Source organism: Alteromonas abrolhosensis (genome assembly GCF_001953635.1).
Lineage (GTDB): Bacteria > Pseudomonadota > Gammaproteobacteria > Enterobacterales > Alteromonadaceae > Alteromonas > Alteromonas abrolhosensis.
On record NZ_MEJH01000002.1, the window covers coordinates 230,687 to 288,357 of the forward strand.

A 57,671-nucleotide genomic window follows, 5' to 3' on the forward strand; every position below is an offset into this window, starting at 1 on the left:
ATTTACGCACCAACACTGGAAGGCAGAAGTGTATCTCAAGCCACTTACACCTTTACGCCAGACGACGAAACGAACTTGTCAGGTACTTTTGTAAGAGTGCACGGTGAGGAAAGCACAACAGGTAGCTATGAATTCTCTTTTGGACGAAAAGTTATTGCCCTTAGCTACGATGAGCAAACTGAGTATCTTATTTCCCGTGCTTTCAACACGGTTAACGAGGTATACAGCCTGTGCGTTGTATCTCCAGATAACGCTCAGTCTATGCCGTTAGTGCTGCATGTTGAAAGCTGTCTTGCCAACGAAGACCCGCAAAACTACCTGTTTGCTTTTACCCAAGAACAAGCAGATGTTGAACTGGCAAAGCTAGAAGAAGCCGCGAATTCTATCCAGGCGGCGCTTGAAGAAAACTTCGATACCGACACCGATACGTTTTTCTCATCGTCGTACAAGCGTTTAAGTGAAGAGCCAGACGCCGGTGCGCTTTATTATGTAACGGGTGGCAGCCCGCTAGTCGACGCCACCACAGGTCAACTTACCCTTGAAGGCGATCGATTCAGTATAGGTAATGCTGCAGCCAACCCAGGTGCTAATACGTCGGCATCAGATACGGTAGGCATGGGTATTTATAACCTTAGTGAAGGTTTTACCATTAGCTTCGACGTTATTTCTCATAATGGCGGCGGTACGTTCAGCCTTTATGTAGATAACAACACCACAGGGCAAGATAACTCAGTACACGGTGCTGCTTCTAAGTTCGTGAGCATAGGGTTAGCAGACGGCACGATGGTACCCGGCACGCGATTTACCTATACCTATGAGCCAGGTGACGATATTGGTGGCGGCGATCCTAGTGCACCTGACGCTAAAATTCTCGATAGCTCGGTAACCAATAGTTTCTTTCAATTGCGCACAGACTCTAGTGCCACTATCACCATCGATAACTTAAAAATTGAGACGGTAGCTGACGCAGTTGACCCAGTGCCTCCGGTTGAGCCTGAGCCTACCGAACCTGAAGAGCCAGAAGTTATTCCAAGTGTACCGCTGCCGCTTTCCTATACCTTTGCAGGTGAAAGCGAGGATATTTTCTCGACAAACTTTGCCGCGATTGAAAATGCAGCGGGTGAGCAAGTCGCCATGTTTACCATTACCGGTGGTTCGGTAACGCAAATTGACACTGGTATTCAGCTTGACGGCGGACGTTTTACCCTTGGTAATACTGAGCCAGATACCCAAAGTTCGTCTGACGATACCTCATCAACCGGTGCACTGGATTTGAGCCGTCCTTACAAGGTTATCTTTGATGTTATTTCTGCTGAAGATTCCGAAGGCGACAACAAATTCCAGATTTACGTGGATAACAATACTTCTGGCAGCGCCAACTCACACCTAGGTTCAGATTCCCGTTTCTTTAATGAGCCTGTGCTCGATTTAGTACCGGGAACCACCATGACAATAGAAGGACAGATAGCAACGCCTAACTCGTACCTTCAATTTAGAACGGAAAGTGGCTCTATTGTGGTCATCGACAATATTCGCATTGAATATATTGATGAAAACACCCTATTAGAGGAAACGTTTGAAACAGACGCTGACACCTTCTTCAGCCCTGAATACAAGTCAACCGATGGTGGTGCGACACCGTTTTATAGCGTAACGGGCGGCGGTTCAGGTTTAGTGATCTCCGAAGGCCAACTAGCCATCGACAGTGCACGCTTTACCATGGGCAACAGTACCCCTGATATAGACACAACCGCTGATGACACTGTAACCACAGGTATATTAGATTTAAGCCGTGAATATACCATTAGTATGGACATCATTGCCGTTGAAGACAGTGAAGGCGACAACAACTTCCAGATATATGTAGATAACAACACCAGCAGTAGCAGCAAATCGATACATGGTGGCGACTCTAAATTCTACAGTGAATTGGTTAATAACCTTGTGCCGGGACAACGCCTAACTATCGATGGATTTATTGGTACACCCACCTCGTTTTTACAGCTTCGTACTGAAAGTGGCGGCAAAGTGGTTATCGATAACTTTGTTATATCGTATGTGGGTGAAGCGCCAGATGACAGCAAGTTTAGCTGTGAAAATGAACCACAGCTTTACTTCTGTGACGACTTTGCATCGGGCTCTTTAGATAACTTCACGCTTATTTCAGACGACGCAGGCTCAAACGGCCCACAAGGCACATTTGACATTGTAGAAGATGAAGGCAACAAAGTGATGCGCTACACCGCTGGCGGTGAAGGTGGCGAGATTTTCTTGGTTAAAGAGTCGGCGCTAAGCAACCTGCCAGAAAATGGAAATTACTTTGTTGAAGCGCGCATTCGTCCAAGACAAAACAGCACCACGCGAAACAAACAGATCTTCCTTCTAGGTCGTTATGATAGCGCTGGAAACTGGTACGGCGGAGGTTTGAATGTACAAAACTCATCGAGCAGTACACAAGTGGAAGTAGCGGTAAGTACCGAAGGCAGTATTTCTCGCCCTGTCCAAGCTAAGTCACCTATTGTACTGGGTGAAAAAGACGGTACAGACGGCACGTGGTATCGCGTACGTTTTGAAATGGAAAACGAGAAACTCACCGTTTATTTAGACGGTGAGAACATGGGTACAGCAGAAGATACAACCTATAGCGCTGCGGGACTTATTGGCCTTTTCACTAATAACCGTTCGTTCGAGCTGGACGATTTAAAAGTGGGTGACCCCGCTGTTAAACCTGTTCAACTTACTCTGGATTTCAAAGAAACAGAGTGGGAGACCACCACCAGTAGCGATCCGTTATTCGTTTACGTTACCGCAGTACAAAACGACGGTATAACTGAAGACACATTTACCGTAACCAGCAGTGATGCGAGTGTGGTTAGCGTAGAGCAGCAAGGCCCACAAGTTACTATTACCCCTCGCGCTGCCGGCAGCGCAATAGTAACTTTTACCTCTGGCTCTGATCCTACGTTAAGCAAACACATTGCCGTTAATGTTGGCGAAGGCTTCACAATGCCTACCGCCACCTATGGCGACTTATTCCCAGATACCACACCGTATTCGGGCAATAACAATGCGTATCCCGATACCCTACTCTCGTTAACCTTCGACAGCGAACCCACCTTAGGAAGTAGCGGTGAAGTGCGCATTTACAATGCGACAGACGACACCCTGGTAGACGTTATCAATATTGCAGCTGATGAAGACTTTATTGGCTTTGAAGGCCAAGACAGACAGCGCAAAGTGGCTTACCGCCCTGCATCAGTTGTAGGCAACAAATTAGTGATTAAGCCTCATACAAATGCCCTTCAATATGGTCAGTCATATTACGTAGCCATTAGCGATGGTGCGGTAACCGGCGCAACGCTAAATGGTGAAAGCTTTAGTGGTATTGGCAAGAGTGCGAACTGGCGCTTTGCAACAAGAGCTGCCGCACCTTCTGGCGCGAATGTTACCGTAGATGATGACGGCGAAGCGGATTTCCGCACGGTGCAAGGTGCGCTTAATTACGTGATGCAAAACGTAAGCAGCGATACGCCATCTCGCATTACGATTCGTGACGGCGAGTATCAGGAAATGCTGTTCCTTCGCGGTAACAACAATGTCACGCTTCAAGGCGAGAGCCGAGACAATACCGTGGTGTACTACGATAACTTTGAAAGCTTTAACAGCGGTAGCGGCAAGAGCGAAGCACCTGCCGCGGGCACACCATCTGGCGGAAGAAGCGTGTTTTTAGTGGAAGGCGTAGATAACCTGACGCTAACGAACTTCACTTTGAAAAACTCACACATCAGAAGCAACGACTACTCTAACCAAGCTGAGACGATTTACTTTAACAGTGATTCAGGTCGTCTAACTGCCGTTGATATGAACTTTGTGAGTGAACAAGATACACTGCTGTTAAAAGGCTTCAGTTGGTTCTACAACTCATTGATTGCCGGCAACGTTGATTTCATTTGGGGTTACGTAAATACTGCACTGTTTGAAAACAGCGAAATTCGCACCATTGGCGACTCTAAAAATGGCAACCCTGACGAAGACACAGCGGGCGGCTACATTCTACAAGCTCGCGTACCTGATATTTCTTATAAAGGGTTTATCTTCTTAAACAGCAGCTTCACCAATGGCCCAGGCCCTATTGGTAACGGTGTACTCGACGACTCTACGTATATTGCAAGAAGTGGCGGCAGCGCGAGCTACTTCGACAATATTACGCTTATTAATAACCGTTTCGACACACACATTGCCACTATCGGCTGGGCGGGTGAAGGAGTACGCGACCAACCGGCACCAAACCCTAGCCCTGCAACCGCAGCAGCAGGATGGCGTGAGTACGGCAGCATGGATATGCAGGGTAACCCGCTTGATCTTTCAAGCCGTCAGTTTGCCCACATTCTTGCCGACAGCGAAGTGACTGAACTTACCAGCAGAACGGCGATATTCTCTCACTTTAATAACGGTGAAGGCTGGGTGCCAAGTGAGCCTAACTTACCGAATGTAGCACCTGCTCCAACGCTTGATGCTTACGGTTTTGCACAATACAACTATGCATTAACCGGCGGTGCTGGCGGTACAGTAGTAACCGTAGATAACGGCGCTGACCTGCAGGCGGCACTCGACAGCGCGGCGAACAGCAACACCCCAGTAACGGTTTATGTAGATGGCACCATTACCGACGCAAACAATGGCGGTACGGGCTCACCGATTGAAATAAAAGACATGAACGATGTGTCAATTATTGGGGTTGCAGACAGGGGCGAATTCGACGGTATTGGCATCTTAATCAGACGCGCAAATAACGTGATTATTCAAAACCTGAAAATCCATCACGTGCTTACTGATGGAAAAGACGCTATCTCTATTGAAGGTGATAACGACGGCTCTACCACCAGCAACATTTGGATTGACCACAATGAGCTTTACAGCACATTGTCTGTGGACAAGGATTTCTACGATGGATTAGTAGATAGTAAACGCGGCGCGAAAAACATCACTATCTCTTACAACTACCTTCATGATCATTGGAAAGCCTCGTTACACGGCCACACGGAGAATGATGTAGACAGTGATAATACCGAGCGTTTAATTACCTTCCATCACAACCGGTTTGAGAATATTGAGTCACGTTTACCGTTATTCCGCTACGGTCACGGTCACTTGTATAACAACTACTACAATCAAATATCCTCTACGGCAATCAATTCAAGAATTGGTGCAGAGCTACAGGTAGAAAACAATGTGTTTGAGAACACGCAAAACCCAATTGTTTCTTTCTACTCAGACGTTATTGGATACTGGAACACGTCAGGCAACCTGTTTGGCGAAGGCGTAACCTGGACAACGCCAGCTGATGGTGACGTTGTTGCAGGACCTGACGCCACGCCAACATCCAGCTACGAAGTGCCGTACGACTACGTACTAGATGATGCCGAAGTCGTTAAGCAGCGAGTTATCAACTACTCGGGCGTAGGTAAAATTAACCAGAATGCCGATGACATTCCTCCGTTAAATTAAGCCTAAAAACGTTTAACAACAATAACAAAGGCGCTGCTGTATAAGCAGCGCCTTTCTTTTTATATCGAGTTCATTATTACCATTTACTTTTATTAACTTTTTCCGTTAACGTAAACATTGGACAAAATTCGGACAACAATAACGATGAAACGATTTTTTAAATGGATTGGTACCGGCTTACTGATAATTTTATTAGCAGGCGGTGCATTTGCTGCGCACGAGTGGTATGCGGATAAACCCTTTTACTTTAATAACCTACTAAACCGTGAAATGGTGAAAGTAGCTTTTGATAGCCCTGAAACCTTAACCTCTCTCGGTTTCTTAGAATCAGTGGGTATTAAAGGTCATAACGCCGAACTTGATGACGCTAGCATAGAGAAAAACGCAGCTTTGTTCGACAAAGCGCGCCACATACGCGAAAGAGTTTTAGCGTATGACGACGAAGACTTAAGCAAAGACGAGCAGCTTTCCAAAGAGATCACTCTGTACTTGCTTGATTACCTCATTAGTAACGAAGCGTTTCAGTATCACGGCTACCCAGTAAACCAACTTTTCGGTGTACAAAACGGCTTCCCAAGCTTTATGGAAGGTCAGCATCAAATTAATGATGCCACTGACGTAGAAAATTACTTAAGTCGTTTACGTGCTGTAGATGAAAAATTTGCGCAAGTACTTGAAGGGCTTAAATTGCGTGAGGAAAAAGGCATTATTCCTCCGCGCTTCGTGATAGACCGTGTACTAGACGAAATGAATGGCTTTATCTCTTCACCTGTAGAGGAAAATATTCTTTATAGCTCGCTGAAAGAGAAGATGTCTAAGGCGGAAGATATCTCTTCAGAGCAGCAAGACGCATATTTAGCTGAAGCCCAGACGGTTATAGGTGATGATGTAAACCGCGCCTACAAACTGTTTATCGATTACTTCACCACGCTTCAAGCGAAAGCAGGAAACGATCACGGCTATTGGCATTTACCCGATGGCGACAAGGTGTACGCTAATGCGCTGCGCTTTTTCACAACCACCGATATGACTGCCGATGAAATTCACAACCTAGGCTTAAAAGAGGTAGAGAGAATTCAGGGCGAAATGTTAGCTATTCTTGCTGGTGAAGGCTATGACGTTAGCCAAGGCTTCTCTAACGCGATGGACGCGTTAGCCGCCGATCCGTCTCACTATTACGAAGACAGTGATGAAGGGCGCGAGCAAATTCTAAAAGATTACCAAACCATACTTGATGAGATTGATGCGGGTATTAGCGATGCATTTAGAATTCGCCCTGAGGCCGGCATGGAAGTGGTTCGTATTCCTGAGTTCAAAGAGAAAACCGCGCCAGGCGCCTACTACCAGCAGCCCGCTATTGACGGCTCTCGTCCGGGACGATTTTATGCCAACTTATATGATATTAAAGCGACGCCTAAGTACAGCATGCGCACATTGGCCTATCACGAAGGCATTCCGGGCCACCATTTCCAGGTAGCCTTAGCGATGGAACTTGAAGGCATGCCCTTTATTCGCAAAATGTCGCCTTTTACCGCCTACACTGAAGGCTGGGCTTTGTATTCAGAATACCTAGCATGGGAGATGGGCTTTCAGGACAATCCCCTAGATAACCTAGGTCGTCTTCAAGCTGAGCTATTCAGAGCCGTGCGCTTGGTGGTAGATACGGGCATTCACGATAAACGTTGGACCCGAGAAGAAGCAATTGACTATATGGTACGCAACACAGGTATGGCGCTTAGCGACGTTACGTCTGAAATTGAGCGCTATATTGTTATGCCGGGTCAGGCCACCTCTTACAAAGTAGGCATGATTAAGATTTTAGAAATTCGTGAAAAAGCGAAACAAGCCCTAGGCGATAAGTTCGACATACGCGATTTCCATGACGTGGTACTTAAAAATGGTGCTGTGCCACTTGCCATTCTTGAAGAATTGGTGGACGAGTATATTGCAGAAAAACAGGGCGCATAGCCCTGTTACGCAAAACATTTGCCGAACAAGTCATAAATTTATTTACTTCTAAATTTGGAAACCAAGGCAGCGGGCCACCTGTTTTCGCGCTTTAAGACTCTAGAGGTCACTCGTAATTCAACTAGGTCTTTCCATTCTCTGCGCAACAATTTCATAAAAGCAGGTCAGCGAGATAAAGGGTTTAGTGAATTTGATGTTGCATATGTTGCGGGGCTCAAGACAGGCACAACTATGAGCTTTGGTCACTATGCTAGACATGACGAGAAGAGACTGAAGGAGAGAGTAGATAAGATCGTCCTACAAATTGAGAAATAATGGTAACCGACTTTTGAAAAAAACGCAGAACTCTTGTCATCAAAAAGTGCTCTGCCTTTACTCATCAAATCTTTGAAGGAGGGGTTGGTTTAGAGCAATCAATAACAATAACCGATATATTTTTGTCTGGGTTTATGCGCGCTAATTTTTCTTCTAAGTCATTAGATGTTTCGATATTTGCCGGCTTATCAAAAACATAGGGAGGAGAAAAAGACTTGAACCATAAAGCGATAAAAACACCCTGTTTAGTCCGCAGAGATCTCATGTACTTGGGCAGTTGTTTAGTTATACCATCTTCTACTTTGGTAGCGTGTGCCAGTTTTAGCTCTACACATGTTTGTAACGCTACTTTTTTAGAATTGGTAAAAGTGACCAAAAAGTCAATTTGTCCATTAGCACACACCGTTTCTCTAGAAATCTGTATCCCTACAAACTCATAAATAGTCTTTAGAAGAGCAAATATATAAGGTTGCATCTGAGGTTCTGTTTTTGGTTTTTTTTCAGTTGTTGAAACGTCTTCCCAAAGGAAACTATAACCTCCATCAAACTCAATATTGTTTTTTACTATCAATTCAATACTACGATGCACAAATTCCTTTAGGTTCCGAGCAGACTCAATTTTGGTCTCATACAATAGTTCCCTCACACCAATGTAACTGTCATTCAAATTTATACTTGAAAGTTTGTCTACAAACTTAGACCTCACTCTGTCAAATGAATCATGGCACGTTAAAGCATATAGCTTGCTACATAATGTAGTTCTCGTGTCATTATCAACGTACTGAACAAGATAGTTTGAAAACATGTTAGCGCTGAGGTCTTTCTTACTCCCCAATGATATAGCTGAACTCAGCACATCGTACGCCTCCAACATTGTTTTAAGAGCAAACTCTTTATGGGGGTAATATTTTTTCCCCTCGATTTGTTCCTTCTCAGAAAAATCAATGGCCTCATGCGTTGACTCTGAAAGTTCAACATCGGGAGTAAACAAACCATCTATTTTAATCGTTACATGGCAGCATCTACCTTCATGATCGATAGTGAGGTCGGAAAAATAACTCCAATTTATATTCACCACTTTCAAGTCCATGAAGACCTCGAACATGGGGTCTTCCCAAAAAGTCCTAACCGGAGAGACATTTATAAGGGGCTTTCCCTCGTCATTATCAATTGTTACAGGCTGTTCATAAGTACTTTTGAATGGTAGAGAAAAGCGTATGAGCGTCACAATATTCTTATCGCGCGTAGTTGAATGTGACAAATTTCCTGACGACATTTTGAATGCATATACGGTAGAATTGACTTCCGCTTCTATATCGAGTCTAAGAAACTCAACCTCTTCGTCGGCTAAACAATCGCGAAACTCATCGAGTCGCTCCAGAAGTTCATTTTTACTTAATAGGTGATATGAAGTGGCATAGCCGATGAAATGTTTGATTAGCGATTGCTTTTCAATTGAAATCTCAGAACTTTTAAGCCTCTTATCTAAAAAATTCAAACACTGTATCAGTTGGCCTCTTAAGGTTAAGGTGTTCTGATACAAAGAAAGTAACCTATCGTGAATAGCTCCAACTAAATTGGCAGGTATACAACTATGCTTAATTCGACTTTTAAAGCATTCAGCTATTATCGCCAACCTCAATTCCAAGCTTTTGACTCCCTCGTCAGGCTCTTTAAAGTATGTTTGCAAACTTGTATCAAGGCTTGAACATTCGAAAGCTAGTAACTGTACTTTTAGGTGAAGAGGAACTTGAGCCTGTCTAAGGAAGCCATTAGTTGTCTTTAGATATTCGACTCTTTTTTCTATGATAGGGAATTGTTTTATGTTAGTGAATAACCTATGGAATACGGGGCCACTATCTTCTATCAGGTCAACACAGATGCTCTTCCCGTTCTCATCAGTGAATTCTTCACTTAGTCTATCTTTCTCAATGAAAGCTACGTTACTTACAAATTCGAGATACTCGTCAAGTAGGCGCACGGTTTGAGTGTCAAACTTTGGTTTTTTCTGCTCATCAAACGTTGAAAATTGGTTGAAGAACTTACGTCGCTTTACATTAAGCATTTAGTTAAATTCCTTTTAAAATCAAACTTTTAACCACCAACCTTTAGAAGCTTAAGAGATTCTTACAGTGAAGTGATGAGGTGTCAATATCTTTCAATAATAGGTTAGTGACAGTGTCAAATTAAGCTCTTGAGTTTTTGACATGTAAACGAAGTGACATTTTACAGTAGAAGCCCTATATCGTAGTGTATGTAACCTATCGTTCAAGGGAGTGAAATGTGAGTAGTATCTTTAAGTTCATGTCAGGAGAGGACTATCATATCGAAGCGTTGAAGAACGATAATGTCTATTTCTCTAAGTTTACAGACCTCAATGACCCGTATGAAGGTCTTCTGCACTTCAGCTATAAGAACGTCACAGACTCAATAAGAATGACGCTGTATGCTAATGGACTTGCAAAGGAAGGAAACATAAGCCTTTCTGAAGGCAGAAAAAAAGCGGAGCGACTTCGACAAAAAGAAGGCATAGAAAAGGTTAGGGAAATAGTAAATGAATGGACTGAAATAGCATTTGAGGACTACAAGAACTTTCATTTGGAAAACCGCTTTGTTTTGTCTGTAGCAATACAAAAAGAAGACGACTTATTCCCAGCTCCCTTAACAAGTATGATGATGTGGTCCCACTATGCGAAAGGAATGAGGGGGCTTTGTGTAGAGTTTGACTATCAAAAGTTGTTAGATAGCATTCAAACACTCAATGAGCTTGATGTTAGTACCCGTCTCGTAAGTTATTCAAACAAGCATTTACCTCGTGTATGCGCTAGAACTGTAATTGAGGACTTCATAAAGGACAATGGAAAAGCTGGACTCGAAATGATTAATGCCTTCTGTACGAAACACAGTGGCTGGAATTATGAAAACGAACTTAGATTCTTAGGCTCGAAACATGGCTTAGTAAACTATGATACTTCAGCAGTAAAAAGGATATTTGTAGGACACAAAAACAAGGCTCTGCTTCAAACTGTAAAGGAAATCGTCCGTAGCAAAAACCTAAACGTCCCAGTTTATACAGTCAATATACGCCCCAAAACTTATGGTTTGGGTTTTGTAGAGGCTATTTAAAAAAATGACCAAAAGTAAAACACGTTTTTCTTAAGTATCATGGAACGACGCAATCGTCACTAAGGGTCATTACCTCGCCCCCTCCCCCCTGTACCTTACAGAAGATCCTGAGAAGATCTGTGAGAAGACTTTGAGAGTGACCAGACCATAGGCACACCCGACCCATTACGAGATCGTAGAGACGCTTACAGAGCTTATTTTATTGAAGGTAATTTAAGAGTAGCTATTGAGAAGCTGATGAAATATTGTAAAAGGAGATTAAGGAAATGGTGTGAAACTAACCGTGATACAAAACGTACCACAGTTAGTCTCAGAAGGCTTGTAAGCCCTTGATTTATAAGGGCCTAGAAAGCAGGGCGATTCTTACATCATGCCGCCCATTCCGCCCATGCCGCCCATGTCAGGCATTGCTGGTGCGTCGTCTTTAGGTAGTTCAGCTACCATTGCTTCAGTTGTGATCATTAGTGAAGCAATTGAAGATGCGAACTGAAGTGCAGAGCGCGTTACTTTAGTTGGGTCAAGGATACCCATCTCTAGCATGTCGCCGTAAGTGTCGTTACCTGCGTTGTAACCGTAGTTACCTTCGCCGTTCTTCACTGCGTTAACTACTACAGATGCTTCTGCACCTGAGTTGATAGAGATTTGACGTAGAGGCGCTTCCATTGCACGTAGTGCAAGCTTAATACCTACGGTTTGGTCTTCGTTGTCGCCAGTAAGGTCAGCAAGTTTAGCTGCCGCACGAACTAGTGCTACACCACCACCAGGTACCACACCTTCTTCAACCGCTGCGCGAGTTGCATGTAGTGCATCTTCTACGCGGTCTTTCTTCTCTTTCATTTCAACTTCAGTTGCTGCACCAACTTTAATTACTGCAACACCGCCTGAAAGCTTAGCTAGACGCTCTTGAAGCTTCTCTTTGTCGTAGTCAGACGTAGACTCTTCAATTTGACCTTTGATTTGAGCACAACGGCCTTCAATCGCTTCTTGGTCGCCGTTACCGTCAACAACAGTTGTGTTGTCTTTGTTGATAACTACGCGCTTAGCAGTACCTAGGTCTTCAAGCTGAACTTTTTCAAGGTCTAGACCAATTTCTTCAGAGATTACTGTACCGCCAGTTAGGATAGCGATGTCTTGAAGCATTGCTTTACGACGGTCACCAAAACCAGGTGCTTTAACCGCTGCAACTTTAACAATACCGCGCATGTTGTTAACTACTAGTGTAGCAAGCGCTTCGCCTTCAACATCTTCAGCGATGATCATTAGCGGCTTACCAGCTTTCGCTACGCCTTCAAGGGTAGGAAGTAGTTCGCGGATGTTAGAGATCTTCTTATCAACCAATAGGATGAACGGGTTGTCTAGTTCAACAGTACCGTTTTCTTGGTTGTTGATGAAGTATGGAGATAGATAACCGCGGTCGAACTGCATACCTTCAACAACTTCTAATTCGTTTTGAAGTGCCTGACCTTCTTCTACAGTGATAACACCTTCTTTACCAACTTTTTCCATTGCTTGAGCAATGATATCGCCAACTTCTGAATCAGAGTTTGCAGAGATAGTACCTACTTGAGCAATAGACTTGCTGTCAGCACAGTCAGTAGACAGAGCTTTAAGCTCTTCAACTGCTGCCGCAACCGCTTTGTCGATACCGCGCTTAAGATCCATTGGGTTCATACCCGCTGCAACGCTCTTAAGACCTTCAGTAACGATTGCTTGAGCAAGTACAGTAGCAGTAGTTGTACCGTCACCTGCTTCGTCGTTCGCTTTAGACGCAACTTCTTTTACCATCTGCGCGCCCATGTTCTCGAACTTGTCTTCAAGCTCGATTTCTTTCGCTACAGACACACCATCTTTAGTGATAGTCGGTGCACCGAAAGACTTGTCTAGAACAACGTTACGGCCTTTTGGACCTAGTGTTACTTTAACTGCGTTAGCTAGTGTGTTTACGCCTTTTAGCATTTTGCTGCGAGCGTCATCACCAAAACGTACTTCTTTAGCTGCCATGATTAAATTCCTCTAAAATTCGTTTTAACGTTAGTTGTAATTACTCAACAATCGCTAGAATGTCGCTTTCGCTTAGGATAAGTACTTCTTCACCATCCAGCTTTTCTGTTTTAACGCCGTAACCGTCGTTGAAAATAACGGTGTCGCCTACTTTAACGTCTAGCGCTTTAACTTCGCCGTTCTCAAGAATGCGACCGTTACCTACTGCGATTACTTCGCCGCGTGTAGATTTTTCTGCTGCAGAACCAGTCAGAACGATACCGCCTGCAGATTTGCTTTCTTGCTCTGCGCGCTTAAGGATTACGCGGTCGTGTAAAGGACGAATTGCCATTTTCAAGTCTCCTGAAAATTCCACTATTCAAATGAATGTAATTATCGACATTCAGACTATCTAAACGTCGCGTGTTTAAGGTTGCTCATTACTGAGCTGTTAAAATCGTTTCTGCACGGATAGATGGGGTAGTACCCAGATAACTTCAAGGGTTTTTAAGCAAAAAAATGTAAAAAAATTGATTTTTTCGCTAAATACTTATTTTTATTAAATATGTAAACGCCGTTTATCGTCGTAATCGGCGCTCATAACCTGATGGGATCTGTAGTGAGGCTAGAGCCTGTTGACCTTTGCTATACATCAAAGATCAACGGTCGATAGTTATTTTAAGCGCTTATCCGGGTCGTTGGTGGTGTGATCGGTGTATTCGCCTTCGAACACATCACCATCACTATTGGGCGAGTTAGGGCGATCACCAAAAGGACTTTGCCCAAAGCCAGCTGCGCCCCCTCCCATACCAGGTGTGACGATGCGCATTTTCATGTGCTTACTAACTTGAGCTGCAAAAAAGTGGCGAGAGCCTGGCATTGCTAGCAAAAAGCCAAAGATATCGGTAATGAACCCTGGGGTAACCAGAAGAATACCCGCAACCACCAGCATCAAACCTTCAACCAACTCTTTTCCTGGCACTTCATTTCGCTGCATTTTTTCTTGCGCCGTCTGCAGCGTACTTACGCCTTCGCGCTTAACAAAGTAAGCACCGATAAAGGCAGAGAGAATCACCAAGCCAACGGTATTCCAACCACCTATCACGCTGCCCACATTAATCAGCAACGCAATCTCTAAAATAGGTAATAGGGCAAACAGTATAAATAAAACCCGCAAAATGCTTCCTCTTTCATGTATTCCTAACCTGTTATAGGGTCTTTGTACGTAATAACAAGAAAAGGTGCCCACCCTTTCGCTTAAATAGCCACGTAAAGCGACCGATAACGACCGTGATATACTTTCGCTGTGAAAGAATAGTGCGGGCTTTCAGGTCTATTACACATCGACCCATTAGAAAAGTAACAGGCGCGAGATAAGTAGGAAAAGTTTATGACAATAAAGCTTGTATTATGTACCACGCCAGATGAAAAGACAGCGCAATTAATTGCCAGTACGCTTGTTGAAGATAAGCTTGCTGCCTGCGTTAACATTATTAAAGGTATTGAGTCTGTGTATGAGTGGCAGGGAAAAATAGAAACCGACACCGAATGTCAGTTACTCATTAAAACAAATACACAATACGTTTTGCAGGCGTTTGATAAGGTAAGTGAACTTCACCCCTATGACGTACCAGAATGGTTAGAACTTAACGCTGAAGCCAGCAGCGCTTATGGGCATTGGCTACAAAACACACTGCAGCGCTAACTGAACCCGTATTTTCTGAACAAGAATAACTAAGACGTAAAAATAGATTAAAATGAATGACAACCTTATGACTACCCTTTTGCCTTCGCCTTGCCTATCGTTGGCTTCGCTGTTTCGTCGCTTTATTGCGTCCGTATTGTCAGTGCTTTGTTTGATGTCGCTGTTAGTTACGTCTGCGTTCGCACAAGTGCCAAGTGCTTTTGACGACCCATTTGCAAATGAGCCCCAATTTCTCGATGTTGACCAAGCGTTTGCTTTTGACTTTAGTCAAAAAGATAACGTTCTTACTTTAAATTTCGACATTGCTGACGGCTACTACTTATACCTTAAACAGTTTAAGTTTGTGGCTAAACAAGCCGAAATTGGCGAGCCTGTTTACCCAAGCGGGGTGATGATTGAAGATGAGTTCTTTGGTGAGTCTGAAGTATTTTTCAACGGCGTATCTATTACCCTACCCATTGAGTCAGCACTCAGTGACGGCGTAGTTAAAATTCGCTATCAAGGGTGCGCTGATGCCGGCCTTTGCTACCCGCCCACAGTAAAAGTGGTGTATTTAAATGAAGTCGGAAGCAATACGGCAGCAAACGCTGATGCGACAACAGGATCAAATAGCGCTTCCACCTCGTCGTCTTCACAAAGCGAGCAGTTCGATTTAGCGCAAAGGCTAATCGATAAAGATAACCTTGCTCTCACTCTAGCTCTATTTTTTGCCCTAGGCGTAGGCCTCGCCTTTACGCCTTGCGTGTTTCCTATGTACCCCATTGTGTCGGGCATTGTGATTGGTCAGGGCAAGCCTAAAACCGCATCTCATTCATTCTGGCTAACCTTTGTTTATGTACAAGGTATGGCGATTACTTACTCGTTGCTTGGCTTGGTAGTCGCGGTGGCAGGGGCGCAATTTCAGGCTGCTTTGCAACATCCAGTTGTGCTGGGCGTATTCATTGTGCTGTTTGTGGCGCTCGCCGTTGCTCTGTTTGGTGGTTTTGAAATTCAGCTGCCAGCAAAGTATCAAGAAAAGCTCACTCACATGAGTAACAACCAAACGCCCGGCAGTTTCGCAGGTGTGTTTGTTATGGGTGTACTGTCTGGCCTTATCGCTTCGCCCTGTACTACTGCGCCGCTCACCGGCATATTGCTATTTATTGCCCAAACTGGCGACATGACGCTGGGCTTTATCTCTCTTTACCTGTTAAGTATTGGTATGGGCGTTCCACTTATCCTGTTCGGCATGACAGGTGGAAAACTGCTACCTAAAGCAGGTAACTGGATGAATGTGGTTAAAGTGACCTTCGGCTTTATGATGCTTGCCGTGGCCATTGTGTTTATTGAGCGTCTATACAACAGTCCTGCTACTGGCTTCTTATGGGCATTGCTTGGCTTTGGTTTATTCGGTTATTACTGGGTACTCAATCGCGCCAGCAAAAACTCGCTCATGAAGCTTGTGCGTGCTGTTTTAGTTGCGATAGGCATCATGGGCAGTGCAGGCCTTACTTATCAAGCAGGGCTAAACACAGGCCTGTGGGGCGAGCATGCTCATGGTGTTAACGTGGGTCATCCAGAATTTGTTGTTGCCCGTGACTTAGCAGATCTACGCAATAAAATAGCCGCCGCTAACGCTGAAGGTAAAACGGTGATGGTCGATTTGTACGCCGACTGGTGCGTGGCGTGTAAAGAGTTCGAGAAGTACACGTTCCCAGACGAAAATGTTGTGGCTGCCCTTAGCAATACGGTATGGATGCAAATGGACCTTACCGATAACACACCAGAACGTCAGGAGATTTTCGACACCTTTACGGTGCTAGGCTTGCCGACTATTTTGTTCTTTGACAAAAACGGCGACGAGTTAACCAAAGCCCGCGTTACTGGATTTATGAAAGCAAACGCATTTGCCGGTCACGTTAACGAATGGCTTAACGATGGGTCTAACACCAGTAACGTCCAAAATAATGGCTCCAACTAAGGAGCCTAATTCCGCGGCATTTCTCCCCCTTACATGGCGAGCGTCGCAAGGCGCGCCCATCTTAGTTTCGAGTTGGAGCCAGTCACTAATGAGAAGGTTAGCGTGTTTACTAACCTTCTTTGCTATTTCCTTTTCTTTTTCTCTTTCGGTGGCAGCAAAAACATCAGGCTGCTTTGATAACAAACGCTTTTGCTTTGAGCTTACCCCTTCGTCTTCTTCACTTTATCTGGTGACAGTGCAAAGAAAAGTGGCACTGCCTGTGGCCCTAACGTTGTATTCAGATACGCTGTTTCAAATACCAACGGGCAAAGATGCGTTACAGTCAAAAGCGCACGTCAATGCGTTTTTAAGTACTGATGAGGCAATACCGCTTGGTGTAGTAAAAGACACCCACGCATTTTGGCAATCAATGCGTGTGAAATGGACGGTAGGGCGCATAGATGCTACGCACGATAACGCTTACACCTATCTATCTCCCCTACAACCTGCTGGTGAATACCGCATTGTTCAGGGCTTTAATGGAAGCTATAGCCATTCAGGGGCGTCACGGTATGCGTTGGATTTTGCCGCCCCTGTCGGCACACCGGTTCTTGCGGCGCGCGATGGCGTAGTGATAGATACCAAAGATGACGGTAACCAAGGCGGCCCCTCTACGCGTTTTGCTAAACACGCTAATTATGTTGTCATTTTGCATAGCGACGGCACTACCGGCGAGTACTATCACTTAAAATATAAAGGCGTTGCGGTCTCAAGAGGTCAAAGCGTACAGCAAGGGCAACTTATTGGTTATAGCGGCAACACGGGGTTTTCTTCTTTGCCCCACCTTCACTTTGGTATTTATGTGGCTAAGTTCCATGGCAAATATGTAAGTGTACCTTTTTCTCTCACCAAGACGTCTGCTGGCAACACACGCTGATACCTCTAAAGAACGCAGCATGTGGCGGTTTTACGTAAAAACACACCTCAAACTTTGCGCCGAAAACACCTGATTAGACCAGTATTTTGCTGCGAAATCTTTATCTATCACTATAATCAACAATTAACACAGTAGACGAGAAAATTAATTGGCTTTTTTTCGTGCAACTGTCACAAAATTTTGTTGAAATGGCAATAACAGTGACTTTTTCCCGAAGATAGCAGCAAACTAGATGAATATTTTGTTATTGAATGGCCCTAACTTAAATATGTTAGGCCAAAGAGAACCCGACAAATACGGCACGCAAACCTTGCAAGACATCGTTGATGATTTGCAGGCGCAGGCTGCGTCGAGCAACGTGACCTTAACGCATTTTCAGTCAAACGCGGAGTTTGAACTGATCGATCGCGTGCACGCTGCTATGGGTACTGTTGATGCCATTATTATTAATCCTGCTGCCTTCACGCACACCAGCGTCGCTCTTCGCGATGCATTATTAAGTGTCAATATCCCGTTTATTGAGGTGCATTTGTCGAACGTTCATGCCCGTGAACCGTTTCGTCACCATTCCTATTTTTCTGATGTTGCAGCTGGCGTCATTGTTGGCCTTGGTGCCATGGGCTACTCGCTCGCGCTTACTGCAGCAATCAATTTACCGAAATCGCAAAAATAAAGCAGAGACAGAACATGGATATTAGAAAGATTAAAAAACTCATCGAACTAGTGGAAGAATCTGGCATTGCCGAGCTAGAGATCACTGAAGGCGAAGAGTCTGTACGCATCCACCGTGGTCCAACGGGTGTTCAAGCGCCAATGAACTACAGCTTTGCAGCACCAGCGGCACCGCAAATGGCACCTGCTCCAGCAGCGGCAGCTACCACTGCGTCTGAAGCGCCAGCTGAGCCAGCACAGCCAGAGGGTCACGTTGTTAAGTCTCCAATGGTAGGTACTTTCTACCGTGCTTCTTCACCAACTGCAAAACCGTTTGCAGAAGTTGGTCAGCAAGTAAAAGTTGGCGACACGCTTTGTATCGTTGAAGCGATGAAGATGATGAACCAAATTGAAGCAGATAAAGCAGGCGTGGTTAAGGCAATCTTGGTTGAAAACCAAGACCCTGTAGAGTTCGACCAGCCAATGTTCATCATTGAATAAGCGAGTGCTTAACTATGCTAGATAAAGTACTTATTGCTAACCGTGGTGAGATTGCCCTGCGTATTTTGAGAGCCTGTAAAGAACTAGGCATCAAAACCGTAGCCGTGCACTCTACTGCGGATAAAAACTTGAAGCACGTGTTGCTGGCTGACGAATCAATTTGTATTGGTAAAGCATCAGCAACCGAAAGCTACCTGAACATTCCACGCATTATTGCTGCGGCAGAAGTCACTAACTCTATTGCTATTCACCCAGGTTACGGTTTTCTAGCGGAAAACGCAGACTTTGCGGAAGCAGTAGAAAAGAGCGGCTTTATTTTCATTGGCCCTAAAGCTGAAACTATCAACCTTATGGGTGACAAAGTTTCTGCTATCAACGCCATGAAAAAAGCAGGCGTGCCGTGTGTACCTGGCTCTGATGGCCCGCTTACTGATGACATTGAGCGCAACAAAGCTATAGCTAAGCGCATTGGTTACCCAATCATCGTTAAAGCTGCAGGCGGCGGTGGTGGTCGTGGTATGCGCGTGGTTCGCAGCGAAGCTGAGTTGATTAAAGCCATCGAAACAACACAAGCGGAAGCGGGTGCTGCCTTTGGCAACTCAACGGTTTACATGGAAAAATTCCTTGAAAACCCACGTCACGTTGAAATTCAGGTACTTGCTGATGGCCAAGGTAACGCCATTCACTTAGGTGAGCGTGACTGTTCAATGCAGCGTCGCCACCAGAAAGTAGTGGAAGAAGCCCCAGCACCGGGTATTTCTGAGCAAATGCGTACCAAGATTGGCGATCGTTGCCGCAAAGCCTGTATTGAAATTGGCTACCGCGGAGCAGGTACGTTCGAGTTCCTATATGAAAACGGCGAATTCTATTTCATAGAAATGAATACCCGTATTCAGGTAGAGCACCCTGTATCTGAAATGATCACTGGCGTTGATCTTATTAAAGAACAGCTTCGCATTGCAGCGGGTCAGCCACTATCAATTGATCAGTCGCAAATTCAAATTCGTGGCCACGCCATTGAATGTCGAATTAACGCAGAAGACCCTAAAACCTTTATTCCTAGCCCTGGTCAGATTGACATGTTCCATGCGCCAGGTGGTTTGGGTATTCGTTGGGAGTCGCATATTTACGCGGGTTACCACGTACCACCATACTACGATTCAATGATTGGTAAGCTTATCACTTACGGTGAAAGCCGCGACGAAGCGATTGCTCGTATGCGCCATGCTCTTGAAGAAATTGTGGTTGAGGGTATTAAAACGAATATTCCACTTCAACGCGCCATTATGGCCGACGAAAACTTCTTCGCTGGTGGAACCAACATCCACTACTTAGAGAAGAAACTAGGTTTAGCCTAATCCCCCTTTGGGCTACACGCTGTATTTTTGTGTAGCCCAATTTTCTTATAGTTCGCTACTACTTTCTTGTCGCTATTCGCTTTTCTCTATTCGCTATTCGCTATTCGCTATTCGCTATTCGCTATTCGCTATTCGCTATTCGCTATTCGCTATTCGCTATTCGCTATTCGCTATTCAGCAAATTCTAATTTTCCGATTACCACAATCAGTTTTTAACGATTTTTTTATTTAAACGCCCACTCTATACTGCGTACAAGTTTTAAGACATCTCCCTTAAGACCACTCCCTTTTTTGTGTGTTTTACCACTCATTGGAGTCCCACTCCACTTATTGCCGGCAACCTTGCCGGCTTTTTTTTCGCTTTTTATCTACATAGCAAAATTTATCTGTCCGAAAAAGTTATGATTGATGTATAAACTGATTGACTGGAAACGAGAAGGGAAATTGCGTGCGGGTAATCTCTATTTTTATTTGTGTATTCTTATGCGGCTCGCTCTCCGAGGCTTGTGCTGAAAAGACCACGCCTTCGTTCTCACAGAAACTCGATATCCAAGTGCGTTACGATAATCGCTCCAATCGCCCTAGCCGTGAACAATATCGATTGCGTTACTATCCATCGCTCGCCCTCACTTCTACATGGTCGGTAAACAGTTTTATTGTTACTGGCGATGACTTTTCATCTAGCCACAATACGTTTGGTAGCGACACAACCGATTATCTTTATGCAAGACGACTGTACCTCAGGCATGAAACAAATGCGGGCAAAACTGAACTAGGCATTATTCCCACTTATAAAGGGCGAGTTTCTTCAACAGGCTTGTCGAAAGATGGATGGATTACTGGCATTCGTCACGTGAGAAAGCTGCAAAACAACACTGCTCTTGAAATAGTGGTGGGACAACTGGCGAATGCCGAAGCTTCCGAGGCGTTTAACGTTGGTGAAGAAGATGAATACTTTGAGATTGAATATTCGGCAAAGATGGGGGAACGACATAGCTATGAAGCCAGTTTTGAGCGAATGCTAAACGGCACATTCGCCCGCGCTGAATATCGATTCCGAATAAATGAAGAAGACACTGCTTTTGTTGAACTGGTTCAGCGCACCGACGAGAGTGCTGCGAAAATAGTAGTGGGTACTAGCGGCGAGTTTACTATGAACGCGTTTAATACGGCATATCCCGTCGAGTATTTTGCGTATTACTCATATATAGACAGTAGCTTTGGCGAACGCGCCGAATTAATTGAAGATTTCCTTGGAACAGGCCACGGTGGCTCAGTAGAGTTTGGTGGAGTGCTTTCAGAAAAGCGGAACATCGAGTGGTTTATAAGGGCTGATGTGGTTGATAGCGTCAGCCGGTTACTGGCAGGGGTAAAACTTTCTTTCGAAAGTTGAGCAGAACCGAATTGGTGGACCATAATAAAAAAGGCCCACCAATGGGTGGGCCAAACAGCAAGAACGCGTACACACTTTAACAGTGCATAGTGAATTACGGTTTATCGACAAACAGAGTTCAGTTATCGCAGATTACGTATTTTTAATCTTAACAACTTTCAACGATATTTAGGTTTTATTACAATTTGGCGGTGTTGATAGGAATTATCTTCATTTTATTTTAAGTGTTTTACCCGTTAAGAAAAGGTGTTTTTGTGCCAAGCCGCTACGCTCAGTTCAAAGAAAAACTTCCCATTTCTCGACTCTCAGATGAAGCGCTTCTAGCGTTTCGTGTCCTCTTTGATGATCCCCTAGATATAGTAGACTTAGCTCAGGATATATCTGACTTAACGCTCTACCCTGAACGCCTGAAAGACAGTTACAGGAAAGAATGGGAAGCGTACGTGATCAAGGCGCTGGCCTTTGAAATAAGGCAGCATAATGACCTTTCACCAGCAGAATTCATTGAATTAATGATGAAAAAAGTGGAAGCCGTTCAGCAAAGTGATGAAACCTATCAGAATTTACTGCGCCAAGTCCATCACGCAAAAAGCATTACCCAATCTAGTAATACCATCATATTCCCTACTCCGTTACGTCAGCAGCTAACCGCATTCCTCTTACCGATAACAACAATGACGCATCCTAAGAAGTAATGTAGAGCAGCCTTCGCTAAAGGGGCTCTACCGCCCCCACGCGCTGATTGGGTACACTACTTATTGGCACTTTTGTATTTATACTGTGAAGGACAATACCCTCTGTCTACACCTTCAGGTCGCAAGCTAGCGTGCTTTGTTTTTCTGCCCGATACACGCTCTCGCCAGTTTTTGAAGGTTTTCTGTTTGAGGTTTTTGCGCATAAGCTTTATTACGTCTTTTTCTGGCAGCCCGTATAAACGCTCAATGGCTTCAAACGGCGTGCGGTCTTCCCACGCCATTTCAATTATTCGTGATTCTTGTTCTTCAGTTAATGCCATCTCTTACTTCTCAATATGCATTTTTAACCCTTTAGATACTAAGCTAACGCGCATTTTGTTCAGTACACCAGTCTAAAATCACACGAGGACAATTACGTATTTGACGAAATCCCCACCAGCTCATCGTCTTTTTCAAACGCTAGCTTTAACAGCTCGGCGGCTGCTTTGGCATCGCTCAGCGCACGGTGATGCTGCTCCATATCAATGTGAAAGTGCCGCGTCAGGTTTGCCAAAGAGTAAGATTGTAGCCCCGGATAAGTGCGGCGCATTTCGCGCACGGTGCACATTTTCGGTCGCCTAAAAGTTTGCTCTAATCTTGCGAACTCTTGCTTAATGAACCCATAGTCGAAATTCACGTTATGCGCGACAAACACGGCATCTTCGGTAAAGCTGGCCACGTGTTCCGCGACTTCGGCAAAAATGGGGGCATCTGCCACCATGTCATCCGAAATTCCGGTAAGACGGGTAATATTGCTTGGAATACGGCGCTGCGGGTTTAATAGGGTTTGAAACCTGTCTACCTCTTTACCGCCAACAAGTTTAACCATGCCTATTTCGGTAATTCGGTTGTAGCTATTGTTGCCACCAGTGGTTTCTATATCTACCACAACATAGGGCTGCGCCGGGTCACGTACCCATTTCACCGTTGTGACTGCAACATCAAATCCAGCTTGCTGCAGTCGTTGAATTGAAACTAGCTGATTTCGGCGAAGCTGATCACCTGGAGCTTTGACTTCTTCGAAGCGCAGGGCACCGTCAAACACCATAATATCGGGGAAGCCATCTCGAAGACTCTCAAAGTCTTTACACATCATGCGAAGTAAAGCGTAGATTTGCTCTAGCGAAGCGTGCTCAATCAGTGCTTCTATAGGAGTAAGTAAATGGCTAGACCACATAAACAAGCTGTTCACTTTACCGTAATGCATCGTGGCCATTTTATGAATATGGAAACGCAGCTTCTCTTTGCTATCAAGCGCCTGTAACAATGCCTCAATACTGTGCTCAAACTTTGCGTAAAAGTTATTTTGCTTAAGCGACAACGGCCTGCGATCAAACTCTGTAACCAGCGTATCTTCTTCGTAAAGCTGCTTCCAGAAAGTAAGGCCGAACAAACTACGCCATAGTCGATTTTCCGTGCGCCAGCCTTCAATGCCGTGCCGAGCATAGTGCGCCAATACCCCACGCTCTACCTGCTGATTTTGGCTAACGTCGATTTCCAAAGTTCGACTCGCATTACGAAGCATATCGGTAACCGTACTGGTGCGCTTTTTATGGTATTTGCGGGCGTAAAAATCTTCCGCAAAAGCTAACAGTGTATCCGATGGCGGATTATCAATTATTTCTTCAAGTGCTTGCTTAACGCCATCTTCATCTCCGTCTTTGTAGCTCTCTCTTAGCCACTTCTCTTTTGCCTTATCGCTTTGCGCCAGCTTCAACACCTCTAGTCCTTTCGGTCTATCAAAAGCCAACACTTTAAGGCCTAACGCATACAGTAACTGGTCGCGATAAAAGCTGGCCGACACACCCTCAGTCGCTGGGAGTTCACCTTCGGCTATGGCAAGCATCATATCATCGTTATAAAAGGCTAATTGACTGTAATGGTTAGCGTAAAACCATGAAGCTTGGGCATCGCTTTTAGTGTCAAAACGCGCCGTATCGGTTACAGAATCAGAGCGGGTTCTCATTACGCCCAAATCACGCATAGAAAACTGATTTAGACGGCTTTTGGTGTTACCAAAATAGATAAACAGCAAATAGCGAAGTGCATTGTCAAACAAGCACACTAAGTAGTTATCTAGCGAAAAGCTCTCGGGCCAGCCCTTAGCACCAATATGCTCATTAAGTAACGTGACGAGTTTCGGCTTGGTCAAAGACGCAAGCCCTTGAGTACCGCCGTATTCGGCAAGTAGCGCAAGCAGAGCATCTTTGGTCAAGACACCAGCAATGTCGTTCAGCGTAGCGTGGGTAAGGTCGCCGAACCACCCGTTTTCAACGAGCCAGTCTAACTGCACTTGCGGCATGGTAATTTCGCTATAATTGAACTGCGTTCTGTCGATCACCGCGTACTTGCGATTTGCAGCGCGCACAACAATACACTGCTTGTCATCATCTAACGCTTTAAAGCGTGTAACAAAGTCAGTGGCTTCATCATTTAAAAGCCCTTTGCTAGCACCTTCAAAGAATGCAAGAAATTCATGAAAGTGTGTTAAGTAATAACGTGGCGGTAAATCTTTTCGCATGAGGTATCTTTGGCTATGAAAACACCAATAGTGTATATTTATACAGCCTCGCGAATCAAATTAAATCCTCCGCGATTGGGTTTCACATCTGCTGCCAATAGTGCACAGCGTGTACTTTTACACGCGTACGCGCTGTTTGGATACCCAATGAAAGAACGAAGAAAGCTGCGCATCTGCCAATAAACGCTGCAAATTGAAGTAGTGTTTGGCCAACGTCATCTCATCATAAAACCGATGTATACCGCTATGACATTGTCTGCAAATGTAAATGCCGCCCTGAAGCTCCGCTTTGCTAAAGTGCTTTTTAAAATAGGTACGCCTGTGCATTTTTCGCGGAATAAGATGATGGTAAGTAAGGCGAGTTTCTCTATTACAGCACGGGCATTGACCAACTTTATTTGCCACAAAGTCACCTTTTCCGTCTATCACATCTATTATTTGTGAACCCAATTTTCTGATTATTCATAAGCGTCAAATAGCAGTCTTGCCCTTTTCTCTTAAAATCAGATACAAGGGGCGTGTCTAAAAGAAAATCCACTCGTCTTTGCATTACGTAACAAATAGCATTAGTGATTACAAAGGCATTTAAATATGAGTTTAACTCGTTCCATGGGCTTTTCCTGTCCTTACTGTATGGCTCCTAACGATGTAGAAATAGATGAAATTAACGATGTTGGCCAAGTACAGGTGCTCGACTGCCAAGTGTGTTGTCAGCCCATTGAGCTTACTGCTTATCAGCACGGTGATGACATTCAGATAGAGGCAGAAAGAGAGAATGACTAAGCAGTTTACCCGCGGTGACATTGATGGCCTTGCCCAGCGCTACCGCGCAAACCTAGTTAATAGTTTGTCTGGTTTTAAATCGGCGACTTTGGTGGGTACAACAAACGGCGTTACAAACAATTTGGCTATTGTGAGCTCTATTGTTCATGTGGGTGCTAACCCGCCGCTCATTGGCATGATAATGCGCCCGCACACCGTTGTGCGAGATACCCTTAGCAATATAAAACAGCAGGGTTTTTATACGCTTAATCATGTGTCTGTAGACTGGGTCGACAAAGCCCATCAAACATCAGCCCGCTATGCACCAGATGAGAGTGAATTCAAAGCGGTAGGACTAACAGCGCAGTTTAGTGAGTCGTTTAGTGCGCCTTTTGTCGGAGAAAGCGAAATTAAAATGGGCTTAAAGGTCGCGCAACACTTTACTCTGCTCAATGAGACAGAAATGGTTATTGGTGAAATCCAAGAGCTATATGTTCCCGAGCATATTATTGGTGAGGACGGCTATGCAGATATTGAGCAAGCACGAACAGCCTGTATTTCTGGGTTAGATAGCTACCACAGCACCCAACGCATTGCGCAATTCGCTTATGCAAAACCAGACGTCGAATTAGCAACAAAGTGAACCAGTTAACCCTTCAGTGGTCTTATTTTTAATGACAAGCATCAGTACTCTGACGTTTATTTAATCTGGATCAAGCGAATTTGCGACATTTCGTTCGATCTTTTTTCAAAAAGAGATAGTATTTAAACATGAAACAAAACCTGCCTCTTTGGGCAGGTTTTTGCGTTTAAGGCACTGAATAAAAAAGAATCATTATCGTTTCTATCTCTTAAGGAGAATGTTATGAAATCTGTAAATCGCCGTGACTTTTTAAAGCTATCAGGCTCTACGGTTATCGGCCTTACATTAGGTGGTGTAGCGTTACGTGCGCAGGCTCAAGAACAGTTGAGTGCAGATGATCCAACTGCAAAAGCTCTGAACTACACACCGTCGTCAACTGTTGAAGGTGCAAAATGTGCTAACTGCATGTACGTGCAAGGCGCCGATGGCGAACAACACCGCCCTTGTAACATTTTCCCTAACAAACTGGTTAATGCCGATGGCTGGTGTAGCGCTTGGGTTAAAAAGCCAGGCTAACCCAGCAGAGGTATATCTTCTTTTGCGTGGTGCAAAGTGATGTAAGCAATGAGAGTAATCTAAGTTGCAGTCTACGCATGAAAAGAAGTAAACAACATTTAAAGCCCTTGAGTTCAATCAAGGGCTTTTTTGTTTCAGTTGGGGCTTAAAATTGCCACTAGCGGTCATCACCAAGACCATCTTCAATACCTTTTAACGCTGGGTTGTCAAAACGTGTAGGCAGGAGACCTGGCTTAATGAAGAAGCCGTGTTTTGCTTCAAAGACTCGACCTATTTTCAAAACACTTTCGTCTTGCCACTTACCACCAATAAAGCTAATTCCCACAGGAAGATCTTTTACTTGTCCGGCGGGCACTGTGAGATGCGGATAACCAGCGATGGCGGCCAAATACCCTATACCAATAAAGCCGGCTGGCGAATGATCGCCGTATACTCCGTCAATAAGAAATGATGGACTGTTCGAGGGCGCAACCAATATATCAACGTTGTGTTTTGCTAATAATGTATCGATACCGTTCTTGCCTGCAGTGTCTTGAATAAGGCGCAGCGCATTTTGATACTTTTCACTGTCAATGGCTGCCGACGCGAGCGACTTCTCGAATATATCTTGGTCGAATAACGCTAACTCGCGTTCTGTTTTATTATTAAACGCGATGAGCTCTGATAAGTTCCTGGCAGGAAGCTCTGCTGGCGACGTCGACAAGTATTCGTTGATGCTATGATGAAACTCGCTAAGCAAAACATTATAAGAGTCGGCCCAAAAAGAATCTGGCTGAGAGAAGTCACTGATGTCCACCAACGTAGCGCCCGATGCTTTTAGCTGGTTCAACGCCTTTTCATATACGGCGAGTACATGAGGATTATCGCCTTGGCGGTACCTAACCACACCAATTCGCTTACCTTTTAAATCGGTAGCAAGCATGGACGATGCGGGCATAGCTGGACGATGAGAGTCTGCATCTAGCGTAGCGTTATCGCTTGCATCTGTGCCTGCCATAATTGACGTCATCAGCCAGGCATCTTGAACGTTAGATGTCATTGGTCCCGCGGTGTCTTGACTGAAAGATATAGGCACTATGTGAGTTCTAGAAAGTAAACCCACTGTTGGTTTAAAGCCTACTACACCGTTTATAGACGCGGGACATATAATAGAACCATTGGTTTCAGTGCCCACAGCAAGAGACGCAAAACGAAGCGACATTGCCGCCCCTGAACCCGATGACGAGCCACACGCACTTCTTGATAGTATATGTGGGTTTCGGGTAAGCCCACCCACAGCGCTCCAGCCACTCACCGACGACTCTGAACGAAAGTTAGCCCACTCAGACAAGTTGGTTTTACCCAATATAATTGCCCCAGCTGCTTTCAGTTTTTCCACAATAAACGCATTGCGACCGGTATCGTTATTGAGCAGCGCCATTGAGCCTGCAGTGGTGGGCATTTCTGTACTTTCGATATTATCTTTCAACAGAACTGGGATGCCAGCCAGAGGGCCAAGTGTTTCACCGCTCGCTATTTTTTTGTCGATGGCTTTCGCTTCGGTCAGCGCGTTAGGGTTAAGCGCTAAGATGCTATTAACCTTTGTATCTAGCTGTTTAATGCGGGCAAGATAACCGCTGACGATTTCAGCAGAGGTAGTATGACCACTTGCAATGGCTTGCGCTTGAATATGGGCAGGCTTATCCAGCCATTGTTCGATGTCATTATTAAGATTTGCTTGTGACGCGCATGCAGTGCATAGCACAACAATAGCCAGTAAATACCACCGTTTGAGCATAGGTTCTTCCTTAACGCATAGTTCTAGTGCTTGTTTTAGCGAAGATTAACTTTGCTACAGAACAAAACTCGCACCAATGTAGTGTTAGTTTCTTATACGTTGAATCAGAAATAGTTCACTGTCTAGACAATAAAGTTAATATCTAGTTAGCAACATTTGCATTGGGAAGCTTGTGAAGGAGATTGTCGAGCTTGTACTCATCAAGTAGTAATTGATACCGCCCATCTTCAATAAAAAGACGAAGCGTAGCGTTAAATTTAGCTCTTAGCTCTGGGTCAGGGATCGCCGCACTGTACGCTGAGATGGGAAATAACTCATGAAAGACGGTCTTATCTTGAGAGTAAGTGCCATTTTCAGATTTGAAATAATTAAAAATGTTTCTATCTAGGATAGCTACATCAACGCTACCACGCATAAGCATATCCACTTGGCGGTCTTGACGTGCCATTTCTATATAGGTAGGTTGCGACGCCAGTGTTTGGCCGAAATCCTCTCCAAGAACCGACTGGGCGGTTTGAAAAGCGATAACGCTCTTATCTTTTAAATCGTCGATACTATTTATAGTCAGTTCTCTATCAGCACGCGTCACAGCCACATTTTGGTAAATAATGTATGGCTCAGAGAGAATTGCTACTTCGACATTATGGGCAGGGTTAAGGGTCAATCCTATATCTACGGCATTGTCTTTCAATAGTCTAGCCGTACGCCCGAAAGGAACATAGATAGGCGATAACCCATATCCCATTTCAGCAAGGATCGCCCGCACCAAATCGACTTCAAAGCCGGTGTGTTCTTGTGAAATAACATAAGGCGGCTTGTTCCAGCCAACCACAACATCTAGCTCTTTCGCGCTAAGCGGTATGATAAAACACAGTAAACAAACAGCAGATAAAAGTGCGCGCATACGACAGATGAACCAGACCATAAATTAAACGATACTCACTTCATAATATAAACTTATATTAGAATTTCACCAGTCGACAAAAGGTTAGTTTTTGTTGTGGTTGACGTAATTAAGTAAGCACCTAGCTATATTTGGTATCTGTAAGCCTGTTGCGGACCAAAGCTATACGATTTGACCATGCCTTTAAGAGCGCCGCCGTTCTGATTTACTTAAAGCTTTTCGCCTGCCTGCATTTTGTTTACTGCCAAGCAAAGGTACAATAATGGTTAAAGGTCTCAACGATTGATAAATATGGCTTGGCTACAACTTCGAATTAATACCTCTTCTGAACATGCAGAATCAATAGGTGACATGCTTACAGCAAACGGCTCACAAGCAGTTACCTATGTGGATGCGAAAGACACTCCCATGTACGAGCCCAAGCCGGGTGAAGTGTTACTGTGGCCCGATACACAAGTAGTCGGCTTATTTGAAGCTGATGCCGATATGAAAGGCATCCTGCAGCGCTTGGGTAAAGCCAAAGTCCTTGGTCCAGATTTTAAATATAAGCTTGAGCCACTTGAGGACAAAGACTGGGAGCGAGAGTGGATGGATAACTTCCATCCTATGCAGTTTGGCGAGCGCTTGTGGATATGCCCAAGCTGGCGCGATGTTCCCGATCCAAACGCCGTTAACGTAATGCTAGATCCTGGGCTTGCTTTTGGTACCGGCACTCACCCTACCACAGCGCTTTGCTTGCGCTGGCTAGACGGCATAGAAATGACAGATAAAACCGTTGTCGATTTTGGCTGTGGCTCAGGAATATTAGCGCTTGCTGCGTTGAAATTGGGTGCGAAGCGCGTTATCGGTATTGATATCGACCCACAAGCCCTTCAAGCGACGAAAGAAAATGCGCGCCGCAACGGTGTTGAAGACCGTTTGGATGTATACCTTCCTGAAGACCAACCTGAGCTTGAAGCCGATGTGGTGATGGCGAATATCTTGTCAGGTCCATTACTAGAACTTCAAAGCGTTATTACAAACTACTGCAAATCAGGCGGTTTGTTAGTCCTTTCCGGCATATTGGCTGAACAAGTCACGCGAATTGAAGAAGCTTATGCAAACGATATTACTCTTGAACCCAGCGCTATAGATGGTGAATGGGCGAGAGTGTCGGGCAAAAAACGTTAAGATTGAGCGATAAACTAACTAGGTGGTGAAAATTACACCTAGTCAGATCGGTGCGTTCACGGTAAACCACCTCAAATTTGCGACGAAATTTTGTACGACGAAGAACGTCACCGCCTAATTAATTGTTAATTTTTTTCACATTACAGCCCTTTCAAATCGGGGGCTGTAAGACTTTCGTACAATATTTAAACTAAAAAACGACGTTAGCTTACTAATGTGACAGATTTTTTTCACTGTCAAGACCACGAAGTGAAATTTTGTGCGATTTTTAGCCTTTTCAAGCCTTGCGAAAACACGTACACTTAGCGCCCCGTTTTAGCCGGGTGTATATTTTCTGTGCAGTTTTAGATGGCGAGCTATACATTTTACAATGCGAATTGGACCTTACGAGTTAGAAAACAATTTGATGTTGGCCCCCATGGCTGGCGTAACAGACAGACCGTTTCGCCAACTTTGTAAGCGCTTAGGTGCAGGCCTTGTTGTTTCAGAAATGCTTTCAAGTAATCCGAAAGTTTGGAACACAGCCAAATCACAGGCGCGTATGAATCATGAGGGTGAAGAAGGCATTCGCTCTGTACAGATAGCTGGGGCTGATCCTGAGCTTATGGCTCAAGCAGCACAATTTAATGTTGAGAACGGTGCGCAAATCATCGACATCAATATGGGTTGTCCTGCTAAGAAGGTCAATAAGAAGCTTGCAGGTTCTGCGCTGCTTCAATACCCAGACACAGTGGAAGCGATTATTAAAGCAGTAGTTAATGCTGTTGATGTACCCGTGACACTGAAAATTCGTACCGGCTGGAACCCAGAAAATCGCAATGGGGTAGAGATTGCCCGCATTGCAGAGCAAAACGGCATACAGTCGCTTGCTGTTCACGGCAGAACCCGAGCTTGTATGTATAAAGGAGAAGCGGAATACAGCACCATACGTCAAATAAAGGCGGCAATTTCAATTCCTGTTATTGCAAATGGTGATATTACTTCTCCTGAGAAAGCACAAGAGGTGCTGAATTACACTGGTGCAGATGGCGTAATGATAGGTCGCGGCGCGCAAGGTAAGCCTTGGATATTTAAGCAAATCCAACATTATCTTGAAACGGGCGAGAACCTACCGGCACCGCCGCTGTCAGAGCTATATAAACTCTTGCATGAGCACGTAACTAATGTGCAAGACTTTTATGGCGACATAGCCGGTGTAAGAATTGCCCGTAAGCACGTGGGCTGGTATCTCGCGGAGCACGATACGGATCGTCAGTTTCGTAAAACGTTTAACGCTATCGATGATGCGACTGAGCAACTCGATGCACTAAATGCATATTTTCAAGCGCTGCAGACACGAGAAACCCGACAGATTTCTCCCGCAGCATAGTGATGACTAACTTAAGAGCAACACAGTATTATGTTCGATCAAAACGTGACTTCACCTTTTACTACTACAGTAACTACGCCTTCACAAACGCAAGCTCAAAAGCCACTGCGTGACTCTGTAAAGCAAGCGGTTAACAAGTACCTTAAGCAATTGGATAACGCAAACATCGATAACCTGTACGAAATGGTACTGGCTGAAGTTGAAGCGCCGCTGCTAGAAGAAGTCATGACTTACACACGCGGCAATCAAACCCGCGCTGCCATCATGATGGGCATCAACCGTGGCACACTTCGCAAGAAGCTTAAGCAATACGGCATGAACTAAGATTCCAAGGGCTTTGCCCACCAAAGAGCACCAATCGGTGCTCTTTTTGTTTCAACACTACAACATTAGAAACTTAAAATTTATGCAAACACCAAAACCAATTAAACGTGCTCTCCTTAGTGTCTCTGATAAAACCGGTATCCTCGATTTCGCGACAGCGCTGCATAACGCTGGCGTAGAACTTCTGTCGACGGGCGGTACTGCGAAACTACTCGCCGACGCTGGCTTACCTGTGAAAGAAGTGTCTGATCACACAGGTCACCCAGAAATTATGGCTGGCCGCGTTAAAACTCTTCACCCGAAAATTCATGGCGGTATCCTTGGTCGTCGCGGTACCGATGAAGCGGTGATGGAAGAACACAACATTGCGCCTATCGATCTTGTGGTGGTTAACCTTTACCCGTTTGCTGCTACCGTGGCAAACGAAGACTGTACACTGGAAGATGCGATTGAAAATATCGATATCGGTGGGCCAACCATGGTGCGCGCTGCAGCGAAAAACCATAAAGATGTGACTATTGTGGTTAATGCGTCTGACTACTCTCGCGTACTTGCTGAAATGAACGACAACAACGGTTCATTAACGTACAACACCCGTTTTGACCTTGCTATTAAGGCGTTTGAACACACAGCTGAATACGACGGCATGATTGCAAACTACTTTGGTGCCCGTTTAGATAGCACAGGTTGTGAAGCAGACTGTGATCATCAGCACAGTGAATTCCCACGTACCTACAACATGCAGCTGACCAAGAAGCAAGACCTTCGCTACGGTGAAAACAGCCACCAGGAAGCGGCTTTCTATGTTGAAAACAACATTCAAGAGGCGTCTGTTGCCACTGCTACCCAGCTTCAAGGTAAAGAGCTTTCGTTTAACAATATCGCTGATACCGATGCAGCCCTTGAGTGCGTGAAAGAATTCGAAGAGCCAGCATGTGTAATCGTTAAGCACGCTAACCCATGTGGTGTAGCGATTGGCGAAGATATTTTAAGTGCCTATGACCGCGCGTTTAAAACTGACCCTACGTCTGCATTTGGCGGCATTATCGCATTTAACCGCGAGCTTGATGCGAAAACAGCGCAAGCGATTGTCGACCGTCAATTTGTGGAAGTAATTATTGCGCCGACAGTAAGCGATGAAGCGAAAGAAGTAGTAAGTGCGAAGAAAAACGTACGTCTTCTAGCGTGTGGCGATTGGGCTGGTCAGCTAACTGAAGGTTATGACTTTAAGCGCGTAAACGGCGGTTTATTAGTACAAGAGCGCGACTTCGGCATGGTTGAAATGGAAGACCTAGAAGTTGTGACTAAGCGTAAGCCAAGCGAAGAAGAACTACGCGACCTTATGTTCTGCTGGAAGGTAGCAAAGTACGTGAAGTCTAACGCAATTGTTTACTGCAAAGACGGCATGACAGTGGGCGTAGGCGCAGGCCAAATGAGCCGCGTTTATTCTGCGAAAATTGCGGGTATTAAAGCTGCCGACGAGAACCTTGAAGTAGCAGGCTCTGTCATGGCATCTGACGCTTTCTTCCCATTCCGCGACGGTATCGACGCTGCGGCTGAAGCAGGTATTAAAGCAGTAATTCAGCCAGGCGGCTCTATGCGCGACCAGGAAGTCATTGACGCCGCTGACGAACACGGCATTGCCATGGTGTTCACCGGCATGCGTCACTTCCGCCACTAATAGGTATTTACGCAATATCTATTAGTGCAGGCTTAGTGAGGGACACCAACAACTAAGTTAATCACGCAGCAAAGGAGCATTTTGTGACTTTGCTGCGTGCTTGTCGTTTTCCTTTAATCCTTCTATTACGCATGTTCTAGCGAATTTGCATCGCCATAGTGGACACTATAGCTAAGCGACATAGTTGCGAAATAGTTACGAGCTATTCTGTTAAGGCGTACATGCAATTAAGGGTTAGCTGATAAGCGTGATCTGACTTGTGGTAATTTGTAGTAATAGTGTTACCAATAAATGATATGTTATACCAGTCCGCACAGATAATTACCCTCGACAGAAAAAGGAAATAAGAATGAAAAAGTTAGCCCAATATGTGTTAGCCGCAACCCTCGGAGTGACTGCTACCTATGCCAGCGCAGATGCCATTTCTGATGCCGCAATGAGCGATATTCGCTCTGCTAGCGCAAAAGTACGCGATGAGTACCGTAACCCTCAACAAACACTGCGCTTCTTTGGCCTTACTCCAGACATGACCGTGGTAGAAGTTTCACCTGGTGGTGGTTGGTATGCCGATATCCTTTATTCTGTGGTAAAAGACAATGGTAAATACGTTGCCGCCCATTTCTACGTCGATCATGAAACCAGCGGCTACTATAAGAAATCAGTAGAAGGCTTTAAAGAAAACATGAAGCCTGGCATGAAGTACGAAGGTGCCGAGCTTACTGCATTCGACCCAATTAAAGCATTAGATATTAGCGAAGCAGGTAGCGCGGACATGGTGCTAACCTTTCGCAATGTTCACAATTGGTACATGCGTCACGGTGACGAGGGTATCGACAATGCATTTGGCGCATTTTTCAAAGCGCTTAAGCCAGGTGGCGTACTGGGCGTAGTTGAACATGAACTACCGGAAAGCGCAGATGATGAAGCTATGAAGAAAAGCGGCTATATGAAGCGCTCTTACGTAGTAGCTGCCGCTGAAAAAGCAGGCTTTGTGCTCGAAGCAAGCAGCGATGTTAACGCAAACCCACTGGATACAGCAGACCACCCGAAAGGTGTGTGGACGCTACCTCCACGTTTGGCGCTAGATGATCAAGATCGTGAAAAATACATGGCGATTGGCGAGAGCAATCGCATGACGCTAAAATTCACCAAACCAAAATCATAAAATTAAACACTCAAAACGGAACAATTAATGAACGTACTTGTAATTGGCGGCGGTGGCCGCGAACACGCGTTAGCGTTTAAAGCAGCGCAGTCTTCTGATGTTTCAACAGTATTTGTAGCGCCTGGTAATGCCGGTACGGCTACAGAGCCTAAGCTTGAGAACGTGGCTATTGATGTTAACGATATTGCTGGCTTGGTTTCTTTTGCACAAGGCAATGATGTTGAGCTTACTATCGTAGGCCCAGAAGCGCCGCTAGTTGCAGGTGTTGTAGATGCGTTCACTAACGCAGGTTTAATGATTTTTGGTCCCACTCAAGCTGCTGCGCAGCTAGAGGGTTCAAAGGCATTTACCAAAGACTTCTTGGCTCGTCACAATATTCCTACTGCTGAGTATCAAAATTTCACAGAAATTGACCCAGCCATTGCCTATGTGCGCGAGAAAGGTGCGCCAATTGTAGTAAAAGCTGACGGCTTGGCTGCCGGTAAAGGCGTTATTGTTGCGATGACCCTTGAAGAAGCTGAAGACGCTATTCGCGACATGCTGGCAGGCAATGCGTTTGGCGAAGCGGGTAGCCGCGTGGTTATTGAAGAGTTCTTAGACGGTGAAGAAGCATCGTTTATTGTTATGGTAGACGGTAAGAACGTACTACCTTTTGCCACCAGCCAAGACCACAAGCGTGCTGCTGACGGTGACAAAGGGCCAAACACAGGCGGTATGGGTGCTTATTCACCAGCTCCGGTGGTAACGCCAGATATTCACGACCGTATTATGCAAGAAGTGATTATGCCAACGGTTAATGGCATGGCTGCTGAAGGTAACGACTACGTAGGCTTTTTATATGCTGGCCTTATGATTATGGCTGATGGCACTCCAAAGGTAATCGAGTACAACTGCCGCTTTGGCGACCCGGAAACCCAGCCGATCATGCTGCGCTTAAAGTCTGATTTGGTTCCACTTTGCCAAGCTGCATGCAAAGGCGAACTTGCTGGTAAAACGATTGAGTTTGATGAGCGCGCGTCGGTAGGTGTTGTGCTTGCCGCTGGCGGCTATCCAGGCAGCTATGATAAGGGTGACGTGATTACCGGTTTCGAAGACGCCGCTAAATTAGACGGAAAGGTTTTCCACGCAGGTACCGCCCTTCAAGACGGTGATGTGGTTACCGCAGGTGGCCGTGTGCTCTGTGCTACTGCTTTGGGTAACAATGTTACCGAAGCTCAGCAAAAAGCGTATGAATTGCTTAAGACCATTCGGTTTAAAGATGTGTACTATCGTACTGATATTGCACACCGTGCAATTGCGCGCGAAGCTGAAGCGAAGTAATCGAAACATAAAGTATAAAAAACGCGGCATGATGCCGCGTTTTTTTAATACTCGTTAATTTTCTAAAAAAATAGTGGCGAATATAACGCCATCACTATTTAGTTAAAGTCACTTTCCCAAACACAGACGCATCTTTGTACCCCAGGTTTTTATCACCACTTATTGGCGTAATCTCATGGGAACCTAAGAAATGCTCTCTGTCTCCGCCATCAGCATCACAGTAGGCCAACATAAAGCCCAGTGTCATGCCTTCTTTTAAGGCTACTGGCGAATTATCGTTTCCATGCTGATAACTGTCATCATATACACGCACCGCCGCTTCCCAATAAACCTTGTAAGGCGCTTGAGTATCACGTTGCCACTTATTTTCAACATGGTCGTTGTATAACTGCGGTACCGCCTCTCCCGCCTTATTGGGGCCGATATCAACAACCTGATTGTCTAGCGCCAGGTGATAGGCAAACGCGTTGTAGTTATTGAGATGATCGCCACCAGAAGCATCAGCATCAATAAAAATCTCTAAACAATCATCATCCCAGTAACGCTCAAGCGGGTTAGCGTAGGTGTCGGAAAGGTGATCGTCTTGTATTTCTGCCAGCAGGTATAACGCATCCTTGTTCCAGCGGAGCTTATATCTACCAGAAAAATCGCTGGGCTCAGGTGCTGTGCCCCACATAAGAGACGTCATTTCCTGCCAGTCGCCCTCTTCCCATGCTGCGTCGTTGGCTACGCCATCGATTACGGGGGGCGTTGAAATAAAGCGTACGCTATCAGACTTCGCTAATGCCGCGGGAATAGATGACGTCATAAACAGTGCTAAAGTCAGTGAAGTAACTAGGGGTTGTTTACTTTTCAATTGAATACGCTCTTTGTTAGGTTACTTGCGATTTAAATTACCACGTTTCGCGCCCAGCTGCGCTTGAAATAGTACGATGCAACGCACCTTAGTTAGAAGCATTACCAATTTGGTGCAGTAATTGGTATAAAAAGGTCATTCGTTCTCTTACCATTTTGGCTATGTCATTTAGAAACGCGTGCTATCACATCCTGACTCCCGCTAGCGAAGCCCACGAATACAAAAAGCTTAGCAAGCTGTTTGATATATTCCTGATCGCGTTAATTATTGTAAATGTCGTTGCCATGATGCTGGAAACGGTACCGGGTATCCCTGCTATTTGGCGATACGAACTTCATATTATCGAAGTGGCTTCTGTACTTATTTTTACCGCAGAGTACTTCCTTCGCGTATACAGTAGCGCATCAGCCCCTAACCGCCCTACCCGTGCCCAAACATCAACATGGCAAAAGCGCTGGGCCTACATTAAAAGCCCCATGGCTTTAATCGACTTAATGGCTATTTTGCCTTTTTACTTAAGCGTATTTGTAGCGTTTGATTTGCGCATATTGCGAGTTTTTCGGGTAATGCGAATCTTAAAAATTGGCCGTTACTCACGCTCAATACAAACCCTTGCCACGGTTTTACGCAATGAAGCTCATAGTCTTGTTGCTGCGTTAAGCGTGCTGATTCTGTTTACCGTTATTGCGGCTACCTGCATTTACTATATCGAACACGCCGCACAACCCAACGTCTTCAGTAGTATTCCCGCTTCGCTATGGTGGGCCCTGGTTACGCTAACGACAGTAGGTTATGGCGACGCCGTTCCCGTTACTGCGCTAGGTAAAGTATTTGGTGGACTTATTACCATTATGGGCATTTGTTTCTACGCCCTACCAGCGGGTATTTTGTCATCGAGCTATACCGCACAAATGCAACTAAAACGCGATCGATTTAAAGATACAGTGCGTAGCGTTTTGGACGATGGGAAGCTAAGTGAGCATGATGTGCACCACTTAGAGCACGTGCGAGCGCTACTAGATTTAGACGAGGAAGAAGCAAAGTTAATTGTGCGTCTATTACAGCACCATCACAAAGGGCTAGACGATTGATTTGGCGTAGGTTCAAATACAAATTCTTATTATGAACTGAGCACTGAACTCGCGTACGTCCCCTTGATTCTTAGCGCGCATCAGCTTATAACTAGTACCCGTCATTTCCAAAAAGAATTCCTATGTCTGTCAAACATCCTATTATTGCTATAACAGGTTCTTCTGGCGCGGGTACTACTACCACGACCAATGCTATTCGCCATATTTTCAGGAACTTAAGTGTTAATGCTGCAGTGGTGGGAGGCGATAGTTTTCACCGTTTTACCCGCCCTGAAATGGAAGTAGAAATTCGCAAAGCCCAAGAACAAGGCAGACATATCAGCTACTTTGGCCCTAAAGCCAACGACTTCGAACTCTTGGAATCCCTGTTTAGGGAATACGGCAGCTCAGGTACAGGCCAGTTCAGGCAATATCTTCACACCTTTGATGAAGCCGTACCGTTTAACCAAATGCCCGGCACCTTTACACCTTGGCAAGATTTACCCCAAAACACCGATTTACTGTTCTATGAGGGCCTGCACGGCGGCGTCAAAACGGAAGAAAATGACGTTGCTAAGCACGTAGATTTATTGGTCGGCATGGTGCCGATTGTAAACTTAGAATGGATCCAAAAAATTGTTCGCGATACCACTGACCGAGGGCACTCTCGTGAAGCGGTAATGAGCAGTATCGTGCGAGGCCTAGACGACTACTTCCACTACATCACGCCGCAATTTTCACGCACTCACGTTAACTTTCAGCGCGTGCCCACCGTTGATACCTCGAACCCATTCAGCGCCCGGGAAATTCCGACCCAAGATGAGAGTTTCGTGGTAGTGCGCTTTAGGCGCGAAATGAAGACTGTCGATTACCCCTATCTACTTCAAATGATCGACGGCGCGTTTATGTCTCGCATCAACACCTTGGTTGTACCCGGCGGAAAGATGGGCTTAGCCATGGAACTCATTTTGACTCCTCTCCTTGAAGACATATTGAATAAAAAGCGCAGAGCTGGTCATCAAATGGACTGGCTAAGTAGCGACGAGTAAACCCAATATACACCGCTTCTATAGGCATATATTTAAAACAGTAAGTCGTAATGGCTCATGCCCTGCGTCAATCTAGGTTCTATTCGGAATCATTCTTGATTTAGTTTTTGACACAGCAGGCCCCTATTATGACCACAATTAAAAGCCAACAGATTTGGGTAGACCAGCAAAACCTTGCCAACACTAACGTTGTTACCCGCGATATAAGCATCAGCGACTTACAGCAAGACGAAGTATTGCTTGAAACGGACAGCTTTGGCTTTTCTGCTAACAACATCACGTATGCCGCGCTGGGCTTTAAAATGGGCTATTGGGGCTTTTTCCCAGCAAAAAGTGATAAAGACGTTGATGAAGCACATGGCTTCGGTATTGTGCCCGTTTGGGGCTTCGCTACCGTTAAGGCGTCTTGTCATAGGGATATCAAGGTAGGTGAAAAGGTGTTCGGCTACCTGCCTATGGCTAGCCATTGGGTGATAAAAGCTGGAAAAGTTGCCCCTCACGGTTTTTCAGACATCCACGAAAAACGGAAGAGCATTAGCCCTGTTTACGATCAATATCTTCGCTGTGCCGCCGACCCCGGCTACGACAAAAACCGCGAAGCATGGCAACTTAATTTTAGACCCCTTTATATGACTTCGTTTGTGCTCGATGACTATGTGGCAGAGAAAGCAAACAATGAAACCTTACTGTTGTCGAGCGCTTCGAGTAAAACCGCGTTGGGTACGGCGCAACTGCTTAAAGACCAAAAAGCGTCACGAGACGCAAGCTATAAGGTGGTTGGGTTAACCTCGAAACAGAATGTGGATATGGTAAAAGCCTCTGGCTGCTACGACGAAGTGTATAGTTATGACGAACTTTCAGCCCTAAGTAGCGAAGGTAATAGCAGCGATGCGCGCTACTGGCTGCTTGATTTCGCCGCCAACGGGACACTGATTAATAACCTTATCAAGCAACTTGGCGATAGCTTAGGCGACGTTACACTCATTGGTGCGACAGACTGGAAAGCCCAAGAGAAACCCAATCCAAAACTGCTCAATGCAGAGATCTTTTTCGCACCAGCGCGCGTGAAACTGCGACAGCAAGAATGGGGGCACGAGGCATTCTTAGCAAAATACGCCAGTGCATGGAAACGCTTCGCAGAGAAAGTGAGCGATCAGTTCTACGAGCAGTCGCACAGCGGGACTGATGCTATAACACAGTTATATTTAGAAACCCTTAACGGGTCGGCGCCCACGAAAGCGCTTAACGTCGTCACCTTTGATTAGTGCCTCTTTAGGGATACGACTTTAGCTGATGGAGGGTTGTAACAGCGCCTACGTTATAAAGCTTCTTACCAATACGCAGTTCACTATAAGCTCAGTGGGGAGAAAAGCGTAATGGCTTCCTCCTCGTTGGAGTCTGCTGGGCTTTTACTGGGCTTTTACTGGGCCTTTGCTGGCTCTTTCTGGAACTTTCTTTACATGCAAGTTCGACAGACCTAGACACTATTTGTAACAAACATCCCCTGCCTTTTACGATTTTCTCGCTTTTGTATTTCACATCTTGTGGTTATAGTGAAACAAAAGTAAAACGAAAGGTATGAGTATGGGTCAGGAAACCTCTAAAATTCTCGTTGTTGATGATGACATGCGTCTGCGCAGCCTATTAGAGCGCTATTTACTCGAACAGGGCTATCAAGTACGCAGTGCGGCTAACGCAGAACAAATGGACAGACTGCTAGAGCGCGAGAATTTTCACCTTATGGTTTTGGACCTTATGCTACCTGGTGAAGACGGCTTGTCTATTTGCCGCCGATTGCGCCAGCAAGAAAACGACATGCCCATTATTATGCTTACTGCAAAAGGCGATGAAGTTGACCGTATTATCGGCCTTGAAATGGGTGCAGACGATTATTTGCCTAAGCCATTTAACCCACGCGAGCTACTAGCGCGTGCTAAAGCGGTATTGCGCAGACGCAGCAGCGAAGCGCCGGGCGCGCCGTCTAAAGATGTGCAAATTGTGGAATTTGGCAATTACAAGCTGAACCTCGCCACCCGTGAGATGACAGCTGGCGATACACCTTTAACACTGACAAGCGGCGAGTTTGCAGTATTAAAATCTCTGGTTACTCACCCCCGCGAGCCATTGTCGCGAGACAAACTGATGAACCTAGCGCGTGGTCGCGACTACAGTGCACTAGAGCGCAGTATTGACGTTCAGGTTTCGCGCTTACGAAGAATGCTTGAAGAAGACCCTGCCAACCCTCGCTATATTCAAACAGTATGGGGATTGGGGTACGTATTCGTGCCTGATGGCGAACAAGTTTAGCACCTATGGCTGATACGGCGGGCTCTTCCCGTCTTTGCCAGTGCGCAAATGAAGTATGTTTACTCATGACTCCTAATTATGCGTTTACCTACTGCCATTCCAAACACTGGCTTATGATTCAAAGCGACGGCATGTTATGCGTTTAATTCCCAAAAGTGCATTTGGCCAAACCGTCATGCTTATTGGCGTGTTGTTGCTTATTAATCAGATTGTGTCCTACATCTCTGTTACCTATTACTTTATTCAGCCCAGTTACCAACAAATTAACAGCTTATTGGCCACCCAAGTTAAATCTGTGCTCGCCAACGACTTGCTGGTGACTAACCAAGAGACCCGAGACCGCTATTTTCAAAAAACACAGGTGCAGGTCTTTGACGAAAGCGTTGCCAAACAGAATGGATTAGAAAGCGCCGTATACTATAGCTATATTTCTTCTCAGGTTAGCGAGCAACTCAGGCAACTTGCTGATGTACGTATTAGCACTACCACGCAGGCCAGTGATGAAAATGCACCTTACATTGTGTGGATATCCCTGAACCGCTACCCAGACACGTGGATCTCTATTCCTATTTCAGGACTTAACGAAGCGAATATATCCCCTCTCACTATGTACTTGATGGTAATTGGTATATTAAGTGTGGCCGGCGGCTGGTTGTTTGTAAGACGCATGACTCGCCCGTTGTCAGCCCTGCAAAAAGCAGCAATAGCGGTGGGTAAAGGCGAGCACCCGGCGCCGCTTCGCGAACAAGGCAGCACCGAAATGATTCAGGTTACTCGGGCGTTTAACCGCATGAATCAAGGTATAAAGCAGCTTGAGAATGACCGAAATATCATGACAGCAGGTATTTCTCACGACTTGCGCACACCGCTTACCCGTATTCGCCTTGCCTCAGAAATGCTGCCAGAAGATCAAGACTGGATTAAAGATGGCATTGTAAATGACATAGAAGACATGAACGCCATCATCGACCAGTTCATTGACTATGCGCGCTACGACACCGAAGAAGTCACTCAAGAAACCGATTTAAACGCGATTATTGCAGAACTGGTACAAGCCAGACATTTAGACGATAAGCACCACATTGAACTTAAACTTAACGCCATTCCTCCGTTGTCGCTACGACGAATTGCAATGAAACGCGTGATCGATAATCTCATCGAAAACGCCTTCAAATACGGCTCGGACGATATTGCGATTAGCAGCTTTTACAATCGCCACGAAAAGCGCGTGTATTGCAAGGTACGTGACTTCGGCCCGGGTATACCGGAAGCGGAACTCGACAGTGTATTTATGCCGTTTGCACAGGGGGATAAGGCGCGTAACTCGTCAGGCTCAGGCTTAGGTCTTGCCATAATAAGGCGTATTGTTGAAGCTCACGACGGCGAGGTGACATTAAGAAATCATCCTCAACAAGGCTTAGTCGCAGAGTTTTATCTACCTTATCTGCCCCACCTACACCAAAAAGATTAAATACAGCTTACTCAGGTGATTTGAATTGGGGACTTGTGCGTATTCCGTTCCGCCTGCCCCAACAACATCTGACTTTTCCTAATATCAAAGTAGTCGCTTACAAACTCTGCGCGTAATTCAATAACCTTAACTTCTGTGGTACTTAATTTTTCGGCTGTATCCATATGATGCCAACCACAGCACGCAGCCGCCAAGCGGGATCACCCAAAACGCTGTAGTAAGTGGCGCGAAGTTCGCCCATAGTCCGGTAGAAAACGATGCCACTTGAACACCTGTAGAGTTACCGATAATTGAAATACCAGAAAGTACGGGGCCGTTGTCACTGTCGATATTCATTGCAGCAGAAAGTGCTAGTGGGAAGAGCCCACCTAGCCCTAAGCCAAGCAGTAAATTACCAGCACCAATCCCGTAAAATGAAGGCATTAACTTCAGTGCGAATACACCCGCTAGCGATGCTGTTGCCATAAGCACAATCATGCGGTGCACCGATACAAATCGCAGTAAAAAGGGGAAGGTAAGGCGGCTTATCACCATACCAGCGGTAAAGAACGCCAATAAGTTTCTCGACTGCTCACCAGTAAAGCCTAAGCCGTTTTGCGCATAGCTTACAAACCAGTTCGCGTTACCGAACTCTACGGCACCATAGCCAAAGGTTAGCAAAGTTAGAAATATGAAAACGGGCTGCTTGATAATGACCCCAAATGCCAAGGTCTTTTTAGGTGCTTTTGGCTGACCTTTAAGTACTTTTGCCTGAGAGCGCGCCGCAATAAATGCGTAGCACGAAAGCAAAATCATAACGCCTGCCAACACCTGAATAGGTAAGCGCCAGTTGTGCTCAACAAGGTATAACAGTGTTACAAAGAACGACGCCGCAAACGTTCCTAAACTGAACATAAAGTCCATTAAGCCCATCATAGTAAAGCGCTTTTCTGCGTACATTCGTGCAATAAGCGTGTGGCCAATAGTAAATATTGTTGAGCTCACCACACCTATTAATACCGCTAACACCAAAAACCATTGCCAAGCGGTAAGCACTGACACAAGCAGCAACAACGCCGTATTCATACTGAATAACGAGGCTAATAGCGGCATATATTCGAAGCGACTGGCATACTTGCCACCAATCACAGCGCCTAACATCATGCCTACAGAGAAAAGCGAAAAAAGTGCGCCACTGACTACTTCAGACATTTGCAAATCGGCTGCAATATCTGGCAGTAATATTCCCCACAAGAGAAACAATTTACCAATTAGAAAAAAACCAGCGAAAATAACGATGGTGGCAGGAAGTCGGCTCATTTAGGCTCCATGGCTGATATCATTAGAAAGACATCCGATTTAGGCGTGAGGGCACAGCGTAGTTATGCCCTTGACCACAAAGTGAACCTTTTGAGGGCGCTGACTTTTACTGTGCAAGAAAGAACAGCAGCCCTTAATTATCACATAATCACTACCTTTACAGATTGCTGATAATCGCAAGAAATTGCAAGTGAAAGCGTTTTCCCTTTTTCATCCCACATTACAGGCACGCTCCTGCCATCAAGTGAAACGCTCTGTGGTTTTTCGCTTAAACCATGCACGATGTAAGTGATATCTCGCTGCTTAGGCATACCTATATAGCTGCCTTCACTATCAAGCGTCAGGGTTAATGCGGCCTTATCGTCTACTGACGCATTAAGAAGTAGCTTTGTATATAAGCCTTTTTTGACAGGCGCTGGATTTTTGCCGTCATCCTCGTAATAAGTATATGAAGATGAATTCACTGAATTGTCATGCCAGTAATGCATTTCTATTTTACGGGCATCAAACTGCTCTGTGCGGCTAAGCCCGTCAGCCATTGGCATAAAGCTTCCTGCTTTTACCCACACCGGGAAATTATCTTGGCTTAGCGGGTAGTTAACGGTTTGACCACCTTGGTATTTCGTATCAGAGAAAAAATCAAACCATACGCCTTCAGGCAACTTGGTCGGCCACACCGTTTGGTTAGCGCTAGTCACAGGCGAAACTAACAGACCATCGCCCCACAGATAACTGTCTGCATTTTCAAACCAATCGCGTTCACCATACGCCATAGCTAACGGGCGCATTAATGGCGTGCCGTAAAGCGCATTTTCAAAGGCAAGTGAATAGTTGTAAGGCAGCATGTCGTAGCGAAGTTGGATAAACTTGCGCGCAATAGACTTTACGGGATCGGCGTGGAAAATTGGCTCTGGCGCAATATTATCTTGAGCATGAGGCCTAAATACCGGTGAAAAGGTACCGAACTGAAGCCATCTTGTATAAAGCTCAGGATCAAAGATTTCGCCTCCAGCAAACCCACCTAAGTCGGAATGGGTATACGCCATTCCAAAAACACTCATTTGAAGTGCCAACTCTACCTGAGGTTTAAGTCCGCCCCAACTTCGACTCACATCGCCTGTCCACGGCACCATGCCGTATCGTTGACTGCCCAAAAAGCCTGAACGCATCAGCACGAACGGACGCGTGTCGGGTTGTAGCGCAGTTAAATTGTTATACAGGGTTTTCGCCCACTGATGACCGTAAGCATTGTGCACTTCTGCGCCGCTTACTTTTGTAGACTGCCACATGTGCTGAATATCATCAGGGTGCACTTCAGGCTCGCCCAAGTCGCCCCACCAGCCAGCAACGCCCTGTGCAGCAAGCTTTTCATAGTATTGCCAAAACCAATCTTGACCCGCTTCACTGAACACATCAACAATGCCGGTATTGCCAAAATAAAAATCGAAGGTATACGGCGCACCGTTATCGTTTTGAGCAAGGGCATTATTGGCAACGGCGCTTTCCCATTGTTTTGACGTCGTAAGAATAAAAGGCTCTGTTATCAGCACGGTTTTCACGTCTTGAGCGCGTAGCTCACTAATCATTTTCTCGGGCTCAGGGAAAGTGCCGGCGTCCCAGCTTAGATTCCCCATGTGCCCCTTAATGTCTTTGCCAAACCAATATAAATCGAGCACTACGGCATCAACGGGAATATCTTGCGTATTAAAGGCATCGATGACATCCATAACTTCATTTTGAGATTTATAGCCAAATCGAGACGCAAAGTTACCTAATAGCCAGCGTGGAGGAAGCGGCTGTTTTCCCGTAACTGCTACGGTATTCGTAACCGTGTCTTCTAAATTTTCACCCAACACCATGATGTAGCTAGCACGGCCGCCTTGTGCCTTAAATAGCAACTCGTCGCCGTTCGTTTTGCCAATATCTAGTTCACCAGAAGCGGTGTTATCGAACAATACGCTGTAATTTTTTGACGACATCACAGCCGACAAGCCAAAGTACATCTGATTTGAAGACGTGGTGTAGCCATAGTGTGCTTTGTTATATAGCGGCATGCTATGACCACGACGATCCATACCTAAAACGCGCTGGCCGCCACCGTAGAGTTTTTCTTTTTCATCAAGCGTGAACGACAAACGCACACCTTCATCGGATATAGAAAGGCCACCGCGTTCTTTAGCAACAACTTCACTGTTAAGTGCATAGCTTATTAGGTGACTTTGCTTATCAATGCTTGCAGAAATATCCTTGTAAGTTAGCGTGATGGAGTTTGGGGTTTCTGACACGTTTATATCAAGCTTATTGGAAGCAGCATCGTCAGGTAATGCCATAGACGGTAAATTTACATAAGGCTTACCGCTGTCATTCGTTAAAAAAGTAACCTGAAAGCTGTTGTTTCCTATCACCGTTACCGTGAAATCATTAGTGTTGGTATCAATGTGAAGGGCATTGCCTTGTAACGAGAACTTTTCAACATCGGCAAAAACACCGCCTGAGGTTAGCGCCAAAGCAGATAATAAAGTGGCTGGTAGAGTAAATCGCTTGTGCCTTTTCGTCATGCTAAAACCTTTCTTTTCGTTTCAGCTTTGTACAGCCCATGCACACACTGAAAACCTAATTATGTTAAGTAAATGATAACGGCAGGCAGTAACGACTTAAATAAACATACGTATTCATTGTGTGAAAAATGTTAACAGGCAGGGCGCTATTAGTGTTCAGGCATAAAAAAGCCCGCAACACGGTGCGGGCAAAACATCAATCACGTTGAGTGTGATGAACGTTGGGAAGGGGCGAACGGGGTATTAGTTACCCGGTCCGGCTTTAACGATAGCGTCGCTAACGTCATACTTTTCAAAATTCTGTTTAAAGTCGTTAACTAAGTTAGCGGCGTATTCGTTGTACTTCTCTTTGTCAGCCCACGTGTTCTGAGGCACAAGCAAATTGCTGTCTACACCGTCTACCGCCACTGGCACATCTAGGTTTAACGCGTCAATGTGCTGGGTTTCAACATCAGCCAAGTTACCCGATACAATCGCATCGATGATAGCGCGCGTAGTGGGGATATCAAAACGGCTACCTGTGCCGTAAGGGCCGCCTGTCCAACCGGTATTAACCAAGTAAACCTTAGCGCCGAACGCTTTAACACGTTTAATCAGAAGCTCTGCATACACGCCTGCTGGACGCGGGAAGAAAGGCGCACCAAAACACGTTGAGAAGGTTGACTCGATATCGCTAGTAGAACCAATTTCAGTAGAGCCTACTTTCGCTGTGTAACCGCTTAGGAAGTGATACGCCGCAGCTTCTTCACTTAGCACTGAAACAGGAGGCAATACGCCACTTACGTCGCAGGTCAAAAATACGACTGAGCGAGGTTCACCACCTCGGTTTTCAGCAACGCGCTTTTCAATGTGCGAAAGCGGGTAGGCCGCACGTGAGTTTTGGGTTAACGACGTGTCGGTATAATCTGGCGTGCGTGTTTCATCAAGCACTACGTTTTCTAGGATGGTACCAAACTTGATAGCATTCCAAATTACAGGCTCGTTCTTTTGAGATAGGTCGATACATTTAGCGTAACAACCGCCTTCGATATTAAATACGCTACCTGGTGCCCAGCCGTGCTCGTCATCACCAATCAAGAAACGCTTAGGATCGGCTGAAAGTGTTGTTTTGCCAGTACCTGAAAGACCAAAGAACAAGGTCACATCGCCTTCTTCACCCACGTTGGCTGAACAGTGCATAGGTAGCACGTCTTTTGCCGGAAGCAGGAAGTTTTGCACTGAGAACATGGCTTTTTTCATTTCACCCGCGTAACGCATGCCCGCAAGCAATACGCGTTTTTTCGCGAAGTTGATGATAACTGTGCCGTCGCTGTTTGTACCGTCACGCTCTGGCTCACAGGTGAAACCAGGTACATTCAGAATTTGCCAAGGCTGGTCGCCTTTAACATTCCACTGCTCTGGGATAATAAAAAGGTTACGAGCAAAAACATGCTGCCACGCAGTTTGCGTTCTTACTTCTAGCCACAAGGCATGTTCAGGGTCTGAGCCCACTTGAAGGTGTGAAAGAAAGTGTTCTTGGGTAGACAGGTAAGCTTCAACGCGATCCCACAGCGCATCGAATTTATCAGAATCAAAAGGCTTGTTTACCTTGCCCCAATCAATGTCGTTTTCTGTCGTAGGCTCTTTAACGATGAATCTATCGTTTGGAGAGCGACCTGTACGTTTTCCGGTTTCAACGACTAGCGCACCGTTTTTATCGAGGACACCTTCGCCGCGCTTTACGGCGCGCTCGATAAGTTCTGCATTTGGCAGGTCGGTGAGTGGCGTTACTTTCAGATCCGTTTGAATTGAGGCTGCTGCGGTCATGGCTGTTACCCTATATGTAATTTTTCAAAAGCACTTTCAAAAAAGTATCACCTCTTAGAGTGTAATGTAAACAAGGCCTAGCAAGCATTTATAAAACACATACTCACTATTTCTTACAACGGAATTTCATAAATATTGTAAATTAATTACAAGGAAAGCCTTTTCCTTGGATATAAATGCAAAAATAAGGCGTAGAAAACCTATATTGATCGATGAATTTCAAAATAAAACATGACAGTTTTCTTTCGAAAGAAGAGATGAAAACTTTCACTAGTACAGGAATAAAAGAAAGATTGAACTGTGTAGAAAAGTTAAACACTTACAGATGAGCAATTTTTAACCACAAGTGAAGTGTTGAACAAACCCGTCGATGTATGTTTTGAGGAGCTCAGATACAAAAAAGCACCTTCGAATGAAGGCGCTTTAATAAAGCAGTAAATATGTAGTTACTGATTTGAAGACGGTGCGTCGAAGTTGCCGCTGTGAATGGCCTCTACGTCGATACTATCGAAGCAATATTCGGTATGACAATACTGACAATTCATTTTGATCGCGCCTTCTTCAGCAATAATTGCATGAAGTTCAGACTTCTCAACATGACGAAGTGCTTCTGCGCTGCGCTCCTTTGAGCATGAGCAAGCGAAGGTTACGTCTTTAGCTGGGTACACTTCCACATCTTCTTGGTGGTAAAGACGATATAAAATGTCTTCAACCGACAAAGAAAACATCTCTTCTTTGGTCAATGTTTGAGTAAGCTTAGTGATATGAGCAAACTCATTGGCTTGCGACACATCGGTAGCGCTGGCATCGGTAGGTAATACCTGAAGCAACACACCCGACGCTTTTGCGTGTTCTGGATCGCTTAGATCTGTCATCAAGTGAACGCTAGTTGCTAGCTGCTCTGACTGAGCAAAGTAACTCTCAATACATTCTGAAAGTGAAGGTTTATCCAATGCTACAACGCCCTGGTAACGTTCGCCTTCATCTGGAGTGATAGTAATGACCAATACCGCCTGAGACAAAAGCTCTGAGAACGTTTCAGGTAATGTTTCTAATGTCTCGTCCCAGCGAGCTACACCGCGAAGCGTTTGTTCGTGAGTGGCGTTTAATACCGCGTAACTTACCGGGCCTTTACTTTGAATTTGAAGTGAAATTTCACCTTTAAACTTAAGCGTTGCCGTTAACAATGACGTCGCTGCCGCCATTTCACTTAACAATGTTTGAATTTGCACAGGGTATTCATAGCTGTGCACAATTTGCGTTAAGCTCTCATCAAGACGAACTAATTCGCCACGGACGTTAGCTTGGGTAAATAAGAAGCGGTGTAATTTATCGAAATCGCTCATAAGTAATCCTGTTGAGCAGCTCACTATTGCTGCTTAAATTTAATAATCTGTCGTCGCTGCTTTTTATCAGGTCTATGATCTGGTTTAGGGCTGTGAAATGCGTTCATTTTGCGCGCAGCTTGGTTTTCTTCACGTTTTGTTACACTTTCAACCGTCTCTTCGAACAGCGCTTGCGCCAAAGGCGCGCTCAATCGCTTGTCGCTTAAGCCTAGCACCTTAATTTCACGATTATCCCATCCTGAGGGAACTTTAATCATGGCGCCAAGCTCTACATGCTTGCCAGGTTTGGCTCTTTGCCCGTTGTACTGGACTTTTCCCGACTGCACCATGTCTCTTGCTATTGCGCGGGTCTTAAAGAACCTTGCAGCCCATAGCCACTTGTCCAGCCTGACATTTTGTGTTGTATTGTTGCTATCCGATTGGCTCATGTAATATTTTCGTAATGGTGTGGCTTTAGTGTTGTGACCCTCACCTTTACTAGGCTATTATGGGTTTGCTAAAGCGCGGTTAACCAAAAATTCACTATATTATAATAAAGCAGTACCATCAGTGGCAGCATGACATTCAATAAACCCAACCCACAATCTCTGGTTGTTTATCTGAACCAGCATCAAAAACAGCTACATACCATCGTAGTGGTTCTGCTCAGCCTGTATTTAATTGCATTTGCTGCCAAACTCGTGTGGCGAATTATACCCGAACCTCAACTATCTGCGACACCCACAGTAAGCCGTGCTCCGGTTATTTCTTCGTCGTCAGGCCAAAATGGGGTCAACATTGCCAAAATACAACAGTTGAATCTGTTTGGTAATGCAGCGGCTAAACCCGCGGAACCGGTAGCCGAAGTTACTGACGCGCCAGAGACACGCTTAAATTTGACCCTGACCGGCGTTGTTGCCAGTTCAGAGCAGGAAGCGGGCACCGCTATTATAGAAAATCGCGGCAGCCAAGCAGTATATGGTTTAGGTGAAAAGATTGAAGACACCAACGCCACGTTGCAAAAGGTGTATAACGATCGCGTTATTATTAAGAACGGGGTAAGAAACGAAACCCTGATGCTTGACGGAATTGATTACGATGAAGCTAATCGTCGCCGTGAAATGCAAGCGAGAAACCGACCTGAGCCGCAGGAAGAGGAAGAAGATACAGTTGAGCTTAGCGAAGAAGCGCTAGAAGCAACCGCTGCTCTGCGAGAACGCCCCGCTAACTTCACAGACTTTATTTCAATATCGCCAAAAACCGAAGAAGGCCAGCTTATTGGTTATCAAGTAAGTCCTGGCAAAGAACCTGAATTATTTAAATCGGCAGGGCTTCAGGCTGGCGATGTCATTACACAAATTAACGGGCTAGACCTTACCGACTTGCAGCAATCGCAAGAGGCACTGTCTGAGCTACGCAATGCACAAACAATAGAATTAACGATTATTCGAGATGGCAGCTTAACCACGCTTTACCTAGATTTACCTGAATCGTGACAGCAGCGGTAACAGCGCTATTTTGTTGCTAGGTAAGCAGAAGAACAATTAAAGCAAATCGGTCATCGACAAGTTAGGAAATGAAGGACGTTAGAATGAAAAGGCGCACTAGCCAAAAACTATTATCTCGCTTGAGCACAGCCATGTGCACGGCGCTTCTGTGTTTCTCGGTGACAGCCGCTGAGTACATGCCTAATTTCAAAGATACCGACATTAACGAGTTCATTAATATCGTTGGTAAAAATCTAGAGCGCACTATTATTGTCGACCCCAACGTACGTGGGAAAATAAGCGTACGCAGCTACGACATGCTCGATGAAGATCAGTATTACCAGTTTTTCCTAAACGTACTTCAAGTGTATGACTTCGCCGTTGTAGAAATGCCTAGCGGTATTTTGAAAGTGGTTCGCTCTAAAGACGCCAAAACATCGAACATTCCAGTAGTGGAAGGCGCTAACCGCGACGGCGACGAAATGATCACTCGCGTTGTTCCCGTGTATAACGTACCGGTACGTGAACTTGCGCCTATTTTACGCCAGCTAAATGACCAAGCGGGCGGCGGTAACGTAGTTAGCCACGACCCATCAAATGTGATGATGCTAACCGGCCGTGCTGCGGTAGTTAATCGACTGGTAGAAATTATCGAGCGCGTGGACCGTGCCGGTGACGAAGAAGTTGAAATTGTTAAGCTTCGCTATGCGTCAGCATCAGAAATGGTGCGCATTATTGACAGCATTAATAAGTCACAAGGCAAAGCCAATACTGGTACTAAGTCTGAGCCTCGCGTAGTGGCAGACGACAGAACTAACTCAGTTATTGTAAGCGGCGATATTAAAGCGCGTCAGCGTCTTATTAACCTTATTCAGCGCATGGACCAAGAGCTTGAATCAAACGGTAATACCCGCGTGCTGTTTCTTAATTACGCCAAAGCGGAAGATTTAGTAAAAGTATTACAGGGCGTATCTGCAAGCATTCAAGCTGAAGAGCAAGGCGGCGGTACTACGTCACGTCGAGCTGGCTCTAACCGTGAAATCAGCATTGATGCGCACGAAGATTCTAATGCCATTGTTATTACCGCAGAGCCGGACATGATGCGCTCATTAGAAGAGGTTGTACGTCAACTTGATATTCGCCGCGCGCAAGTACAAGTTGAAGCCATCATTGTTGAGGTCTTTGAAGGTGACGGCACTACTTTGGGTGTGCAGTGGGTGTCAGAACAAGGTGGTGGTACCCAGTTTAATAATGGTGTTGTACCAGTGGGAAGCCTAGCGGTTGCGCTAAAACAAGCTGAAGAAGATACTAATACTGAAACCTATGTGTCTGATGACGGCTCTCCTTATACGGTAACAAACACGCGAGAAGGCGATTACACTGCATTGGCGAGCCTTTTAGGCGGTGCTAATGGCTTAATTGCGGGCGTTATCGAAAATGGCTGGGGTGCTGTGGTACAAGCGGTCAGCACAGATACCAACTCAAATATTCTTGCCACGCCTCACTTAACGACTATGGATAACGAAGAAGCGTTTTTCATCGTGGGTCAGGAAGTGCCTATTATTACAGGTACAACAACGGGCGCGAATAACTCTAACCCTTTCCAAACTGTTGACCGCCAAGAAGTGGGTATCAAACTTAAAGTGACGCCACAAATCAATGAAGGCGATGCGGTACAACTGCTTATTGAACAGGAAGTGTCTAGCGTGAGCGGCGCAACGTCAGTAGATATTTCAATTAACAAGCGTGAAATTAAGACCACGGTTATTGTTGATGATGGCGGTACTATTGTTCTTGGCGGCCTTATCGACGAAGACGTTCAAGAGAGTGAATCTAAGGTACCACTACTGGGTGATATTCCAATTCTAGGCCATTTATTCAAATCTACATCAACCAGCAAGCGTAAGCGTAACTTGATGGTGTTCTTGAAACCGACCATTGTCCGTGACGGTGCAACCATGAATACAATCAGCCATCGCAAATACAATTACATTCGTGCACTGCAGCTAAAACGCCAGCAAGAAGGTGTTTCGCTAATGCCTTACGAAGAAACCCCGACTATTCCACAATGGGATGATGCGCTAGCGTTGCCACCTTCATTCGAAGAGTACCTTTCTGAGAAAGAGAAGCAGAAACAAGAAGAAGGTAACGACTAGCATGGCAGGGCAGGACGAACAAATTACTCAGGCATTAGAGGCGCAAGAAGAAGCCTTAGAAGCCATGGGTGAAGACGCAGGTTTGCCTGAAGAGGAGGCCGGTCCAAGACAGCTTTCTTTTAGCTTTGCGAAGCGCAATCAGGTATTGCTGGAAACCAATGAAACCCCTGCGGTTTTATATTTTACAGAGAATACGCCGTTTGATGTATTCGCCGAAGTGCGACGTTTCTACGGCGAGCCCTTTGTACCGAAAACTATTCCTGCGAACGAATTTGAAAGCCTGCTTACCAGTGCGTTTCAGCGCGATAGCTCTGCGGCTAAACAGCTAATGGAAGACCTTGGCAACGAGAGTGATTTGTTCGCTCTTGCTGAAGACTTGCCTGACACTGAAGACCTGTTAGACAGTGAAGACGATGCGCCTATTATCAAGCTTATCAACGCCATGTTGGGCGAGGCGATTAAAGAAGGCGCGTCAGACATTCACATTGAAACCTTTGAAAACCAGCTTGTGGTTCGCTTCAGGGTAGACGGCGTATTACGCGAAATTTTGCGCCCGAATCGCAAACTTTCTTCCATGCTGGTATCGCGTATTAAAGTTATGGCGAAGTTAGATATCGCCGAGAAACGCGTGCCCCAGGATGGCCGTATTACATTGCGTATTGCTGGGCGAGCAGTAGATGTGCGTGTTTCGACCATGCCTTCAAGCCACGGCGAGCGTGTGGTATTGCGTCTACTGGATAAAAACAATGCGCGCTTAAATCTAGAAGATTTAGGCATGACGCTGCAAAACCGTAATCACTTTTCATCTCTTATTCGAAAACCTCACGGCATTATTTTGGTTACCGGCCCCACGGGCTCGGGTAAAAGTACCACCCTGTATGCAGGGTTAACCGAGATAAACTCGCGAGACAGAAACATCTTAACGGTTGAAGATCCTATCGAATTTGACCTTCCTGGTATTGGACAAACGCAGGTTAACCCTCGCGTAGATATGACCTTCGCCCGCGGCCTTCGCGCTATTTTGCGTCAAGACCCCGATGTAGTCATGGTGGGTGAGATTCGTGATATAGAAACCGCGCAAATTGCTGTTCAAGCCAGTTTAACTGGTCACTTGGTACTTTCTACCCTGCATACCAATACGGCAGCGGGCGCGATTACCCGTTTAGAAGACATGGGCATTGAGCCATTTCTGTTGTCTTCGAGCTTATTGGCCGTATTGTCACAGCGACTCGTTCGTACCCTGTGCCCAGATTGCAAAAAGCCACATACACCTGACGCCTCTGAGCTGGAAATACTTGGGCAGAATGCCACAAGCGACACCACTATCTTTAAGCCGCACGGCTGCGCCGCGTGTAACCAAACGGGATACCGCGGTCGTACCGGTATTCACGAGCTATTGTTGGTAGATGAAAAAGTGCGTGAAATGATGCACGAAGGTGTGGGTGAACAAGCCATTGAGCGCTATATCAGAAAAACGACACCAAGTATTCGTGAAGACGGCTGTAGCAAAGTGCTTGCTGGTGCTACCTCACTTGAAGAAGTGCTTCGAGTTACGAGGGAAGACTAAATGGCGGCATTCGCTTTTAAGGCGGTTAATGCCCGCGGTAAAAATACAAACGGTGTGCTTGAAGGCGATAATGCACGTCAGGTTCGTCAGCAGCTGCGTGAAAAAGGCTTAATTCCCTTAGAAGTAGAGCAGGTCGCAGAGCGCACACAAAGCGAAGGCAAAGGCCTGTCGTTTTCTTTATTCAAACCGCGAATTTCTGCATCAGATTTAGCGCTACTCACGCGTCAACTTGCTACCCTTGTCGAATCGGCCCTTCCTGTTGAAGAAGCATTACTTGCCGTAGCCGAACAGTGTGAAAAGCCTCGTCAGAAAAACATGATGATGGCGGTGCGCAGTAAAGTGGTGGAAGGTCATGGGCTTGCCGATGCTCTAGGGCAGTTCCCTAGTGTATTTGACGAGCTGTACCGCGCAATGGTCGCGGCAGGGGAAAAATCGGGCCACCTTGATACCGTGCTGAATCGCCTTGCAGACTACACTGAACGCAGGCAACAAACCCGTAGCCAAATCACGCAAGCAATGATTTATCCATCGCTAATGCTATTTTTTGCAATGGGTATCGTGTTGCTGCTGTTGACCGTAGTAGTGCCAAAGATAGTTGGGCAGTTCGATCACATGGGGCAAGACCTTCCTGCCATTACCCAATTTCTTATATCCGTAAGCACGTGGCTGCAAAATTACGGCCTGTTCATGCTTATTGGTATTGGTGTGCTCATTGTCATTATTCAGCGTGTGTTACAACAAAAGCACATGAAGCTGCGCTACCACAGAGCGCTTCTAACCCTACCATTAATTGGCCGGGTATCTCGCGGTCTTAATACCGCGCGTTTTGCTCGCACCTTAAGTATTCTGAGCGCCAGCGCAGTACCCTTGCTTGAAGCCATGCGTATATCGGGTGACGTACTGGAAAATCAACATATTAAGAACCAAGTAGCTGAAGCAGCCATTAACGTTAAAGAAGGCAGCAGCTTACGGGCAGCGTTGGATAACACGAAAATGTTTCCACCAATGATGATGCATATGATTGCGTCCGGTGAAAAGTCGGGGGAGCTACAGCAAATGCTATCCCGAGCAGCAGATAATCAAGATAGGGAATTTGAAGCGCTTATTGGTGTCTCACTTAAGGTATTTGAACCCTTACTTATTGTATCGATGGCGGGCATTGTTCTGTTTATCGTTATGGCAATATTGCAACCAATTTTAGCATTGAACAACATGGTGAATATTTAATGAAAACACTTAATCGCAGTTCTGGTTTCAGTTTGATTGAAGTCATGGTCGTACTTCTAATCATCGGTATTATGGCGTCTATGGTGGCTCCGCAAATCTTGGGCAACCAAGAAGAAGCGCAGCTTAAAAAAGCCGCTGTGGACATTCAGCAAATGGAAAGTGCACTTGAGATGTACAAGCTACGCAACAATCGCTTTCCGACCACAGAGCAGGGGCTAGAGGCGCTAGTTACCGCTCCAACCATTGACCCTATTCCACGTAACTACCCTGAAGGGGGATTTATTAAGCGTCTACCTGAAGATCCGTGGGGCAACCCATATTCATTAATCAGCCCGGGAGAGCTTGGCGTGGTTGATATTTTCTCTAATGGCCCAGACGGTGAGCCGGGTACTGATGATGACATCGGTAACTGGAACATTAACGAATATCTGAACTAGTCTTTATGCGCTACAGCGGCAGTACAACGTTTAAAAAAGCAGGCTTCACCCTTTTAGAAGTCATGCTAGTACTGCTGCTTATGGGCCTAGCGGCCGGTTACGTTATGTTCAACGCCTTTGGCGCAAGTAAATCAGACCTGCTAAAAACCCAAGCGCAACGCCTGCAGGTGATAGTTGATATGGCCAGCGACTTTGCGGTGTTAAATCAACAACAGCTTGGTGTGCGTTTTGAGGACGACAAAAACGAATACTATTTTGTTTATTTAGATGACGATGATGAGTGGCAGCGTATTGAAGGCGAAAAAACCTACGAACCTTATACGTTGCCTGAGCCTTTTACTTTCACCCTAAATTTAGACGACTTACCATGGGACGTTGAAGACAGACTCTTTGATAGAGAACTATTCGATGAAAATCTTAGCGTTTCTGATGAAGGGGTTGAAATAGGAAACGAAGAAGAGAAAAAGCTGCCGCCACCTCAAGTGCTCATTATGTCGAGCGGTGAGATTACCCCTTTTACGTTATCGTTTAATTACGAAGGTGACGACGGCGACGCCCCTGTTTACTACAGCCTGCAAAACCAAGATCTTCCGCCTTTAGTGCTTGAAGGGCCCTTGGAGAGACCACTATGAGTGCCCCAACTGTTAAAGCTTCAGCAAAGAAGGTGAGAGCGAAAACCCCACGTCAGCAAAGCGGTTTAACGCTACTTGAAGTAATGGTCGCACTACTTATTTTCGCACTGACAGGTACCGCGGTGCTCAAAGCTGCAGGCGAGCATTTATCGAGTGT

47 protein-coding genes (2 of these 47 running past the window's edge) are annotated in these 57,671 nt (G+C 45.5%); 32 read left to right on the forward strand and 15 right to left on the reverse strand.

Translation table 11 applies throughout. From position 1 onward, the window contains the following. Both BGK61_RS00970 and BGK61_RS00975 read left to right on the forward strand, forming a co-directional pair. A protein-coding gene (locus BGK61_RS00970; RefSeq protein ID WP_076025992.1) for a pectinesterase family protein crosses the window boundary here: on the forward strand, positions 1 to 5,508 show its 3' portion. Its footprint begins 630 nt before the window's first position; the window shows 5,508 of its 6,138 coding nt (coding positions 631-6,138); its start codon lies off the left edge, out of view; it ends in the stop codon at positions 5,506 to 5,508. A gap of 144 nt (positions 5,509 to 5,652) precedes the next feature. Further along, positions 5,653 to 7,476, forward strand: a complete 1,824-nt coding sequence (locus BGK61_RS00975) for a DUF885 domain-containing protein (RefSeq protein ID WP_076011903.1) — start codon at positions 5,653 to 5,655, stop codon at positions 7,474 to 7,476. Positions 7,477 to 7,855: 379 nt separating this feature from the next. On the opposite strand, the gene BGK61_RS00985 is transcribed toward BGK61_RS00975, so the two are convergent. After that, positions 7,856 to 9,856, reverse strand: a complete 2,001-nt coding sequence (locus BGK61_RS00985) for a hypothetical protein (RefSeq protein ID WP_076011905.1) — start codon at positions 9,854 to 9,856, stop codon at positions 7,856 to 7,858. Between the two features lie 218 nt (positions 9,857 to 10,074). Here BGK61_RS00985 and BGK61_RS00990 point away from each other — a divergent pair, with 218 nt between their 5' ends. Further along, entirely contained in the window at positions 10,075 to 10,917 is an 843-nt protein-coding gene (locus tag BGK61_RS00990; RefSeq protein ID WP_076011906.1) for a DUF2971 domain-containing protein, read from the forward strand. 363 nt (positions 10,918 to 11,280) lie between these two features. Here BGK61_RS00990 and groL read toward each other — a convergent pair whose 3' ends face one another. The 3 genes from groL to BGK61_RS01005 all read right to left on the reverse strand — a co-directional run bounded on the left by groL (position 11,281) and on the right by BGK61_RS01005 (position 14,074). Beyond that, the gene (groL, locus tag BGK61_RS00995; protein ID WP_076011907.1) at positions 11,281 to 12,918 is read right to left on the reverse strand and encodes a chaperonin GroEL; all 1,638 of its coding nucleotides are present in this window, start codon (positions 12,916 to 12,918) and stop codon (positions 11,281 to 11,283) included. Between the two features lie 40 nt (positions 12,919 to 12,958). Then, positions 12,959 to 13,249 (reverse strand): co-chaperone GroES, encoded by a 291-nt coding sequence (locus BGK61_RS01000; protein WP_012520088.1) that lies wholly within the window; start codon positions 13,247 to 13,249, stop codon positions 12,959 to 12,961. A gap of 321 nt (positions 13,250 to 13,570) precedes the next feature. Further along, positions 13,571 to 14,074 (reverse strand): FxsA family protein, encoded by a 504-nt coding sequence (locus BGK61_RS01005; protein WP_076011908.1) that lies wholly within the window; start codon positions 14,072 to 14,074, stop codon positions 13,571 to 13,573. Between the two features lie 213 nt (positions 14,075 to 14,287). Between BGK61_RS01005 and cutA the strand changes: the two genes are divergently transcribed. The 8 genes from cutA to BGK61_RS01045 all read left to right on the forward strand — a co-directional run bounded on the left by cutA (position 14,288) and on the right by BGK61_RS01045 (position 22,076). Beyond that, positions 14,288 to 14,602, forward strand: a complete 315-nt coding sequence (gene cutA, locus BGK61_RS01010) for a divalent-cation tolerance protein CutA (RefSeq protein ID WP_014977752.1) — start codon at positions 14,288 to 14,290, stop codon at positions 14,600 to 14,602. Between the two features lie 52 nt (positions 14,603 to 14,654). Further along, on the forward strand, positions 14,655 to 16,562 hold the full coding sequence (locus tag BGK61_RS01015) for a protein-disulfide reductase DsbD (protein ID WP_108721579.1): 1,908 nt from the start codon (positions 14,655 to 14,657) through the stop codon (positions 16,560 to 16,562). Further along, positions 16,549 to 17,478, forward strand: a complete 930-nt coding sequence (locus tag BGK61_RS01020) for a M23 family metallopeptidase (protein WP_411454664.1) — start codon at positions 16,549 to 16,551, stop codon at positions 17,476 to 17,478. Before BGK61_RS01015 ends, BGK61_RS01020 begins: the two co-directional genes overlap by 14 nt. Before the next feature lie 232 nt (positions 17,479 to 17,710). Next, positions 17,711 to 18,151 (forward strand): type II 3-dehydroquinate dehydratase, encoded by a 441-nt coding sequence (aroQ, locus tag BGK61_RS01025; protein ID WP_061096173.1) that lies wholly within the window; start codon positions 17,711 to 17,713, stop codon positions 18,149 to 18,151. Between the two features lie 14 nt (positions 18,152 to 18,165). After that, entirely contained in the window at positions 18,166 to 18,630 is a 465-nt protein-coding gene (gene accB / locus BGK61_RS01030; RefSeq protein WP_039221534.1) for an acetyl-CoA carboxylase biotin carboxyl carrier protein, read from the forward strand. Between the two features lie 14 nt (positions 18,631 to 18,644). Beyond that, positions 18,645 to 19,988, forward strand: a complete 1,344-nt coding sequence (gene accC / locus BGK61_RS01035; RefSeq protein ID WP_076011910.1) for an acetyl-CoA carboxylase biotin carboxylase subunit — start codon at positions 18,645 to 18,647, stop codon at positions 19,986 to 19,988. Positions 19,989 to 20,436: 448 nt separating this feature from the next. Further along, on the forward strand, positions 20,437 to 21,381 hold the full coding sequence (locus BGK61_RS01040; protein ID WP_076011911.1) for a hypothetical protein: 945 nt from the start codon (positions 20,437 to 20,439) through the stop codon (positions 21,379 to 21,381). A gap of 254 nt (positions 21,382 to 21,635) precedes the next feature. Then, the gene (locus BGK61_RS01045) at positions 21,636 to 22,076 is read left to right on the forward strand and encodes a hypothetical protein (protein WP_076011918.1); all 441 of its coding nucleotides are present in this window, start codon (positions 21,636 to 21,638) and stop codon (positions 22,074 to 22,076) included. Between the two features lie 56 nt (positions 22,077 to 22,132). On the opposite strand, the gene BGK61_RS01050 is transcribed toward BGK61_RS01045, so the two are convergent. The 3 genes from BGK61_RS01050 to BGK61_RS01060 all read right to left on the reverse strand — a co-directional run bounded on the left by BGK61_RS01050 (position 22,133) and on the right by BGK61_RS01060 (position 25,041). Continuing rightward, entirely contained in the window at positions 22,133 to 22,396 is a 264-nt protein-coding gene (locus BGK61_RS01050) for a TIGR03643 family protein (protein ID WP_015000000.1), read from the reverse strand. 92 nt (positions 22,397 to 22,488) lie between these two features. Further along, positions 22,489 to 24,636, reverse strand: coding sequence for an exonuclease domain-containing protein (locus BGK61_RS01055; protein ID WP_076011912.1), 2,148 nt, complete (start codon positions 24,634 to 24,636; stop codon positions 22,489 to 22,491). 117 nt (positions 24,637 to 24,753) lie between these two features. Then, the gene (locus BGK61_RS01060) at positions 24,754 to 25,041 is read right to left on the reverse strand and encodes a hypothetical protein (protein ID WP_232298233.1); all 288 of its coding nucleotides are present in this window, start codon (positions 25,039 to 25,041) and stop codon (positions 24,754 to 24,756) included. Between the two features lie 186 nt (positions 25,042 to 25,227). On the opposite strand from BGK61_RS01060, the gene BGK61_RS01065 reads away from it, so the two are divergent. The 3 genes from BGK61_RS01065 to BGK61_RS01075 all read left to right on the forward strand — a co-directional run bounded on the left by BGK61_RS01065 (position 25,228) and on the right by BGK61_RS01075 (position 26,557). After that, positions 25,228 to 25,419 (forward strand): zinc ribbon domain-containing protein, encoded by a 192-nt coding sequence (locus BGK61_RS01065; RefSeq protein ID WP_014980678.1) that lies wholly within the window; start codon positions 25,228 to 25,230, stop codon positions 25,417 to 25,419. After that, positions 25,412 to 26,041: a flavin reductase family protein gene (locus tag BGK61_RS01070; RefSeq protein ID WP_015000003.1), complete on the forward strand. Its 630-nt coding sequence runs from the start codon at positions 25,412 to 25,414 to the stop codon at positions 26,039 to 26,041. Before BGK61_RS01065 ends, BGK61_RS01070 begins: the two co-directional genes overlap by 8 nt. Before the next feature lie 222 nt (positions 26,042 to 26,263). Next, the gene (locus tag BGK61_RS01075) at positions 26,264 to 26,557 is read left to right on the forward strand and encodes a high-potential iron-sulfur protein (protein ID WP_014951285.1); all 294 of its coding nucleotides are present in this window, start codon (positions 26,264 to 26,266) and stop codon (positions 26,555 to 26,557) included. Positions 26,558 to 26,714: 157 nt separating this feature from the next. Here BGK61_RS01075 and BGK61_RS01080 read toward each other — a convergent pair whose 3' ends face one another. Both BGK61_RS01080 and BGK61_RS01085 read right to left on the reverse strand, forming a co-directional pair. Next, positions 26,715 to 28,334 (reverse strand): amidase, encoded by a 1,620-nt coding sequence (locus BGK61_RS01080; RefSeq protein WP_076011913.1) that lies wholly within the window; start codon positions 28,332 to 28,334, stop codon positions 26,715 to 26,717. 142 nt (positions 28,335 to 28,476) lie between these two features. After that, entirely contained in the window at positions 28,477 to 29,238 is a 762-nt protein-coding gene (locus BGK61_RS01085; protein ID WP_076011914.1) for a substrate-binding periplasmic protein, read from the reverse strand. A 291-nt stretch (positions 29,239 to 29,529) separates the two neighbouring features. Between BGK61_RS01085 and prmA the strand changes: the two genes are divergently transcribed. From prmA to purD, 6 genes are all read left to right on the forward strand, one after another. Continuing rightward, positions 29,530 to 30,408 (forward strand): 50S ribosomal protein L11 methyltransferase, encoded by an 879-nt coding sequence (prmA, locus tag BGK61_RS01090; protein WP_015000006.1) that lies wholly within the window; start codon positions 29,530 to 29,532, stop codon positions 30,406 to 30,408. A gap of 370 nt (positions 30,409 to 30,778) precedes the next feature. Next, positions 30,779 to 31,777, forward strand: coding sequence for a tRNA dihydrouridine synthase DusB (gene dusB, locus BGK61_RS01095; protein ID WP_015000007.1), 999 nt, complete (start codon positions 30,779 to 30,781; stop codon positions 31,775 to 31,777). Positions 31,778 to 31,807: 30 nt separating this feature from the next. Next, positions 31,808 to 32,101, forward strand: a complete 294-nt coding sequence (gene fis / locus BGK61_RS01100; protein WP_012520109.1) for a DNA-binding transcriptional regulator Fis — start codon at positions 31,808 to 31,810, stop codon at positions 32,099 to 32,101. Between the two features lie 82 nt (positions 32,102 to 32,183). After that, a complete protein-coding gene (gene purH, locus BGK61_RS01105) occupies positions 32,184 to 33,782 on the forward strand; it encodes a bifunctional phosphoribosylaminoimidazolecarboxamide formyltransferase/IMP cyclohydrolase (protein WP_015000008.1) in 1,599 nt (532 codons plus the stop codon). Positions 33,783 to 34,131: 349 nt separating this feature from the next. Beyond that, positions 34,132 to 34,947 (forward strand): class I SAM-dependent methyltransferase, encoded by an 816-nt coding sequence (locus tag BGK61_RS01110; protein WP_076011915.1) that lies wholly within the window; start codon positions 34,132 to 34,134, stop codon positions 34,945 to 34,947. A 27-nt stretch (positions 34,948 to 34,974) separates the two neighbouring features. Next, positions 34,975 to 36,267, forward strand: coding sequence for a phosphoribosylamine--glycine ligase (gene purD / locus BGK61_RS01115; protein WP_015000010.1), 1,293 nt, complete (start codon positions 34,975 to 34,977; stop codon positions 36,265 to 36,267). A gap of 94 nt (positions 36,268 to 36,361) precedes the next feature. Here the strand turns inward: purD and BGK61_RS01120 are convergent, their stop codons facing one another. After that, positions 36,362 to 37,075: a sugar-binding protein gene (locus BGK61_RS01120; protein WP_411454919.1), complete on the reverse strand. Its 714-nt coding sequence runs from the start codon at positions 37,073 to 37,075 to the stop codon at positions 36,362 to 36,364. 203 nt (positions 37,076 to 37,278) lie between these two features. Here BGK61_RS01120 and BGK61_RS01125 point away from each other — a divergent pair, with 203 nt between their 5' ends. The 5 genes from BGK61_RS01125 to envZ all read left to right on the forward strand — a co-directional run bounded on the left by BGK61_RS01125 (position 37,279) and on the right by envZ (position 43,020). Continuing rightward, on the forward strand, positions 37,279 to 38,214 hold the full coding sequence (locus BGK61_RS01125; protein ID WP_076012892.1) for an ion transporter: 936 nt from the start codon (positions 37,279 to 37,281) through the stop codon (positions 38,212 to 38,214). Between the two features lie 122 nt (positions 38,215 to 38,336). Further along, a complete protein-coding gene (locus tag BGK61_RS01130) occupies positions 38,337 to 39,242 on the forward strand; it encodes a phosphoribulokinase (protein ID WP_015000013.1) in 906 nt (301 codons plus the stop codon). 128 nt (positions 39,243 to 39,370) lie between these two features. Beyond that, complete coding sequence (locus BGK61_RS01135; protein WP_076012891.1) at positions 39,371 to 40,507, forward strand: DUF2855 family protein; 1,137 nt, start codon at positions 39,371 to 39,373, stop codon at positions 40,505 to 40,507. A 319-nt stretch (positions 40,508 to 40,826) separates the two neighbouring features. Next, complete coding sequence (gene ompR, locus BGK61_RS01140; RefSeq protein WP_014951298.1) at positions 40,827 to 41,549, forward strand: osmolarity response regulator transcription factor OmpR; 723 nt, start codon at positions 40,827 to 40,829, stop codon at positions 41,547 to 41,549. A gap of 136 nt (positions 41,550 to 41,685) precedes the next feature. Further along, the gene (gene envZ / locus BGK61_RS01145) at positions 41,686 to 43,020 is read left to right on the forward strand and encodes a two-component system sensor histidine kinase EnvZ (protein WP_015000015.1); all 1,335 of its coding nucleotides are present in this window, start codon (positions 41,686 to 41,688) and stop codon (positions 43,018 to 43,020) included. Between the two features lie 126 nt (positions 43,021 to 43,146). On the opposite strand, the gene BGK61_RS01150 is transcribed toward envZ, so the two are convergent. The 5 genes from BGK61_RS01150 to hslR form a co-directional block, all read right to left on the reverse strand. After that, a complete protein-coding gene (locus BGK61_RS01150) occupies positions 43,147 to 44,319 on the reverse strand; it encodes an MFS transporter (RefSeq protein WP_076011998.1) in 1,173 nt (390 codons plus the stop codon). Positions 44,320 to 44,459: 140 nt separating this feature from the next. Continuing rightward, the gene (locus BGK61_RS01155; RefSeq protein WP_108721580.1) at positions 44,460 to 46,877 is read right to left on the reverse strand and encodes a TIM-barrel domain-containing protein; all 2,418 of its coding nucleotides are present in this window, start codon (positions 46,875 to 46,877) and stop codon (positions 44,460 to 44,462) included. Positions 46,878 to 47,120: 243 nt separating this feature from the next. After that, on the reverse strand, positions 47,121 to 48,683 hold the full coding sequence (locus tag BGK61_RS01160) for a phosphoenolpyruvate carboxykinase (protein ID WP_015000018.1): 1,563 nt from the start codon (positions 48,681 to 48,683) through the stop codon (positions 47,121 to 47,123). 446 nt (positions 48,684 to 49,129) lie between these two features. Next, a complete protein-coding gene (hslO, locus tag BGK61_RS01165) occupies positions 49,130 to 50,029 on the reverse strand; it encodes an Hsp33 family molecular chaperone HslO (protein WP_076011999.1) in 900 nt (299 codons plus the stop codon). A 23-nt stretch (positions 50,030 to 50,052) separates the two neighbouring features. Then, a complete protein-coding gene (gene hslR, locus BGK61_RS01170; protein ID WP_015000020.1) occupies positions 50,053 to 50,457 on the reverse strand; it encodes a ribosome-associated heat shock protein Hsp15 in 405 nt (134 codons plus the stop codon). 129 nt (positions 50,458 to 50,586) lie between these two features. Between hslR and gspC the strand changes: the two genes are divergently transcribed. The 7 genes from gspC to gspI form a co-directional block, all read left to right on the forward strand. Continuing rightward, positions 50,587 to 51,504, forward strand: coding sequence for a type II secretion system protein GspC (gene gspC, locus BGK61_RS01175; protein ID WP_061486815.1), 918 nt, complete (start codon positions 50,587 to 50,589; stop codon positions 51,502 to 51,504). A gap of 95 nt (positions 51,505 to 51,599) precedes the next feature. Next, complete coding sequence (gene gspD, locus BGK61_RS01180) at positions 51,600 to 53,651, forward strand: type II secretion system secretin GspD (protein ID WP_015000022.1); 2,052 nt, start codon at positions 51,600 to 51,602, stop codon at positions 53,649 to 53,651. Position 53,652: 1 nt separating this feature from the next. After that, complete coding sequence (gene gspE / locus BGK61_RS01185) at positions 53,653 to 55,218, forward strand: type II secretion system ATPase GspE (protein ID WP_076012000.1); 1,566 nt, start codon at positions 53,653 to 53,655, stop codon at positions 55,216 to 55,218. Then, positions 55,219 to 56,445, forward strand: coding sequence for a type II secretion system inner membrane protein GspF (gene gspF / locus BGK61_RS01190; RefSeq protein WP_076012001.1), 1,227 nt, complete (start codon positions 55,219 to 55,221; stop codon positions 56,443 to 56,445). Continuing rightward, on the forward strand, positions 56,445 to 56,882 hold the full coding sequence (gene gspG, locus BGK61_RS01195) for a type II secretion system major pseudopilin GspG (protein ID WP_015000025.1): 438 nt from the start codon (positions 56,445 to 56,447) through the stop codon (positions 56,880 to 56,882). The genes gspF and gspG overlap by 1 nt, the downstream gene beginning before the upstream one ends. Positions 56,883 to 56,887: 5 nt before the next feature. Next, on the forward strand, positions 56,888 to 57,514 hold the full coding sequence (gspH, locus tag BGK61_RS01200; RefSeq protein WP_015000026.1) for a type II secretion system minor pseudopilin GspH: 627 nt from the start codon (positions 56,888 to 56,890) through the stop codon (positions 57,512 to 57,514). Then, a protein-coding gene (gspI, locus tag BGK61_RS01205) for a type II secretion system minor pseudopilin GspI (RefSeq protein WP_076012002.1) crosses the window boundary here: on the forward strand, positions 57,511 to 57,671 show its 5' portion. Its footprint extends 268 nt past the window's final position; only the first 161 of its 429 coding nucleotides appear in the window; the start codon lies at positions 57,511 to 57,513; the stop codon falls past the right edge of the window. Before gspH ends, gspI begins: the two co-directional genes overlap by 4 nt.

Excerpts from the sequence above, each read along its gene's own strand:
- fis (WP_012520109.1), top strand. The coding sequence starts at position 31,808 with ATGTTCGATCAAAACGTGACTTCACCTTTTACTACTACAGTAACTACG.
- BGK61_RS01015 (WP_108721579.1), top strand. The coding sequence starts at position 14,655 with ATGAATGACAACCTTATGACTACCCTTTTGCCTTCGCCTTGCCTATCG.
- gspF (WP_076012001.1), top strand. The coding sequence starts at position 55,219 with ATGGCGGCATTCGCTTTTAAGGCGGTTAATGCCCGCGGTAAAAATACA.
- gspH (WP_015000026.1), top strand. The coding sequence starts at position 56,888 with ATGCGCTACAGCGGCAGTACAACGTTTAAAAAAGCAGGCTTCACCCTT.
- BGK61_RS01085 (WP_076011914.1), bottom strand. The coding sequence starts at position 29,238 with ATGCGCGCACTTTTATCTGCTGTTTGTTTACTGTGTTTTATCATACCG.
- BGK61_RS01130 (WP_015000013.1), top strand. The coding sequence starts at position 38,337 with ATGTCTGTCAAACATCCTATTATTGCTATAACAGGTTCTTCTGGCGCG.
- cutA (WP_014977752.1), top strand. The coding sequence starts at position 14,288 with ATGACAATAAAGCTTGTATTATGTACCACGCCAGATGAAAAGACAGCG.
- gspE (WP_076012000.1), top strand. The coding sequence starts at position 53,653 with ATGGCAGGGCAGGACGAACAAATTACTCAGGCATTAGAGGCGCAAGAA.
- BGK61_RS01070 (WP_015000003.1), top strand. The coding sequence starts at position 25,412 with ATGACTAAGCAGTTTACCCGCGGTGACATTGATGGCCTTGCCCAGCGC.
- BGK61_RS01150 (WP_076011998.1), bottom strand. The coding sequence starts at position 44,319 with ATGAGCCGACTTCCTGCCACCATCGTTATTTTCGCTGGTTTTTTTCTA.
- groL (WP_076011907.1), bottom strand. The coding sequence starts at position 12,918 with ATGGCAGCTAAAGAAGTACGTTTTGGTGATGACGCTCGCAGCAAAATG.
- BGK61_RS01050 (WP_015000000.1), bottom strand. The coding sequence starts at position 22,396 with ATGGCATTAACTGAAGAACAAGAATCACGAATAATTGAAATGGCGTGG.
- BGK61_RS01000 (WP_012520088.1), bottom strand. The coding sequence starts at position 13,249 with ATGGCAATTCGTCCTTTACACGACCGCGTAATCCTTAAGCGCGCAGAG.
- envZ (WP_015000015.1), top strand. The coding sequence starts at position 41,686 with ATGCGTTTAATTCCCAAAAGTGCATTTGGCCAAACCGTCATGCTTATT.
- gspG (WP_015000025.1), top strand. The coding sequence starts at position 56,445 with ATGAAAACACTTAATCGCAGTTCTGGTTTCAGTTTGATTGAAGTCATG.
- BGK61_RS00985 (WP_076011905.1), bottom strand. The coding sequence starts at position 9,856 with ATGCTTAATGTAAAGCGACGTAAGTTCTTCAACCAATTTTCAACGTTT.
- dusB (WP_015000007.1), top strand. The coding sequence starts at position 30,779 with ATGCGAATTGGACCTTACGAGTTAGAAAACAATTTGATGTTGGCCCCC.
- BGK61_RS00975 (WP_076011903.1), top strand. The coding sequence starts at position 5,653 with ATGAAACGATTTTTTAAATGGATTGGTACCGGCTTACTGATAATTTTA.
- BGK61_RS01020 (WP_411454664.1), top strand. The coding sequence starts at position 16,549 with ATGGCTCCAACTAAGGAGCCTAATTCCGCGGCATTTCTCCCCCTTACA.
- BGK61_RS01055 (WP_076011912.1), bottom strand. The coding sequence starts at position 24,636 with ATGCGAAAAGATTTACCGCCACGTTATTACTTAACACACTTTCATGAA.
- hslO (WP_076011999.1), bottom strand. The coding sequence starts at position 50,029 with ATGAGCGATTTCGATAAATTACACCGCTTCTTATTTACCCAAGCTAAC.
- BGK61_RS01155 (WP_108721580.1), bottom strand. The coding sequence starts at position 46,877 with ATGACGAAAAGGCACAAGCGATTTACTCTACCAGCCACTTTATTATCT.
- BGK61_RS01160 (WP_015000018.1), bottom strand. The coding sequence starts at position 48,683 with ATGACCGCAGCAGCCTCAATTCAAACGGATCTGAAAGTAACGCCACTC.
- hslR (WP_015000020.1), bottom strand. The coding sequence starts at position 50,457 with ATGAGCCAATCGGATAGCAACAATACAACACAAAATGTCAGGCTGGAC.
- purD (WP_015000010.1), top strand. The coding sequence starts at position 34,975 with ATGAACGTACTTGTAATTGGCGGCGGTGGCCGCGAACACGCGTTAGCG.
- prmA (WP_015000006.1), top strand. The coding sequence starts at position 29,530 with ATGGCTTGGCTACAACTTCGAATTAATACCTCTTCTGAACATGCAGAA.
- BGK61_RS01075 (WP_014951285.1), top strand. The coding sequence starts at position 26,264 with ATGAAATCTGTAAATCGCCGTGACTTTTTAAAGCTATCAGGCTCTACG.
- ompR (WP_014951298.1), top strand. The coding sequence starts at position 40,827 with ATGGGTCAGGAAACCTCTAAAATTCTCGTTGTTGATGATGACATGCGT.
- BGK61_RS01110 (WP_076011915.1), top strand. The coding sequence starts at position 34,132 with ATGAAAAAGTTAGCCCAATATGTGTTAGCCGCAACCCTCGGAGTGACT.
- BGK61_RS01065 (WP_014980678.1), top strand. The coding sequence starts at position 25,228 with ATGAGTTTAACTCGTTCCATGGGCTTTTCCTGTCCTTACTGTATGGCT.
- BGK61_RS01135 (WP_076012891.1), top strand. The coding sequence starts at position 39,371 with ATGACCACAATTAAAAGCCAACAGATTTGGGTAGACCAGCAAAACCTT.
- aroQ (WP_061096173.1), top strand. The coding sequence starts at position 17,711 with ATGAATATTTTGTTATTGAATGGCCCTAACTTAAATATGTTAGGCCAA.
- BGK61_RS01080 (WP_076011913.1), bottom strand. The coding sequence starts at position 28,334 with ATGCTCAAACGGTGGTATTTACTGGCTATTGTTGTGCTATGCACTGCA.
- accB (WP_039221534.1), top strand. The coding sequence starts at position 18,166 with ATGGATATTAGAAAGATTAAAAAACTCATCGAACTAGTGGAAGAATCT.
- gspD (WP_015000022.1), top strand. The coding sequence starts at position 51,600 with ATGAAAAGGCGCACTAGCCAAAAACTATTATCTCGCTTGAGCACAGCC.
- BGK61_RS01120 (WP_411454919.1), bottom strand. The coding sequence starts at position 37,075 with ATGACGTCATCTATTCCCGCGGCATTAGCGAAGTCTGATAGCGTACGC.
- purH (WP_015000008.1), top strand. The coding sequence starts at position 32,184 with ATGCAAACACCAAAACCAATTAAACGTGCTCTCCTTAGTGTCTCTGAT.
- gspC (WP_061486815.1), top strand. The coding sequence starts at position 50,587 with ATGACATTCAATAAACCCAACCCACAATCTCTGGTTGTTTATCTGAAC.
- accC (WP_076011910.1), top strand. The coding sequence starts at position 18,645 with ATGCTAGATAAAGTACTTATTGCTAACCGTGGTGAGATTGCCCTGCGT.